This window comes from Pseudoalteromonas porphyrae, assembly GCF_001298125.1.
Lineage (GTDB): Bacteria > Pseudomonadota > Gammaproteobacteria > Enterobacterales > Alteromonadaceae > Pseudoalteromonas > Pseudoalteromonas neustonica.
Genome location: NZ_LHPH01000003.1, coordinates 173,014 through 230,684, shown reverse-complemented (window position 1 = coordinate 230,684; position 57,671 = coordinate 173,014). Strand labels below are relative to the sequence as shown.

The window sequence follows — 57,671 nt, the reverse complement described above, 5'->3', positions numbered from 1 at the left end:
TAATGGGGAATAACCACACTACATAGGCTCTGCCTTGCCTAAAAACCAAACATACAGCTGCAAAATCAATCACGAAAGGTCAACACGTCCTAGAGCAATCCTTAAAATTAATTGAATTCTTCAACAATCGCTTTATTGAAGGTGTGGGTATTCGTTGGGGCATTCACAGAAAAGATACCGGAAAGTTAATTGGTACTTGCGGCTTTAATTCATGGAATCAAAAGATGAAAAATGCGGGGATAGGCTACGAGTTATCTTCCAAGCATTGGGGTTATGGCTATGCTACGCAAGCCTTGCACAAGATTATTGATTCGGCCTTTTCTGATCAGCTACCATTTGGTGAACTTTATAGGGTTCAAGCCGAGACTATACCCAAACCACCTCAAGATGCGAGTTTCAGTTGGAATTAAAAGCGATTTAGACAAGGCATTGATTGCAAGTAATAGTGGTTCTATTGTTAAAATCAATAACGCAGAATAGAACACTTTTAAACCAACCCTTTGGGCGTTTCACAGGGACTTACTCTCTGCGTTGTTACTTCTTAAAAGGGATGGCCATTCTTACAAAATAACGCCTTGATATTAAGCCCCTGTGAAACGCTGAATTCTGTATCTTGAGGTGGTTTGGGTATTTGTTTGGTAATGGTGCGTCAGAATCTGTATTAAAAAAGCTTGGCTTTAAAGAGGAAGGTATCCGTAGGGCAAGTGGCTACTGGAAAAATGAATATCATGACTTAAAATGCTATGAATTATTGAAGCCTGAGTTTAGGGTCTGTTGACCTTTGCGGATTAAAATTCGTTCAACCGCGGGGCGATTTAATCGCAGCGCGAGACAGTATCAAACAGGCTGCTGCAAATTCAACCTTGAAAGGTCAGCATACCCTAATAAAGGTAGCCAAAATAGAGTGAATTTATCATTTAAACATTCATTGGAATAAATCCCGACTTACAGATAGTCCATGCATTTTGATAGTTTTGCAAATTATTTTCTGGGCGTCCTTTTTCTAAATATATTAGGTTGCCAACCCCAATGCAGAGCACCTAGCCTTAAAAACACGGTGATGAATAATGAGCCCACAATACACCATATATAAGATACATTGAGTAAAAAGAATCCGGCGTAGGTCAAACCACCACAAAAACAGGCGGTTGAGTAAAGCTCATCGCGCATAACCAAGGGGACTTCTCGGCAAATAACATCACGCATTAAGCCGCCAAATATGCCAGTGGTCATACCCATAGTAATGGCGACTAACATGGTTGTGCCTTCAAGAAGAGATTTTTCAATACCGACAATGTTGAATATAGCCATGCCGATTGCGTCGACGAGGAGCATATAATAATTCGATACGTCAGGTAAGTGGCGAATAAATATAACAGCAATAAAAATTGCACCATATGTAGCGTATAAATAATCTGGTTGTGTTATCCAAAAAACGGGTTGGTTTAATAGCACATCACGAAGTGTACCACCGCCAAGTGCGGTAACGGAACCAACCACAACCACCCCAAAGCCACCAATGTTTTTTTCATGACCCATTAATGTCCCAGAGATTGCGAAAAAGGCGACCCCAATTAAACTTAAAAAATGAAAGTAGTCTGATGTCACTATGTGTCTCTTTTTCATTTATTAATAGTGCGAGATACTAACGCAGTAAAAATTTATTCTTCCTGAATATGCGTAACGTCATGCGTTTTTGCAAAAAAATCCACAACCAAGTTCGTCATTGCATTTACCCCTAATTGCAGGGCTTTTTCGTCGGCATAAAATTGTGGTGAATGGTTACTCGCTGCGCTTTTTGCATTTTTACCTTGTGGCGTTACGCCTAAAAAGAAAAACAATCCAGGGGTCTCTAAGGCGTAATAACTAAAATCTTCGGCTCCTGTAATTAAATCCGTTGTAATAATATTGTCTGCACCAGCTACTTTTTCAAGTGTTGGGGTCATTAGTTGGGTAAGTTGAACATCATTAACTGTAACCGGATAGCCGTGGTTAATATGCACATCAGCTTTAGCGCCTGCTGATTCAGCAACAAGCTCAGCGGTTTTCACTAAACGTTTTTTAATATCGGCTCGCATCGTTTGGTCAAAAGTACGTATAGTACCAATGAGTTCAACACTATCAGGAATGATGTTTGAACGGACGCCACCGTTAATTGCACCAAACGAGATCACCGACGGCGCTTTTGTAACATCCACTTGGCGAGATGAAATAGTTTGGGTGGCCATAATGATTTGTGATGACGTTACAATCGGATCTACCCCATTCCAAGGACGAGAACCATGAGTTTGGCGACCTTGTACGTTAATTGTGAATGAATCTTCACTGGCCATAAGGGGGCCTTCACGAAAGCCAATTTTACCTGTGTTAAGTGAACTGGTTACATGCAAGCCAAAGACAGCAGCTGGTTTTAGCTTAAATAAACCTTCTTTCAACATCAGCTCTGCGCCACCTTCTTCACCTTCAGGAGCGCCTTCTTCAGCTGGCTGAAATATAAAAAGTACATCACCGGCTAACGCATCTTGAATTTTAACGAGTGATTCGGCTACGGCCATTAAAATGGCGACATGGTTATCATGACCACAGGCGTGCATTACACCCACTTTATTACCACGGTAAGTTGAGGTTTGAGTAGATGCAAAGGGTAAGTCTACCAATTCAGTGACTGGTAGGGCATCCATATCAGCGCGCAATGCGACTAAAGGACCTTTTTTGCCACCTTTTAATTTGGCGACGACACCGGTGTGAGCAACGCCTGTTTGTACTTCAAGACCGAGTGATTTTAAGTGCTTAGTTATGTATTTTGCGGTTTCAAATTCCCGATTACTAAGCTCTGGGTATTGATGTAAATGACGGCGCCAAGTGATGACTTTTTCGCTAACACTGTGGTTGGCTTTTTTTAGTTTTTTGTTTAGAACATCATTAAGATCGGCAGCCAAACATGGCGAGGATAAAGCACATAGCAATAAACTGCTGTAAATAATTTTGTGTAACATGACAATCCCTTTTATTATTTGTTGATTAACACCAATGTAGAGCAAAGTACAATGAATGAACAGGATCGTGCGATAATCAATCAAGGGGGCTGGTTTAGTAGTCGATCAAATGAATTGCAACTCGCTTTATTATCGTCAGCAAAAATAATTGAATTAAATGCAGCTGATGCGCTTTTTCACAAAGGTGAGGCTAATAGTGGCTTATATGCGGTACTTGCCGGAGTTATGCGAGTTAGTGGCGTTAATGGTGAAGGTAAGGAGGCGGTGCTTAGTTTTATCGATCCTGCTATTTGGTTTGGTGAAGTTGCTCTATTTGATGGCGGACTACGTACGCATGATGTATATGCACAAACACAGGTTAGATTGCTACATATACCACATCGCGCACTGATCCAATTGTTAGCACTAAACCCGATTTACTGGCATGATTTTGGTATATTGCTATCACAAAAAATACGGCTATTGTTTAGTTCACTCGAAGATCATGCGCTATTAACTGCACAGCAAAAAGTATGTAAACGTCTTGCTATGATGGCCGTAGCAGTGCCTTTAAGCAGCAATAAAGCAACGATTATGTTATCGCAGCAACAACTAGCAGATATGACCTATCTAACACGTCAAACAATTAATCAAATACTACAAATATTAAGCGAAAAAAAGCTTATTTCTTTGCACTATCAGCGTATTGAAATTCTTAATAAGAAAGAGTTGGCTTTACTCGCGCATTAAACCCTTTAAGTCTGTTGGCGTTAAACTTGCTTCGTAAATGCATACACTCAATGGATTTGAAATAATGACCTCACTTACTTTTAATAATCAGTACCGCACAGAGCCATATAATGCACCCGTTCAAGTAAAAACTATTGCCCATCCTAAAGCGGCAACGACTTTGCCTGAGGTGGCAAATACTAGCCAACCTGATGCGGCTAGCCGGCTTAAAAATCCATCCTATGAAAAAAAATTTTTAGATGAAGCAAAAGAGACCCTTATTTATCAACGTTTAGGGGTCGATAAAGAAAAAATTGATGAGCTCAAAGCGGCCATTGAAAAATTGGCTGAGCAAATTCAAGAGCAAGGCGGTGATAGCAAAGATTTAGCTAAAAAAATGGAAGCGCTTCAAACGATGCTTGAACAAGAGTACCAAAAGGGCCGTGAGCTACAATCTAAGACACCGGATCACGATAAAGGGAAAATTATAAGCGCATTTGTGTAAAAGGAATTTTAAAATGTCGGGTAGCAGACATTGTTGCGTCATGTAAGGTGCTAAAGTTATGAGTAAGGCATTTTTATAGAGCAGCAGAATGAAAACACTTCAACAGCAATTAGGTAACTACGGCTTGTATCATCGTTCAAGACGAAATGTAATTACACATTTTTTTGGGATCCCATTAATTATTTTTGCGGTACTGTGCTTATTAGCGCGTATTCAGCTACCTTTTGCTGAGTATGTTATTAGTGGTGCCGATATTTTTGTATTGGCTAGTGTGATTTATTACTTAACGCTGAGTATGTCATTGGGTTTGATAATGGCGGCTATTCTAATACTAATGACTATTGCAGCAGTGCCCGTTGCGAGCCTGAGTTTAAATAGTTGGCTGATTATGAGTATCGGTACTTTTGTATTTGGCTGGGTACTACAGTTTATTGGCCATTATTATGAAGGCAAAAAACCGGCTTTTGTTGATGATTTAATTGGATTGATAATCGGACCGTTATTTGTGTTAGTTGAAGCACTTTTTCTACTTGGATTATACCAAGAGCTAGAGCAGCAGATCAGCGATATAGCGGGTCCTACAAAACCTTAATAATCAAAACCATAATAATTAAAATCATAGGTAGAATATGAACTTTCATAATAAGACTGTGTGGATCACCGGTGCCTCATCAGGAATTGGTAAAGAATTAGCAATACAATTTTCACACTTAGGCGCTAATATAATTTTATCAGCAAGAAGTACCGATAAGCTCAAGCAACTTTGTGATCAATTACCGCCAGGGCAGCATAAAGTGATCCCACTTGATTTATCACAGCCTGAGCAGGTACTTGAATATGTAACAACTAACATGGCTGATATTGGTAAAGTTGACATTTTAATTAATAATAGTGGTGTATCGCAGCGTAGTTTATTTTTAGAAAATGACTTTGCCGTGTATCGCCAACTTATGGAAGTTAATTACTTTGGTTTAATTGCGCTTACAAAAGCGGTGTTACCAAGTATGGTTGTTCAAGGTAGCGGCTCTGTAGTGTCGATAAGTAGTGTGGCGGGTAAAGTAGGCTCTAAATTTAGAACGGGTTACTCAGGCTCTAAATACGCAGTTGTTGGGTTTATGGATTGCCTGCGAGCAGAAGTTGCCGATAAAAATATTCATTGCTTGACGATTTGCCCGGGCTCGATAAAAACCGCGATTGCTCATAACTCACTTAATGAGTATGGAGTTGCACAAAATAAAGCAGAAGAGTCAATTGAAAATGGCATGGATGTAACCGCTGCGGTAAAGCAGATGATTAGTGCCATAGCCAAACGTAAAGATGAAGTCGTTGTTGGAGAGGGGATCAGTGGCTGGGCTCCAACCATTAAGCGTTTCTTTCCAGGCTTTTTTAACCGTATGACAGCGAAAAAGAACTACCGATAAAAGACGAGTAAACACATTGTTTACTCGTATAACCTATATTCTTATAGGTATAAATTAATTAATTCAGTTGTCCAAAGAGTCTCTTTGCTATTTTTCTTATTAAGACCAGCTTGAGCTTCAGCTAAAAAAGAGCGACTTTGATCTGTATTTAAATCGCCAATTGCTTTTAATGCCATAGCACGGTCAGACCAAGTTTTACTGTTTTCATAGAGGTCTTTTAGTAATTGAAAATGTGCAACTGATTGCATGTTACCTAGTGATGAGATAGCAGCTAAACGTATATATTCACCATCATGTTTAGTTAGTTCAACAAGATAATCAATAGCGGTTGGGTTATTTGAAAAGCCTAATTGATAAACATCAAGGTAAGTAATATCTTTATCTAAGTTAGCTTTAATTTTACTAATAAGAGTTTGTACATCAGCATTCGATAGTTGTTGCTTGTATAGTGCTCGGTTAATTTTAGCCGATAGCTCCTTGACTAAAACATCCATAGGCTGATTTAAAGTAGGCTCAATAATCTCGTCAAAGCTCCACACTGGCACTTTACCGCGTTTTACATACACAGCAACACGCTGGGTATTTTCAGGTGTAATAATATCTGCACTGAGCATAGTAAAAGTAATAAAAGGCGTATACGCATTGGTTCTATGATTGCGCATATTTAATTTATTGATACGGATTTCAGTGTCGCTTGTATCTAATACACTTGCAGGTAACCCACGGGCCTGTAGCTCAAGAAGCACATTTTTTTGTAAAAACTCAACGGGAGCAAGAGGTTGGTTGTCGAGGATTAAATCAGCTTTTAGCACACCGTGATTAAATGGTGTTGTGCTTGTGTCTCTTTTATCTGAGAAATTAAGGTTATGTGTAGTTACATTATCAACTTGATACTGATTGGTTGATGTTACGGGTGCTGTAATTTTATAACTGCTTGGAGCACAGCCTTGAATAGCGGCGAAAGTAGTGGCTAGAAGTGTTGTTTTAATTAGATTTTTCATACATATTCCATTTTATAGTTATGATGTTCCCGCTTGGGGAGCAGTATTATTAATTTAAACGGAATAAAATGCAATCTGTGATTTAGCGAATAGAAATGAGGCTGGAACAGTATTCACTAAAATTTTTAGTAAGAATTCGAATTAATAGCGCGATACGATATTAATTTGACACTAAATAGCAAAGGAAATTGATCGTTTCTACTTGCGCCGATAATTATATAGAATTAAAGTGTCATCAAGTTGTAAAAGAGAATTAAATGTTATGGAACAAAAACAAGTAAAAGACTTAACGCCAGAAGAACAAGCACAGCAAGAGAATATTCAGTGGCAGCGAACGTGTTTTCAAAATGCACAAAAGCATTTAGCTGAAAAAGGCGTAATGCCAAAAAGTTTGTTTGAGAAAGAAAGCCGCTTTATTGCGCCATTGTGTGCATTGTGGAAATTTAAGGCTCAAGATGGTAAAAATTATTGGGTGATCACGGGTCGCTTACCTACAGATCATGCGTTGGCATCGGCTGCAGAAAATGCACGCGACGCTTTAAGATATTTTTCGTTTCAATGGCAGTTAAAAGCGGACCAGCTTTTAGAAACAGCAGGAAATGATAAAACGTCCGTCGACTTTGCTAATTTGTTAGTAAACCGTGCGCATGGACTCTATGAAATGTACGAAAAAGAAGAGCTGTGGGTTAACGAGCCAAAATAGTAAAATATAAACCCAATATTCCCTAGAAGCATACGAGTTATTTTAAGCTAGTGGCAATAAAATAACTCGTATTAATTAATGTACTAAAGTAAATGGCTTAGTATCAAATAGATTTATAGGGCACTGCATTCGCTGCCTAGGTATTCCTGCTTCCATAAAAACATGGCCTTGTTGTTCAAAGCCATTACGTTTAAAACGTTCTACTTCATTTAAAATACAATTAATGCTTACTCGTTCGCAGCCTTGCTGCTGTGCGAGATTGACAATATAGGTAAGTAAAGATTTATATACTGAACGATTACGATGCTCTGGTAACACGGCTATACGGCCAATTAAGCCGTCTTTGCATAATCGCCCTGTTGCGACGGGTGTTTGCGCATCATCTGTAACAAGTATGTGATAAGCAGACCGGTCGAGACTATCAAACTCGATGTGTTTGGGTATATGTAATTCACATACAAATACCCGTTCTCTTATATGTTGTAATAAGTCCTTGCCTTTATCCCATTCTACCTTGTTGATATGATAGCTCATAGAAACCTACTCCTAACAAAACCAAATACCCTCATTTAATAGTGTAGTAAAGGTTTGTATAAAAACTAAACTATTTTTTGAACTATTCAGTTGCACTGCTGTCACCATGGTGTGATCAGTGAGTAGTTTAACTGCTGTTAAATCATTTAATGGAAGCGAGTAATTGTCACCGTTGACGCTGAGAAGTATTTCATTATCAAAAACTTGATATAACGCGCGGGTGCCGCCTAAGCGTTCAAAAAACAGTTCATTATCTTCTAATAGTGCAGTTACTTGTTCGCTATTAAATAAATCTTCTGGTGGCATTAAATCCATCTCGTGCTTAGGTTGACTCAGTGTTGTACCTAGCCAAGAAGTAAATAAATCGTCATCATCAAGCATTGCTTGCATTAATAACTTAATGTTATCGGCTTCTGTTGCTTGGATCTCACCTTTAGAATCGCGCAGTTTTATTGCGGGGTCTTGATAACGACTATTTCCAGCTTCTTTATCAATAATATGATCGGCAAAGTTTGATAATAAATCACGCTGATTTGGTGCGCGAAAACCGATTGAATAGTTTAGGGCATTTTCTACTGCGTAACCCTCATGTGGGCACCCTGGTGGAATGTATAAAATGTCGCCGGGCTCGAGAATACAATCAATAATCGCAGGAAATTGTTCAACTTGTAATAAACTTTTATTTTGTGCAAATTGTTTTAGGTTACTATCTGGCATACCCACTCGCCAGTGACGCTTGCCTTCACCTTGAATAATAAATACGTCGTACTGATCTAAATGTGGGCCTACACCACCATTAGGCGTTGAAAAACTGATCATCAAATCATCTATTCGCCAATTTGGAATAAATCGAAACGGTTCGAGTAGTTGTGAAGCTGTTGGGTGCCAGTGGTCAACTGCTTGTACTAATAGGGTCGAGTTTTGCTCTGTAAGTAATTCAAAATCTTCAAATGGACCGTGGTGTGCTTGCCAATCATTATTATGATTTGTGATTATCCGCGATTCAATACTCTCTTCCATAGCAAGGCCAGCAAGTTCGTTGGCATCAAGTGGATCAACAAAGTCTGCAAAACCTTGTTTGATCAAGAGCGGTTTTTTTTGCCAATATTGAGTTAGAAATTGTTGCTCAGTTAAGCCATTTATAGTTAGTTGATACATGCTGCGCCCGTTAAAAATGAAAAAAGCGAAAGGCTAGGGCCTTTCGCTTAGTAGTCTATACCCAAACCACCTCAAGATGCGAATTCTGCATCGAGAGGTTGGGTACATTAAAATTAGTTGTTGCAGAAAGCTTAAACTAGGTTGTCGATAAACTCGACAGCACGGCCAATGTAGTTAGCTGGCGTTAGCTTTTTCATTTCTACTTTAGCTTCATCTGGTAAGTCTAAACCATCGATAAAATCAGCCATGATTTCTTGATTTACACGTTTACCACGGGTTAAATCTTTTAGCTTTTCATATGGTTTTTCAATGCCGTACTTACGCATTACTGTTTGAATTGGTTCTGCTAGCAATTCCCAGTTTTGGTCTAATTCGTCAAGTAAACGTTGTTCGTTTACTTCTAACTTGCTGACACCTTTAAGCGTTGATTGGTATGCAATTAGTGCATAACCCATACCTACGCCTAAATTACGTAGTACTGTAGAGTCAGTAAGATCACGCTGCCAGCGAGAAACAGGTAGCTTTTGTGCAAGGTGTGAGAAAATAGCATTAGCTAAACCTAAGTTACCTTCTGAGTTTTCAAAATCAATTGGGTTAACTTTATGCGGCATGGTTGATGAACCAATTTCACCGGCAATGGTTTTTTGCTTGAAGTGGTTAAGGGCAATGTAGCCCCATGCATCACGATCGAAGTCTAATAAAATTGTGTTAAAGCGTGCAATAGCATCAAACAGCTCAGCAATGTAGTCATGCGGTTCAATTTGCGTAGTAAACGGGTTGAATGTTAAACCAAGGCTCGTTACAAATTGCTCTGCGTGATTGTGCCAATCGTAATCAGGGTAAGCACTTAGGTGAGCGTTGTAGTTACCTACTGCGCCATTGATTTTACCTAGCATTTCAACTTGTGCAATTTGATCACGTTGACGCTTTAAGCGCATATAAACGTTTGCAAACTCTTTACCCATAGTTGAAGGTGTAGCTGGTTGTCCGTGAGTACGAGTCATCATTGGTACAGCTTTATACTCAATCGCTTTTTCTTTAATTGCGTTAAGTAACTTATCGCAATAAGGAAGTAATACTTCGTTACGCGCTTCAGTTAGCATTAAACCATGAGATAGGTTATTGATGTCTTCTGATGTACATGCAAAATGAATAAATTCATTAATGGCATGTAGCTCTGCGTTGTCAGCTACTTTTTCTTTTAATAAGTATTCAACTGCTTTAACATCGTGGTTTGTGGTACTTTCGATGTCTTTTACACGCTGTGCGTCGGCTTCACTGAAGTTATCAACAATCGCGTTAAGTAAAGCATTTGCTTCGTCGCTAAATGCCGGTACTTCTTTGATTTCGCTTGCTGCAGCAAGGGCTTGTAACCAACGAACTTCTACTGTTACACGGTACTTGATCAAGCCAAATTCGCTGAAAATACTGCGTAGTTCAGTGGTTTTGCTGCCGTAGCGACCATCCACCGGAGAGATAGCTGTTAACGCTGAAAGCTCCATAATAACTCCTAAATTTTAGTTTTGAACGATAATTAAATATGGTTTTTAGCAATGGCGATAATGCTTTTTTTCGAAAAGAAAAAATGACGGCGTTTTCCGCCCATTTGTCGCCATAATACAGCACTGCGAATACCTGCTAATAATAAGGCACGTATTTTGTGTTGTATTAATTGCTGTTTTAGTAAGTCAGGTTTGCCATAAACCTGTATTCGGTGCCCTAGGGGGCTAAGCACCTTTGAATAAATATCTGCAAGGGCAGCAACAACAGTGTCATCAGTCACTGAAAAATGATCAAGACGACGCTTGATATCATCTATGCTTTTCCCAAGCTCTGCTAAGCTACTTGGTTTTGCGCTTAAAGCACGCTCTAATTGCATTAAACCGCCAACGTATTTGACGATTTCAACATCTTTTTTTTCACCCGCACTGAGCTGGTCAAGTAAACTTTTATAGCCATCTCTTAAATTTTCAGTGCCTTGGTATACATCACTGGGTGAATCAGGCGACGTTTGTACAATACTTGTAAATAGCTTTTCTAATTCATAATCGTTGCTACTACCGAACTGCGCTATTTTTTGAACTTGTTTAGCAACTTGGCACATGGCTGCTAATGCCATGACTTGGTGTTCATTCATTATTTTATCACCGAGTCTATAATACCGCCGCCTAAACAAATCTCGTTGGCATAAAATACGGCTGATTGACCTGGCGTTACCGCTTTTTGTGGCTCATCAAATAATACGCGAGCTAGGCCATCATCACCAACTAATAGCGTACAGCTTAAGTCTTCTTGGCGGTAGCGAGTTTTTACTGTACAACGAGTCGTGCCTTTTGGCCCAATACGATCAACCCAATGTAGCTGGTTGGCATTTAAACCATTGCTGTATAGACGAGGGTGGTCTTTACCTTGGCCAACAATGAGTACATTACGCTCTAGATCTTTATCAACCACATACCATGGTTCGCCTGAGCCTTCTTTCATTCCGCCAATGAGCAAACCTTTGCGTTGTCCTAATGTGTGATACATCAAGCCTTCGTGTTCACCTACATTGTTACCGTCAGTGTCTTCGATAACACCTGGTTGTGCAGGTAAAAATTTTTGTAAGAAATCTTTAAACTTACGTTCGCCAATAAAGCAAATACCGGTGCTGTCTTTTTTATCGTGGGTAATTAAATCTTGTTCTTCAGCAATACGGCGCACTTCTGGTTTGGCAATATCACCCACAGGGAAAAGCGTTTGCGCAATATGCTCATGACTTAATGTGTATAAGAAATAGCTTTGATCTTTGTTATCATCGAGGCCACGACACATTACATATTTATCATCGCGTAATTCACGACGGACATAATGACCTGTTGCAATAAAGTCAGCACCGAGAGCGGTTGCTGCAAATTCTAAAAAGGCTTTGAATTTGATTTCTTTATTACACATGATATCAGGATTCGGTGTACGGCCTGCTTTATACTCAGCAAGGAAATACTCAAACACGTTATCCCAATACTCTGCAGCAAAATTAACGGTGTGCAATTCAATGCCCAATTTATCACAGACGGCTTGTGCGTCTTTTAAATCGTCTGCGGCGGCGCAATATTCATCATTATCGTCTTCTTCCCAGTTCTTCATAAACAGGCCTTCAACTTTATAGCCTTGTTGTTTTAATAAATAAGCTGATACAGAAGAATCAACACCGCCGGACATGCCAACGATGACTTTAATGTGACTATTTTCGCTCATGGGTAATTTCGCTTATACAGGTTGCTGTCATTTAAACTACTAGCGCATATGTGCATTACAGAGATAAAGAATAGAGGCTCTGATTAACCACACAGACTATGAAAGGCCGCGATTATAGCATGTAAATAGACAGCCAAGCCACCCAAAAAATGAGTTTTGTCTAGCGATTACTGAGGAATAGGGGGTGCTCTGACAATCGCGCAGTACCCATATTTAACTTGTTACAGAAAGAGTTATATAAAGGAAGGTGGTTTGTAATGTACTTTACAAGTTAATAGTAAATAATTAGGCTGGATTACTTTACTGGGTCTAAAGTTGTTATTAGAATAAAGTAATTCGGATGTATTATTTTAATTAGATACTATTTTAATAAAATACTAGACCTTAGTGATAATATCAGGGTAACGTATTTTATACTGTAAAATGCAATAATTGAGTGGTTAACTCAAAATCGTTATTTATTTCTTCACGCTGAATGTGTTTTTTTAAAATCATTCACGTGTCATTTTAGTTTTATTTGTTCGTAACGAACGATAAAGTATTGGGCAATACATATGGATTATGTCTTATATACTCATTCATTAATCTCATTGATAGACCGTTTTGCAGTCTTTGCAAACGATGAAATTGATCACATGGTCAAAAATACGAATAGCGATCTCAGAACTGAGGCGTTTACACTATTTGAAGCATTATATAATCAATCAACTCAAGACGGCTCTTTACTTGAAGAGCTACCTGTATTTTTTATTTCATTAGACAATAAATTCACTGCCCAACAAACACGAAATAAAGCTTTGAGTGCGGCACTTGCAAACTGGTGGTTAGAATGGTCTTTTGTTTACTCAATGCAAGCAAAGGTTATTACAAATAGCCCTGTAACGGTACAAAATATCACACATTTAACGCAAGGGAATACCCAACCTATGCGTCAGCATGAGTTAAGTCATTATGCTAATTTATTTACCCAAGTGCCAATACCCTTGTGTAATGTCAGCACTGTCACGGGTGATATTATTAGGTTAAATCAAAGGTTTGTGGACGTATTTGGATATACAATTAAAGATATACCAAATATGGATACTTGGTGGTTAAAGGCCTACCCAGATCCAGCTTACCGATCGTGGGTTTTACAAACATGGAACACTGCAGTTGAGTATGCAGTTGAGCATAAAACAGATATAGAGCCACAACATTATCAGGTTACGTGTAAAGATGGTCGCTTGATTACGATGGAAATTTCGGGTATTTATATTGATAATGAGTTTTTAGCTATTTTTAAAGATGCAACACAACGCATGGAAGCTGAAGATATTTTAAGAGACATGGCATTTTTAGATTCGTTGACACAAATAGCGAATAGACGTCGCTTCGATGAAAAATTAATTCAAGAATTCAATTTAAGTATTAAAACAAACAGTCCTTTGTCATTAATTTTAATTGATATTGATAATTTTAAACAATTTAATGATAGTTATGGGCATCTAATTGGTGATGAATGTTTACTTAAAGTAGCCCAATGTATATCTACTGCGGTTAGTCGTCCTGAAGACTTTGTTGCGCGTTTTGGTGGAGAGGAATTTGTAGTTCTTCTGCCACAAACAAGTGCTGCTGGGGCATGTAACGTAGCTCAAAAAATCCAACATGCTATCTCTGAACTAACAATAATATATGATCATTGTTTTACAAATAAAGTGACATTAAGTTTAGGTATTAATACACGGTATAATCAATGTGACCATATTCAACTTTTAGATGGTGCGGATAAAGCATTGTACAAAGCAAAAGAACATGGTCGAGATTGTATTGTAGTAAATCAATAGTGTTAAAAATGAGCTGAAGTAAGCTCGCTTGACTTGCTAGTTTTACAGTAATTTGTAATCACCCGTTCCAATGTTATCGAGGCAGTAATCACCAATACGGTAACGAATCAAACGCAGAGTTGGGTGGCCAATGTGTGCAGTCATACGACGAACCTGACGATTTCTACCTTCGGTTAAGGTGATACTAAGCCAGCTGGTTGGGATGTTTTTACGCTCTCTTACGGCTGGGGTTCTTGGCCATAAATCTGGGGTATCTATTTTCTCAATTTTAGCAGGGAGTGTCATCCCATCTTTTAGTTCGACACCTTGGCACAGTGCGCGTATCGCGTCATTACTTGGTTGGCCTTCGACTTGCACCCAATAAGTCTTACTGGTTTTTTTATTTGGGGCCGTAAGTGTGTTTTGTAGCTTTCCACAATTTGTTAGTAGTAATAAGCCTTCGCTGTCTCTATCGAGTCTCCCTGCAGCGTAAACATCTTTAATAGGAATAAAGCTTGCTAAGGTTTGTCTATTATCGTCATCTGTAAATTGGCAAAGTACATCAAAAGGTTTATTAAATAAAACAACTTTACGCTCGCTTGGATCAATTGCTGGTTTGATTTCACGCTTTGTGGCACTACTACCTTTTTTAGAGATAAGAGTACTGCGGCTATAGCTACGTCCACTGCTGCGTCGGCTTGTTTGTGGTTTATTGTTTTGGCTCATAATTATATGCACCTTGCAGGTTTAGGCAATCCAGCTATTTTTGTTGCTTGTTTGGCAGGTCCCTTTGGGAATAATGTGTATAAGTAAATACTATTTCCTTTGTCTTCTCCGAGCGCTTTAGCCATTGCTTTTACCAGCATTCTGATCGCTGGACTCGTATTGTATTCAAGATAAAAATCACGGACAAAATTTATTACTTCCCAATGTTGCGGTGTCAACTCAATATTTTCTTGTTCTGCAAGCGTTGGGGCAAGCTCTGTGCTCCACTGTTCGTGGTTGAGCAAATAGCCCTGTTTATCTGTTTCAATAAGTTGTTTATTAAATTCGAGCATGGATCACCACGTAATTGATTGTGAAGTTGATAAGGTAAGAGCAACAAAATCTGCATAATTAAGGGCATTATCAGATTCATTTATTGTTAAACCACGGGCAAGAGCATCTTCGGCTAAAAATAATAAATCAGATGAAAACTGGCGGTATAAATATGTTGAATAGCATGCGTCACCAACGAGCAATACGCTGTCATGCTCTTGTATTAAATTAGCTAAACGCTCTGTGGCATAGTAACTGATTGGTTTTGAAAATATATGCAATGTACTCATAAATTGACGACCTGGTGTTGAGTGGCTATTAATTTACTTTGCGCTGCAAAGTCTAATACGTTGACGTTAATGAGTAAGTCACTTTTAGCAAGGTTAAAATCGACCAATGATTTTTCACATACGTAAATGTTTTCAACATCGTAAATTTCGAGTGTTTTTATGCTTTTAAAATAATTTTTGAGCCCGAGGGGATCAGTGTGTTGACCTTTTTTCAATGCAAGTACAGCGGGGCCTGTAAACAGCCAACTAATATTTTGCTCTATAGCTGCAAAAATTAAGGTCATATCAAGGGCATCACGAATATGCATATCATCAAAAGGACTATGCTGGCTTAGTACAAGTACATTGATCATTTAAATTGCACCCATTTGTCAGCATCACTTGCGAGCATTGCAAACTCGGCTAACCCAGCGATTGAAAATATACCTTTTTTTGTAATATCAAGACCCCGTTTTTCGGCCGCAGTGACACATAACATTAAGTTTATTTTCTTTTCATACAGTGTTTGCCAAAGGGCACTAATAGCTAACTCATCTGATGCAAGGTTTAAATGTTGACTGGCATGGAATACACCTTGCTGGTACAAAAAAATAGCGTCTATTGTATGACCTTGTGCTAAGCATGCATGAGCAAATTTAACCAAACGTTGTGTTGTATCATGATCTGATGGTGCGCAGTGAATAGAAAGTACAAATCGTGCCAAAACTAATCCAATAAAAAAGCCCCTAAAGAGGGGCTATTTTAACAGAACTATTTAATTAGTCATTATTTACGCCAAGTAGCGCAAGTAGCGATGTAAATAAGTTATATACGCTTAAGTAAAGAGAGACTGTTGCGCGGATATAATTTGTTTCACCACCATTGATGATACGGCTGGTATCAAACAAAATAAAACCTGACATGATTAGCACAACTGCAGCATTTACTACCATAAACATCAAAGAACTTCCGATGAAGATGTTAACAATGCTCGCAACGATAACCACGATTAGGCCTACTGTTAAAAAACCGCCCATAAACGAAAAATCTTTTTTAGTGTTAAGTGCATACGCAGATAAACCAAAAAATATCAGGGCAGTTGAACCTAACGCTTGCATAATTAGCATAGGGCCATTTGGCATGGCTGCGTAATGGTTCAATAAAGGACCGAGGCCTGCGCCCATCAAGCCTGTAAAAGCAAACACCCATGCAACACCAGATGCACTGTCAGCTTTTTTGTTTACAACAAATAATAAACCAAATGAAATAAGTGTAAAAACGATTCCCATAAAGTAGGGAAGTTGTAATGCCATTGAAATACCAGCCGTCACAGCACTAAATGCTAATGTCATTGCCAGTAGAAAGTAAGTGTTTTTAAGCACTTTGTTTGTTTCAATGGTCGACATAACCGGTTTAGCGGTATTGTACGAGTGATTAAATGCCATTGTAGAGCTCCTTTGTGTGAAACCAGTATAGATACGATAATTAACTAAAGTTAGATTACCAAGTCTTCTATATTTGGGCAAACCTTTGTAGTTCAATAGACCAATTAAATAATATAAAAGTTCCTGTTTGCACGGTTTTTGTTCTGTCTTGATTTATTTATGCACAAATCAATTGTTTTTTAGGCACTTAAACGTTTTTTTGAAAAAAAAGCTTCACAAAGGCGATGGGCTTCTCTATTATTCAGGCCGTGCGGAGAGATGGCAGAGTGGTCGAATGCACCGGTCTTGAAAACCGGCAGGGGTTTATAGCCCCTCTAGGGTTCAAATCCCTATCTCTCCACCACCTAATTAAAATAATTACGAGTACACTTTTACTTGTAATTTATAAAGAGTTTGGAGAGATGGCAGAGTGGCCGAATGCACCGGTCTTGAAAACCGGCAGGGGTTTATAGCCCCTCTAGGGTTCAAATCCCTATCTCTCCACCATATAACAAAAAAGCCCGCTAAATAAGCGGGCTTTTTTGTGTCTAAAATTTGTTGGTTGGGCCGAAAAGTTAAGATAATTGGCTTCAATAAATTGAAGTTAGGCTGTTAGTTTCTTGTGGAATTATGATATTTTCTTATTATTGGTTATTGCTAAAGGTATATAAAATATGATGTTGTGGCTTCAAGATGACTTAGCTTCAAGAAAGTTACTTGTTTATAGAGCAATGCTATTTTCCTTGGTAACCTTATTTGTTCTATTTGTGTTTCAGCCTTTTGGCACAACTAATGATACGACGCCTTACAAGTTACTTCGTTTATCTGGCTATGGTTTAGTGACATTTTGCGCTCTCTTACTGGCAGGCGCTATTGAGATATCGTTAACTCGGCTCACTCTCAACAGCACACTGCTATTGATTATGATCCCCGCTGTATACGTTCTAATTACGGCTGTGTTTAATCATGGATACTTTGTTGTCGCAGTCTTGGGACGTTGGCATTGGCAAAATCAATTACTTTTTATTGGCTATACGTTAGCGATTGGCTTGCTGCCAATTAGTTTTATGCTGTTGGTGAATCGCCATGCAAAACAGACCGTATTAACTACAGATACTACTGAGAAGGCTTCTAGCAATCAGAGCGTTTGTAATGTGTTAGAAGGAAGTGACGTTACACCCCCTCGCTTAATTACACTTATTGGTGACAATAAAAGTGATCGGCTGACTGTTGCACCCGCGGATATAATATTTATTAAGTCGGCTGATAATTATTGTGAACTTGCTATTAAAGAAAACGAGGGTGTTTGCCATACATTGCTGCGCGTCACGTTAACTGGTTTATTAAAGCAACTCCCTGAAAATATATTTATATATCGTTGTCATCGTTCTTATGCCGTGAATTTAGAGTTAGTGATGGCCAGTAAAGGTAATGCGGGTGGCTTACAACTAACTATGCTGTCATCTGATATCGCAGTACCAGTTTCGAGAACTTATGTTGATGCAATTAAACAAGCCTTGTTGTTGGCCCCTAAAGCATGTAAACGGCCCCAAAACATTGCAATTAGTACCAGAGAATGAACTACAGCCCTAATTTATCGACTTTATAATGAGTGATTGACATGCTTGAGTTGAATTTAAAATTTCACTTAAGAAGGTCATATGAAGAATCAAATAAAAGCACTGTTACTAGTAATTACGTTTATATTCTGTCATTACGGGATGAAATATTTTTGGGGTAAAAGTTGGATACCTATTTTATCAGAGCTAGATCAACACACAGATCTTTTATTATTTCCAGCTAAATACTTGTTTATCTATGGACCATTCTTACTGATAGCAACAGTGTTATTTAAGTCGATTCGCTGGTATGAATTATTAGGTCTAAATATAAAAGACTCTCAACGCTATTTATTAGCAGCACTGGCTTGCTGTACACCTATGGTAATAGGCTATGCTTTTTTAAGTAGTGAGCTAAATATTTCTATATCAGGGGTTGTTACAGGTTCAATATATGCTGGCTTTTTTGAAGAAGTAATTTTTAGGGCTGCATTGTTCGGTATATTATTTCGTTTTTGTCGTTGGGGGTTTATCCCAGCAGCACTCATTAGTTCCATAATCTTTGGTTTGGGCCATATTTATCAAGGGCATGATGTTATTTCAGCTCTTATGGCTGTTACTATTACAACAATTGCAGGCACATGGTTTGCGTGGCTATATTGCGAATGCGGTTATCGTATTTGGTTCCCGCTATGGATGCATATTTTGATGAATGCGGCTTACGGCATATTTAGTATGTCTGGTGGGGCAGCCGGTGATTTAAAAGGTAATTTATTTAAAGCGACCGCCATTATTTTGAGTATCGTATACATCAACGTACTTATTAAAGGTGGTAAAAAGCGAGAAGTAACACTTTCTTCATTATTTAAAAACCAACCAAATAGTTCGTCTTTGTCTATTAAAACGCCCACTTATGGACTTAATGATGCTTGAATTATTTTTAGTTACTATGGTCTTTAGTTCCCCTCTAATCTTGCTAGTAATTATTAAGCATTATTTTGCTTATAAAACAACAGTTCAAAAAGAGTTGGTTTTATTACAGCAAGCAAATAGAGCAGAAGCTGTCTTAACAATGCAAAATAAATTAGCGGTTCTAATTGAAAGAATCATTGTACTTGAAAAAATAGTAACAAATAGTAATGTTGATTTATCAAGAGAGATCGAGCAGCTATAACTTTTCAGGCCGGTTATCTTTCGAGATTTAAAATGCTCTGCCTGAAGGGAAACTGCTTAGGGCGATTAGTTCATTCCCCTCCCTACACAGATGTAGACAAGGGGGGGGGATGAGTTGTGCGCGGAAACTTTCCTCTATTATTATTTATCATCACAAATTACGACCATTGTCTCTATTTCGAAGTGGTACAACATGATGCATCCTTAGTATTTATCAAGGTCTGACTTTAAGGACGTTTTATGAAACATCAACTTGCAAAAAGTGTTGGCTTATCACTACTATCGCCTGTGATTATTGGTAGCATTTTAGGCGTTTATTATGGCTTAACATTAAACGCGGATCCTATCACTACATTTATTCAGTTATTAATGAGCGCGATAGCCAATGCTCATATCGTTGGTTTAACGATGGCTGCATTTGTTGTTCCGGGATATTTACTGATGTTTAAGTATGCCAAAGTTAACTACTCGGGTGTTTTGACATTAGGTTTGTTGGGGGGGGCAATTTTTAGCTTCTTACTCAGTGCCACCGGTGGCATGGTGTTCTTAGTTAATACAGCAATGTCAGCATTGGCGGCAGGTTTATTTTTATACGGGCTACGACAAGGCGCTGCAAAACAACAATCCACGCAATAGCAGAAATATTAACCAAGCGTGCTGAAAATTAGGGCAAATTACTTTTTTTTGCCCTGAAAAGGTTTCAATTATTGGCCACAAAGAGTACCTTTAACTACTGTATGTTTGATAAGAAGTAGTTTGGTATGCAAAAGCAAGAATTTTACCAGTCATTAGTTAAACAAACTGAATCACTAATTGCTGGAGAGTCTAATGTTATTGCCAATATGGCAAATATTAGCGCGTTGTTATTTACTTCATTAAATGATGTGAATTGGGCGGGCTTTTATCTAATGGATTCTCCGTCGGAGTTGGTACTTGGCCCGTTTCAAGGTAACCCTGCATGTATCCGTATTCCCGTTGGGAAAGGTGTGTGTGGAACTGCCGCTGCAACTGCACAAACACAACTTGTTGAAGATGTACATGCATTTTCAGGCCATATAGCCTGCGATGCAGCGTCTAATTCTGAAATAGTAATACCGATCCATAAAAATGGTGAATTATTTGCTGTATTAGATATCGACAGTCCAAGTATTGCCCGGTTTGATGCTGATGATAAACAAGGCTTAGAAGCATTAGTTGCGTGTTTTGAGGCAACGATTGCATGAAAGACTTAGTAAATGTACAGGATTATCTGTTTGCCATTGCCGATGTTGGTGATTGGGAAGGGGATGAAGAGCATGTAGCTGAAACGCTAAATGATTTAATTCACATTGCATGGGAACGACTTCCTGATGAGACCGATAGTGAATTAATCGATGAAATAATTAATGGTATTTGGGAACACCTTCGAGGTGATATGGCTGTAATTGAAGCCGACTTTGAAGAGCTGGTCGACTGGGTAACACACTACGTCGATTCGTCCCTTGATGAAAAGATGTGAAAAATAGGTTCTAAAATGGAAACCACAAACAAGCTAAAAGATATTAATGAAGTGTTGGAATTTTTATATCAAGAATTCCCACAATGTTTTAAACAAAAGGACGGTATCAAACCGCTTAAAGTCGGTATCTTTAAAGATATTGCTGAGCGTATTGAAGGGTCAGAGAAGGTTAGTAAAACTCAGGTGCGTCAAGCACTTAGAAAGTACACTTCAAACTGGCGCTATTTAGAAGCCGTTACTAAGTCTGAGTTCCGCATTGACCTTGATGGTAATCAAGGTGAAAAAGTTGAACAAGAACATATCGATCATGCGCAAAAATCGCTTGAAGAAAGTCGAGCGAAAATGGCTAAACGTAAGAAGTCACAACGCCCTCGAAATGATTCAGACACAAAATCTTACAAAAAGAAACCGGGTCAATTCGCCAAAACAGGTGATAAAAACGCTAAGGTTAATAGTACCCCAGCGAAAGCTGCGCCGGCTAAACGTTCTGGTAAAATTGAACCTTTGCCAGCGAGTGAGGTCAAGGTTAATAACAAAGTTAAAGTTAAACTTGGCCAAGCCCTTGTTAATGCAATTATCACTGAAGTGAACAAAGAAGACGTTCATGTTGAGTTGGTAACAGGTATGCAAGTTAAAACCAAAGCAGACAGCCTGTACATTATTTAAGCTGTATATAAATTAAGGAGTTGTGTATGAGTCAGAAGTTTACGCTCATTCCGTTAGTCGCGGCCCTATATTCGGGTTCATTATTTGCCTCAGCTGATATAGCGGATGTTTTATCAGTCAAAGACTTACCGATACTTAAGCAGGAAAGTCAGCATAGTACGGCTAGCAAACGGGTGACAAACTTATTTACTCGTGCACATTACAAGCCAATTCGGTTTGATGACGCACTTTCTAGCAAAGTGTTTGATCGTTATATTGAATCCCTTGATTTTAATAAAAGCGTCTTTTTGGCTGCGGATATTGCATCTTTTGAGCAATACCGCAACCAATTTGATAGCGCATTGCCAACAGGTAAACTCGATTTCACGTTTGATATTTTTAACTTAAGTATGAAGCGTCGTTTTGAGCGTTATGATTACTCGTTAAGTTTGCTTGAAAAAGAAATGACCTTCGATAAAGAAGATGAATATTTCTTTGACCGTGAAGAAAGCGAGTGGGCCAAAACTCAAGCTGAGCTTGATGAGCTTTGGCGTGAACGTGTGAAGTATGACGCTCTACGTTTAAAAATGACGGGTAAAGATTGGACCGGAATTAAAGAGGTATTGACAAAGCGTTACCACAATGCACAAAAACGATTAGTTCAAACTAACAGTGAAGATGCATTTCAGATTGTTATGAACTCGTTTGCACGCAGCATAGAAGCGCATACATCTTATTTATCTCCACGCAGAGCCGAACAGTTTAAGATGGATATGGACCTTGAACTTGAGGGCATAGGTGCGGTGCTGAGTTATGACGAAGACTATACCGTTATTCGCAGTTTAGTCCCAGGTGGGCCTGCAGATAAATCTGAACAAATTAAAGCTGATGACCGTGTAATTGGTGTTGCCCAAGATGGCGAAGAATTTGTTGATATAATTGGCTGGCGTTTAGATGACGTAGTTGATTTGATAAAGGGTCCAAAAGGGACAAAAGTAAGACTACAGTACTTAAAAGGCGCGGACGCACATGGCACGCCTAAAGTGGTTGAAATCATCCGAGACAAAATTCGTTTGGAAGACCGAGCGGCTAAATCAGAGGTATTCGAAGCAAAATACTCAGACTTAACAAGTAAAATAGGCGTTATTGAAATCCCGGGATTTTATAATAACCTCTCTAAAGACGTAAAAGTTGAGCTTGCTAAATTAAAAGAAGCAAAAGTTGATGGCATAATTATTGACTTACGCCAAAATGGCGGTGGTTCTTTGTATGAGGCCACACAATTATCTGGTTTGTTTTTTGATCAAGGCCCTGTAGTCCAGATCCATACATTAAATAATAGAATAGAAGAACAAAAAGATCGTGACGGTGTTACGTTTTATAATGGCCCGTTAACGGTATTGGTTGATCGCTATAGTGCTTCTGCCTCAGAGATTTTTGCTGCCGCAATGCAAGATTATGGTCGTGCAGTGGTCATCGGTGAACAAACGTTTGGCAAAGGGACTGTACAACAGCATAAAGGCTTAGGCAGAGCCTATGATTTATATGAAAATCCACTTGGTAGTGTGCAGTATACAATTGCTAAGTTTTATCGCATAAATGGTGGAAGTACACAGCATAAAGGTGTCATTCCTGATATATCATTTCCATCAGCTATAGATCCTGCTGAGTGGGGGGAGAGCCAAGAAGATAATGCACTCCCGTGGGATAGCATCATTAGAGCGAGATATAATTCGGTTGATAATTTGCAACCGGCGATAACTTACTTAAGTAAGGCTCATGCTGATCGTATAAAAACGGAACCTGAATTTAACTACGTTTACCAAGATATTACACGCTACAAAGAAGAGAAAGATCGTAAAACAATTTCGCTTGTTGAAGCAAAGCGTATTAAAGAAAAAGATGAAGGTGAAGCGCGGGCATTAGCACGTACTAATGAACGTCTTGTTCGCCTAGGTGTAAAACCTGTTGAGAACTTAGATGATATACCAGACGTTTTAGACGATTTAGACCCTTTCTTGGAAGAAGCAGCATTAATTACACAAGATTATATTAAATTTGGCCGCTTAGCTAAAAAGTAAATGGTTTTATTAACTAATAAAAAAGGCGCTTTAGCGCCTTTTTTGCTACCTAAAGCGTCTGATATTGCTATAATTGATGATTAAACGCTGATAAACCTAAGCGTCCTAGTTTCGCTAGATAATCTGTCCGCGCTAAAAATAATAATTAAACACGTACTTAAATACGTGTAGGAGTCTCTATTTTGAAGTCACAAGAAGAAAAACCTATTGCTCAGGCTAGCTTTTTTGATGCCTTAATCCCAATTTCAGTATTGATATGTTTATTAGGTGCTGCAGTGTATTTATTTGGCGATAGCTCGTCATCAGGCCCTAATCAAATTGCTCTGCTATTTGCTACTTTTACAGCTGCACTTATAGGCCTTAAAAATGGCTACACGTGGAAAAAACTAGAGCAGGCGATGATTGAAGGGATCACACTCTCCCTCGGCGCTATTTTAATTTTATTAATGGTAGGTGCGTTAATCGGTACGTGGTTGTTGTCAGGCACTGTTCCAACGTTAATCTATTATGGTTTGCAAGTAATCAACCCGAGTTGGTTTTATGCTGCGAGTTGCTTGATTTGTGGCATTGTTGCGATGAGCATTGGTAGCTCGTGGACAACAGCTGCGACCATAGGTGTTGCATTATTAGGTGTTGCTACTGGTTTAGGGCTTGAACAAACAGTTACAGCAGGCGCTGTTATTTCTGGTGCTTATTTTGGTGATAAATTAAGTCCGCTTTCAGAAACGACCAATTTAGCCCCAGCGGTTGTTGGTGCTGATTTATTTGAACATATTCACCATATGTTATGGACCACAGTCCCTAGCTTTATAATTGCGTTAGTTATTTTTATTTTTATGGGCTTTAATGCAACAGCCTCAAGTGAAGCAGGGCGTATTGATGAAATAACGCGAATACTTGAACAAAATTTTAATATTGGCTTAGAAATGCTTGTGCCTTTGATTGTTTTACTCGTTTTAGCAATTAGGAAAATGCCTGCATTTCCTGCTATCTCTATTGGTGCTGTAATTGGTGCTGTATGGGCGATGATTTTCCAATCTGACTTAATCGCAAACCAAATTGATGGCTCACAAGGTCAGTTAGTAGGTTACTTCAAATTAGTTTGGACTACTTTTTTTGATGGTTTTAGTATTTTAACCGGCGATGAAAAGATGGATTCATTACTAAGTGGCGGGGGGATGTCAGGCATGCTAACAACTACTTGGTTAATTATGACTGCGCTCATGTTTGGTGCCATCATGGAAAAAACAGGACTACTTGATATATTTGTTAAAAGTATTCTAAAAATAGCAAAAAGCACAGGCTCACTTATTACAGCAACGATTGCGACGTGTATCGGTACAAATGTTATTGCTGCAGATCAGTATATTGCTATTGTTGTACCAGGACGTATGTTTAAAGAAGAGTACGAAAAACGTGGATTAAAGCCTGTTAATTTATCTCGTACATTAGAAGATGGTGGAACAATTACAAGCCCGCTTATTCCTTGGAATACCTGTGGGGCATATATGCAAAGTGTGTTATTGATCAATCCGTTTGATTATGCGCTTTATGCATTCTTTAATCTTATTAATCCATTTTTAGCTGTTGTGTATGCCTATTTAGGCATCAAAATATTACGTATTAAACCAAAACAACAGGCATAAATTCTATGCTCCTCTGATAAAGAGGAGCCTTTTTGGAGGTTCATTATGACCGCGTCAAAAAAACCACAAGCACACTATCTTAAAGATTACCAAGCCCCTGTTTTTAGCGTTGAACATATAGATTTAACGTTTGATCTAGCGCCTTTAAAAACTCAAGTTAGCTCACTGCTGACCCTTAAAAGATTAACAGCAGAAAACGACGATTTAGTTTTAGATGGTATAGACCTAACACTACTATCAGTAACTGTTGATGGGCACGCTTATACTGATTTTCGCGAAGCGGATGAGCAGCTAATCATTAGCAACTTACCGTCGCAATGCCGTTTAGGTATAGTGAACGAGATATCGCCGCAGACAAACACATCTTTAGAAGGTTTATATCTTTCAGGTGGTGCCTATTGTACGCAATGTGAAGCACAAGGTTTTAGAAAAATAACCTACTACCTTGATCGCCCTGATGTACTTGCTAGTTTTGATGTGACGATTATTGCAGACACTCAGTTCACTCATTTATTATCTAATGGTAATAAATTAGATGAAGGTAAACTAGATAATGGTCGCCACTTTGCTAAATGGCAAGACCCATTTAAAAAACCAAGCTATTTATTTGCACTCGTTGCAGGTGATTTTGATGTTTTAGAAGATACCTTTGTAACGCATAGCGGTCGCAGTATTGATTTAGCATTATTTGTTGATAAGGGTAATTTACCAAAAACGCCACATGCAATGACATCACTTAAAAAATCAATGCAGTGGGATGAAGAGCGTTTTAATCTTGAATATGATTTAGATATTTATATGATTGTTGCCGTTGATTTTTTCAATATGGGGGCAATGGAGAATAAAGGCTTAAACATCTTTAATTCTAAATGCGTTTTAGCAAACCAAGAAACCGCCACGGATAAAGATTATCACACGATAGAGTCAATTGTTGGCCACGAATATTTTCATAACTGGACAGGGAATCGCGTGACCTGTCGTGATTGGTTTCAATTGTCTTTAAAAGAAGGCTTAACAGTATTTCGTGATCAAGAATTTAGCAGTGACTTAGGTTCTCGTGCACTTAATCGTATTGATGCTGTGAAAGTAATGCGTACACACCAGTTTAGTGAAGATGCAGGCCCTATGGCTCACCCAATTCGTCCAGAACAAGTGATTGAAATGAATAATTTCTACACGGTAACGGTATACGATAAAGGAGCTGAAGTGATCCGTATGATGCATACATTACTGGGAGAAGAAAAATTCCAACAAGGGATGACTCTTTATTTTGAGCGCCACGATGGACAAGCGGTGACCTGTGATGACTTTGTTGCAGCGATGAGCGATGCTTCAAATATTGATTTAAAACAGTTTAAGCGCTGGTATAGCCAAGCAGGCACACCGCGTTTGGTTGTTAAGCAAGATTATAATGAAGAACTAGGTGTTTTTACATTAAATATTGAACAACTCGCACCTCTAAATCAACCCAATAATACAGAACTGCATATTCCATTTGCAATAGAATTACTTGATCCGCAGGGGGAGTCAATTACTTTAGGTTTCCAAGGGAAACCAGTCAGCCATGTATTAAATGTCACAAGCAAACAGCAATGCTTTAGTTTTGATGGTTTAACTGCAAAGCCAGTTGCAGTCTTACTGGAAGATTTTTCAGCACCTTGTATTGTTGAAAAGTACAATACAGAAACAGAACTACTGCATATTATGCAGTTCGCACGCAGTGATTTTTCGCGTTGGGATGCGCAGCAGCAACTGTTTATATCGGCCGTTAAAGAAGCTATTTCAAACCCAGCAGATAACACGCTCAGTGTACCTATTATAACGGCATTACAGAACCTATTAGGCAAGCGTGATGGTGATCTTGCATTGACTGCTGAATTACTTAAGCTCCCTAGCTTTGATACCCTAGCGGCAGAGTTTGATGTGATCCCTGTAGATACAATTATCAGTATCACAGAGCAATTTGAACGACAAATAGCAGAGCATCTATGTAATGAGTTTCTTGATTGTTATGCAAGCTTAATAGACGACGGTACCGTGAGTGCTTCAGCTGTTGCGACACGCGCATTAAAAAGTATATGCTTGCATTACTTGGCTAAAATTACTGATCCAGCCATCGCAAATCTGCTTAATAACGCAGCGGCTTCATCGAACATGACAAATGTATTAGCAGCTCTAAGCGCTGTTGTAAAAGCAGATAATCCATTATCAGTAGAGTTACTAGAGCAATTTGACAGCCATTGGCGCCATGATGTGCTAGTGATGGATAAGTGGTTTGCTTTGCAAGCAATGCAATGTGGCGATGATGCGATTGATAAAATAAAAAACCTTTATGAACACCCATGTTTTGATTTTTCAAATCCGAATCGTGTGCGGGCATTAGTTGGTAGCTTTAGTCACTTCAATACCGCACAATTTCATAGAAAAGATGGTTTAGGTTATCAATTACTAGGCGATTTATTGATTAAACTCAATGCTATTAATCCGCAAAATGCCTCTCGTATGTTGACGCCATTTATGTCTTGGCGTCGTTATGATGAACAGCGTTCAAGTGCAATGAAAGCACAGTTACAACGTTTGGCTTTACTTGATGATTTAAGTGATGATTTATTTGAAAAAGTAGATAAAGCACTGCAATAAATTATGATCGAATATTACTTTTTATTAAACCTTACCTATATACAATGTATGGATTATTACGAAGGTAAGTATACCTCGGTGCAAGTACAAGAAGATGGCGGTAAAAAAGTACGTTTTGCTGCCCATCATTTACGCCCGTTTATTTCTTCTTTAGGAGTGAGAGGGCGGTTTAGACTTTTATTAACAGTTGAACATAAATTTATACGTTTAGAGCGCATTGGCTAAGATGGATAAAAAAAAATTATTTGGTTTATATTATATTTTTGTTAAATCAATTTGTCCTATTGTTAATTTACKTGTATAAATTATCTGGTAGGACGTCTTACCATTGCGTAAACGCCAACTAAACTGAAAAATTATGACCGATTGAACGCGTTCTATTTGTAATTTCTTTATTTCGCTTCTATCGTTACGACTACACTAAAAACAATAACTTGATCACAAAATGACCCGCGAAAGGGGGAACACACAATGATAAGAAGATCGCTATTTGTTAAAAATAAAATCGTTATGGGCCTAGCTGCTGCAACTTTAGGTTTATCAACGGGCGTAGCACACGCTGCCAACTTTGAAGTTGGCGGTTTTGATGTAACGTTTGATTCAAACTTTTCTTATGGCCAAAGTATTCGCGTAGAAGACCGCGATTTTTCTTTGATCGGTAAAAGTAATAATCCAGCTTTCGATTGGACGGGTTATAACCCTTCAGTTGGGAACACTGTTTATTCTGGGCAAGATGTCTGGGCTCAGCCAGGCGCATATTCGAACAATGGTGATGCGGGGGACTTAAATTTCGATAGCGGTGATTCGTTTTCTAAATTGCTCAAGGGTACGCATGACCTTTCTATAAATAAAGATAACTTTGGCTTGTTTACACGCTTTATGTATTTTTATGATTTTGAACTTATGGATGGTGAGCGAGCTTATAAGAACCCAACTTCGGGTAAAGCAGCTGATCCATGCGATGACGCAGATACTAAAAAGCAAGTGTGTGCTGATATACGCTTACTTGATGCTTTTGTTTGGGCAGATTTCGACTTGAATGACGGCAATAACCCATTGTCTATTCGTTTAGGTCAACAAGTAGTTAACTGGGGTGAAAGTACATTAATCTCCCATGGTATCAATGTTAACCCTGTCGATATCGATCGCTTGAAAGCACCCGGTGCGGAGCTAAAAGAAGCGTTTATTCCGGTAGGAATGTTATGGGCTTCACTGGGGATCACTGATAATATTAATCTTGAAGCTTTTTACCAATATGACTGGCATGAAACACGTTTACCTGCTGCAGGTAGTTATTTTTCAACAAATGATTTTGCATCAGAAAATGGCTATCAGCAGAATGTCCAGTTAGGATTCACTGCGAATCCTGATATTGACTTGGCATTTTTGACTCAAAGTTTAAATAATCTAGACGATATTGTAAGCTCTCAAGGTGTTGACCCAACGAGTGCACAAGGTCAGGCTATGATGAGCCAAATGTATATGGCTTACCCTACAAAAGTTGCACTTAAAGGAAAAGGCAGTGCGGGTAAAATTGAACCAGATAACGGTGGGCAATATGGTCTTCGTTTAGGGATGTTTTTACCTGAACTGAATGATACCGAGGTTGCGCTTTATCATATAAATTACCACAGCCGCCGCCCTTTAATTTCTGGTAAAGTATCTAACTTCTCAGCGCCAGCAATCGGCCAAGATATTGCGATGATATTGTCATCAGAGATCACGGAAGATAACATCACTCAACTTAATGCATTTACTCAAGGTATTTTAGAATACCCTGAAGATATTAAACTATATGGTTTAAGCTTTAATACGTCGCTTGGTGAAACCGCATTTGCTGGTGAATTTGCATTTCGTCAAGACGAACCATTGCAAATTGATGATGTAGAGCTGCTTTATGCCGGTATGCCTGAACAGTTAGCTGCAGCAGGTTTAAGACCTGATTTAGAACGTATATCTCAGGTGCCAGGCAATGCAAAAACAACACTTGCTGATGGAACTATTGTTAGTAGTGCGGTTGCACCAGGTCAAGTCGCTGCAGGCTATATTTTACGTAATACAGCGCAACTTCAATTTACAGCAACACATTTATTTGGTCCTTCTTTAGGCGCTGATAGTTGGGCTGTTGTAGGTGAAATAGGTGGCGTGCGTATAAACGATTTACCTGATTATAATGAATTACGTTTAAATGTTTCGGGTACTGGTCGAAGTGGTGTTATTTCTGGTCCTAATGCTGATGATTATTCGACTTTACACTTGGGATTATCAAATGGCCCCGAAACTAACTCATTTCCGACCGCATCTGCTTGGGGTTATCGTTTAATTGCAAAGGGTGATTACTATAACTTCTTCAAAGGCGTTAACTTTTCACCGCGCATTGTGTTTTCTCACGATGTAAATGGTATTACACCAGATCCTATGTTCTTGTTTATTGAAGACCGTAAGTCATTAGGTGTTACTGCCAACTTTAACTACCAAAATGCGTGGTCGTTTGATTTCAGCTACAACTCCTTCTGGGGTGGTGGTCAAACAAATACTTTCTCTGATCGCGATTTTGTTTCTTTCAATATTAAATATTCAATTTAAGGGTATCATGATGATAAAAAAACCTACCCTCATTGCGTTTGCACTATGTAGTTTATTTTCAACTACTGCTGCAGTCGCTAAAATGACAAATGAAGAAGTCGCGCGTTTAGGTGCAGATCTAACACCATTGGGCGCTGAAAAAGCTGGCAATGCTGATGGTTCAATCCCAGCTTGGACGGGTGGTATTACCAAAGCACCTGCAGGTTATACGCCTGGTATGCACCATCCAGACCCTTTTGCTGATGATAAAGTACTTTTCACGATTGATAAATCGAACATCGCGAAATACAAAGAAAACCTAAGTCCTGGCCAAGTTGCACTTTTTGAAGCGTATCCAGATACGTTTAAAATGAACATTTACAAAACTCATCGCAGTGCGTCGAACCCGCAATTTGTTTATGATGCAACGAAACAGTACGCGCCTGTTGCTGAGTTAATTGAAGATGGGAATGGGATTAAAAATACTGCGATTGGTATTCCTTTTCCAATTCCAAAAACAGGCTTAGAAGCCATTTGGAATCATCTTTTACGTTATCGCGGTATGTCGGTAGAACGCTTTGGTGGTCAAGCAGCACCAACAGCCTCAGGCTCTTACAACATGGTTGGCTTTGACGAACAGCTATTAGTTAAGTATTCAGATCCAAAAGCGACGCCGGCAGAGCTGCAAGAGTCAAATATTTTGTTTAAGTTTAAGCAAAAGGTTACTCAGCCAGCCCGTTTAGCGGGGACTGCGTTACTAGTACATGAAACGATGGACCAAATATTAACGCCACGTCAAGCATGGACTTATAATACAGGCCAACGTCGTGTTCGTCGTGCGCCAAATGTAGCCTATGATGCACCAGGAACCGCAGCTGATAGCTTACGCACAACTGATGATTTTGATATGTTTAACGGTTCACCAAATCGTTACACATGGACATTGAAAGGTAAGCAAGAGCTATATATTCCCTATAATAGCTATAAGCTTCACAGTGATAAGTTAGAATATGATGATATTTTGATGGCTGGTCATATTAATCCTGAACATGTTCGTTATGAAAAACACAGAGTATGGGTTGTTGAAGCAAATTTGAAAGCTGATACACGCCACACTTATAAAAAGCGTGTGTTTTATATTGATGAAGATAGCTGGCAAGTACATGTAACTGATATTTACGATAATCGTGATCAAATGTATCGTGTAGCAATGGCGCATGGTATCAATTACTATGATGCACTTACAAATTGGAGTACGCTTGACGTATACCATGATTTAAATTCACGTCGTTATTTAGCGATTGGTTTAGACAACCAAGAGAAAATGTATGATTTCTCACAATCGTTTAATGACAACGAATTTACATCAAACGCTTTACGCCGCGAAGGCCGTTAATAAAACAGGCACCTAATATCGGTTAGGTGCCTTTTCTATCAAATCGCGTTTGTCTTCGTGACAAGTACTAGAACACCCAATTGCTAGTTTTATTAGACAAACACAGTCTCCTCAAGGCGATTTAAATTTATGAAGTATTTGCTTTTTGCAGGTTTTAGTTCCCTCGCTTGTTTTACTGCCCATTCATTAGCGGCTGATCCGCTTTACGCTATTAGTGCAATTAAAGCTGATAAAACGCTCCTTACAGATATTGAGTTCAATGGTGATCAATTAGTCGCTGTTGGTAAACACGGAACAGTCATAACGAGTCCAGACGCCAAAAATTGGGAGCAGGCTAACGTACCAACACAAGTCTTACTCACTGCGGTCAATTTTGTCGATACTCAAAATGGTTGGGCTTGTGGGCATGATGCGACCATTATAAATACAGATAATGGGGGTAATGATTGGCAGCTTCAATATAGTAATGCGACATTAGATAAACCATGCCTCGATATATTGTTTAAAGATGCGCAGCATGGTTTTGCTGTAGGCGCCTATGGCATGTTTTATGAAACACATGATGGCGGAAAGCAATGGCAGAAACGCTTTTTAGATACATTATTATTTGAAGATGATCGTGATTACTTGAATGATCTAAAAGAATCGGATCCACAGGCTTATGAAGCTGAAACCGCTTCAATTTTACCGCATTTTAATCGTATTGTTGCCACTAATGAAAAGCTTGTTTTAGTAGGGGAGATGGGTTTACTTGCTCATAGCCTTGATAATGGTCAAACTTGGCAACGCGATGATGAAATTTATCCAGGGTCTTTCTTTGCTTATGGCATTAATGAACAAAACGAAGAGTTAGTTGCAGGATTGCGTGGCAATATATTTAGCCGTCATGGGGATGTAATGTGGCAACCTATCGAAAATATTAAAACGGCTACAGTTAATAGTATTATCCATGATGATAAGGGTAACTGGTTGCTATTGGCTAATAGTGGTGTCATTTTTCATTATAAAGACAGCCAGTTACAAGTAGAACAATTGCCGGATGGTAAAGCCATTTTAGATGCAGTGATTTTTGAGCAACAATTAGTTATGGCCTCAGAAAATGGTATTAAAGTGAAGAGGATAACTCCGTAATGCACAGTATTTTAGATTTTTTAGAGAAGGCCGTTTTTCGTCACCGTTTGGTTATGCTTATCAGCTTTATTTTGATAACGTGCTTTTTAGCTTTCAAAGCGACTAACATCCAATTAGATGCCTCATTTAATAAAAATATACCGCTTAATCACGACTATATGAAAGTGTATACCAAACATGAAAAACAGTTTGGTGGAGCAAATAGTATTTTAATTTCTGTATGTGATGATAGCGGTAATATATTTAACCCTGAATTTTTTACGCAGTTAAAAGCAGTGCATGATCAGCTTTATTTTATACCGGGAATTAATCGACCTCTAGTAAACTCAATTTTTTCACCAAGTGCTCGTTTTGTTGAAGTTGTTGAAGATGGTTTTGCAGGGGGGCCAATTATCCCTGCAAATTTCAAAGCAGATGAGCGTGGGCTGGCAGTTGTAAAAGAAAATATTGAGAAGGCTAAAGTTGTAGGTCGTATGATCGCATCCGATTACTCATGTGCAATGGTGAGTGCTCAACTATTGGAAACTGATCCGCAAACTCAAGAAAAATTGGATACCCTGGCATTCGCTCAAAAATTAGAAACTGAAATTCGTCAACCGCTAAGCACTGAAACTGTCAGCATTCATATAATTGGCTTTGCTAAAATGGCTGGCGATATTGCTGAAGGTGCGAAAGGTGTTGTTTTATTCTTTGCAATCGCAATCGCCTTTACTTTCATCATGGTTTGGTTATTTTGTGGTAGCTTAAAGCTCACAATACTTCCGATTGCATGTTCAATTATTGCGGTGATTTGGCAATTAGGGATTTTATCTAGCCTTGGTTTTGGTCTTGATCCAATGTCTATTTTAGTACCATTTTTGGTTTTCGCTATTGGTGTTAGTCATGGCGTGCAAATGATTAATGCGATTGGTAAAAAGGTACTCGAAGGTGCGAGCACACGTTTATGTTGTCAATCAAGTTTTCGCTCCTTGTTAGTTCCTGGTGGGATTGCACTGCTTTCAGATACTGTTGGCTTTTTAACGCTTCTCACTATTGATATTGGTATTATCCGCGAGTTAGCTATAACAGCAAGTTTAGGTGTTGCAGTCATTATTTTCACTAATTTAATCTTACTGCCTGTTTGGGCATCCTATATGCATTTTGAAAACTCAGTTAAAATTCAAAAAGGTAATACAAATAAACCAAACATACTTGACTCAATTCGTGAGGTTTTAGTAAAAGCGACAGATCCAAAGTGGGCTAAGCTTATTATTGTATTTACCTTGGTATTATTTGCATTGGGTTACTGGCAAGCAGATAAAATGCGTATTGGCGATTTACATGCAGGTGCACCTTCGCTTCATCAAGATGCACGTTACAACCAAGACACCTTCTTAATATCGGATAAATACACTATTTCGTCTGACATATTAAAAGTGTTAGTTGAGGCCTATCCAGCAGCGTGTACAGAGCATGATGTGATGGAGCGTATTAGTCGCTTTCAGTATAAAGTTGAAAATCTGGCAGGTGTCCAGTCAGCTGTAAGCTTGAGTTCAGTCGCTCAATCAGTTAATGCAGGTTACAACGAAGGTAATCTTAAATGGCAAACATTGCCTCGCAATACGGCTAGCTTAGTCCAGTCTACGGCTCGTGTTGAAACCAGTACTGGGTTATTAAACGGGGATTGCTCTGTCATGCCTGTAATCATCTTTTTAGATGACCATAAAGCAGAGACTATTGATAATGTAATTGCAAGTGTGAAGCAGTTTGCCATTGAGGAGCAAACAGATACCTTACAATTCAAATTGGCATCTGGGCCAGTTGGTGTAATGGCGGCAACGAATGAGTCGGTTTCAGCTGCTCAATTGCCTATGATGCTTTATGTTTATGGCGCAGTTATCATTTTATGCTTGATAAGTTTTAAAAGTGTTAAAGCTACTATTGCTGTTGTACTTCCGTTATATATTGTATCAACCCTTGCACAAGCCCTAATGGTGCAATTAGAAATAGGGTTGACCGTTTCAACATTGCCTGTGATCGCGTTAGGAGTGGGTATAGGTGTTGATTACGGAATTTATATTTTGTCCTCGATGATGGGCCAATTAAAGCAGGGGGTTGCGTTACCTATTGCGTATCGAAATGCACTAGTTGAACGTGGCAGCGCTGTTTTATTTACAGGTATTACACTTGCAATTGGTGTGAGCACATGGATTTTCTCTGATTTGAAGTTTCAGGTGGATATGGGAATTTTGTTAACCTTTATGTTTTTGGTCAATATGCTAGGTGCAGTACTGCTTTTACCTGCAATAGGTAGTTTACTCTGGACTGACCAGAAAAAATAATGTGAATAATTGTGCTTCTAAATGGTCAGTAATGGCCATTTATATCTATAATTTGTGAATAGATGACCAAATAGCTGAAATGCTTAAAATGTTTTCATCGAAAGGGCTGTTTATTAATTTTAAAAGGGTTAGAATTTGCCTGACTCCACACAATTAAATTGCTGTACAAATTTCCCATCTAATTTAGATGGTATAGATTTAAGGAACATGTAATGACACGAAATGAAGGGCAAGCCTCGGTTATCTTAGATAATGTCTGTAAGCTGATCCAGAAAAAAGTTCACGCTGATAATGTGTTACTCGTTGAGAAATTCGCCAAATCCTTGTACAGCAATATGTCTAAAGAAGATTTGGCACATCGCAATGATAGTGACTTATATGGCGCTGCACTTAGCCTATGGAACTCGCTGGAAAAAAATACCTCTGATGATGCGGTTATTCGCGTCTTCAATCCTGAAGTAGCAAAAGATGGCTGGCAGTCATCGCATACAATCGTCGAAATTATCGCTAAAGATATGCCATTTTTAGTTGATTCCGTACGTATGGCGATGACCCGCGAAAACATCGCATCTCACTTGTTACTACATAGCCCACTTAAAATTCAACGCGATAAAAACACTAAAATATCAGCTTTGTCTAATTTAAAAGCAGAGCAAGAATCTAGTTCAACAAAAACAGTGTTTTTTATTGAAATTGATCGCCAAACAGATTCGACAGTGATTGACTCGTTTAAAAAAGAGCTTGAGTCTGTATTAACGGATGTATCGACAGCGGTAGAAGATTGGCAGCCGATCCGTGAAAAACTAATTGCAGTCAGTAAAGATTTACCAAAACGTCACCATAATAAAAATGCAAATGAAGTAGCAGAGACAGTCGAGTTTTTAGACTGGTTGGTAAAAGATAACTTCACGTTAATGGGTTATCGTCAGTATGATTTATCTCCTGTTCAAGGTGATTATCAATTAAAAGGAATAATGGAAAGTAGTCTTGGTTTGATGAAAAATTCAACCGAAGAGCATTCACGTTTACTTTCAGAGTTACCAGAAGTTGCTCGCCAAGAAGCGCGTAGCACTAACTTACTTATTTTAACTAAAACGAACTCCGTGTCGCGTGTTCATCGTCCGGCTTATATTGATTATGTTGGTATTAAGCGTTTTGATGAGCAAGGAAATGTGATAGGTGAAGATCGTTTTATTGGTTTGTTCTCATCAAGCTTTTATAACAACAGTGCTACTGATGTTCCAGTCCTTAAAAGTAAAATAACGCGTATTATGGATATGTGTGATTTTGCAAAAGGTACGCATGCTTATAAAGCAGTTTTGAATATTCTTGAAACGTATCCACGCGATGAACTTGTTCAAGCCCGAGAAGGCGAGTTACTTGAAGTTGCAATGGGTGTTTTACAAGTGCAAGAACGTGATATGTGTCGCTTATTTGTTCGTAAAGATGCTTATGGTCGCTTTTTCTCTTGTATGGTTTATGTTCCTCGAGAGCGTTATAACACAGCGTTACGTCGCGAAACTCAAGGTATTTTAGGTAATGCATTTAATTCTGACGATAAAGTCGAATTTACTACTTTCTTCTCTGAGTCAACACTGGCGCGTACTCATTATACCGTACGTGTGACTGACAACAATATAGAATATAACGTGAAAGACATTGAAAATAATTTAATAGAAGCAGCTCGTACTTGGGAAGATAAATTACAATCAGCGCTATTAGAATCGGCTGGTGAAGCGCGTGGTAACGATTTAAATCGTAAATATGCTAATGCATTCGCGCGTTCATATAAAGATGAAGTATTACCAAGTGCTGCAGTTGTTGATATTGAGAAACTTGAATTATTGAACGATGATAATAAGCTGGAAATGCAGTTTTATCGTCCACAAGAAGAAGCAAATAGCAATATTGTACGTTTGAGCTTATTCCATAAAGATGAGCCAATCCATTTGTCAGATGTAATGCCAATGCTTGAAAATTTTGGCTTGCGCGTAATTGGTGAAACACCTTATTCAGTTAAAACCAGCGATGGTCGTATCAACTGGATCATGGACTTTTCAATGCTACTTGATAGCAAAGGGATTGCTGATTTCGATAAAATATCGGCACGTTTTCGCGCTGCATTAACAAGTGTTTGGAATAATCGTTTAGAAAATGATGGCTTTAACAGGCTTGTATTAATGGGTGGATTAACAGGGCGTGAAGCATCAATATTACGTGCGTATGCAAAATATATGCGTCAAGTCGGTGTTACTTTCTCACAAAGCTATATCGAAAGTACGCTTGCGAACTACCCACATATTGCTACGCAAATAGTTAATCTATTCGCTAAAAAGTTTTCTGTAAAAAGCCCTGCGAGTGTTAAAACACTTGATAAATTAATTGCTCAAGTATATTTAGAACTTGAAAACGTCGCTAATTTAGATGATGACCGTATTATTCGTTTATATGTTGATATGATCATTGCAACACTGCGTACTAACTACTTCCAAAAAGATGAGACTGGTCAATTTAAATCGTATGTATCGTTTAAAGTTAAACCAAGTTTGATCCCAGATATGCCATTACCATTACCGGCATTTGAAATATTCGTTTACTCACCTCGTGTTGAAGGTGTTCACTTACGTGGCGGTAAAGTTGCTCGTGGAGGATTACGTTGGTCTGACCGTCGCGAAGATTTCAGAACAGAAGTCCTTGGTTTAGTAAAAGCGCAACAAGTAAAGAATACAGTAATCGTCCCTGTAGGCTCTAAAGGTGGCTTTGTGTGTAAGCAATTGCCAGCTGAGCGTGATGCATTCTTTAAAGAAGGCCAAGAGTGTTACAAAATCTTTATTCGTGGTTTATTAGACATTACCGATAACATTGTTCAGGGTGAGATTGTCCCACCGCAAAATGTTGTTCGCCATGATGAAGATGATGCTTACTTAGTAGTTGCAGCCGATAAAGGTACTGCGACGTTCTCTGATATTGCTAATGGAATTGCAAACGAATATAACTTCTGGCTGGGCGATGCATTTGCTTCAGGTGGTTCAGTAGGTTATGACCATAAGAAGATGGGCATTACAGCAAAAGGTGCGTGGGAATCAGTTAAACGTCATTTCCGTGAAATGGATATTGACTGCCAGACAACTGATTTCACTGTAGTGGCAATAGGGGATATGGCGGGAGATGTATTCGGTAACGGTATGCTGTTATCTAAACATATTCGTTTACAAGTAGCATTTAACCACTTGCATATCTTTATTGATCCAACGCCGGATTCAGCAACATCATACCCTGAACGTGAGCGTTTATTTAATTTACCACGCTCTTCATGGGAAGATTACAATAAAGAATTAATCTCAGCTGGTGGTGGTGTTTTCTCTCGCGCAGCGAAATCAATCACACTAAGCCCAGAGATGAAAAAAATGTTGGGTACTAAAAAAGCCAGCATGACACCAAATGAATTGATCAAAGCAGTCTTGATGATGGAATTTGATCTACTGTGGAATGGTGGCATCGGTACTTACATTAAGAGCAGTAAAGAAAGTGATGCAGATGTAGGCGATCGTGCTAACGATGCATTGCGCATTAATGGTGCAATGCTTGGTGCGAAAGTACTTGGCGAAGGTGGTAACTTAGGTGCTACGCAGTTAGGCCGTATTGAATTCGGGGCTAAAGGCGGTCGCGTTAATACTGACTTTATCGATAATGTGGGTGGGGTTGCATGTTCAGATAATGAAGTGAACATTAAAATCCTTCTTAATGGGTTGGTAACGTCAGGTGATTTAACACGTAAACAACGTGATGAACTGCTGTACTCAATGACTGATGAAGTTTCTGAATTGGTGTTGAAAGATTGTTATCGTCAAACGCATACGCTGTCAATTACTCAATCTAAGGGTTCATCAACGCTTAAAGAAAAAATACGCTTTATTCATGCGCTTGAAAAAGATGGTAAGCTAAATCGTGCCATTGAATTTATTCCAAGTGATGAAGAATTGGCTGAACGTGCTGCCGCGGGTAAAGATTTGACTCGTCCAGAGTTATCTGTGTTGGTATCGTACGCAAAAATGGTTCTTAAAGAGTCATTAGTTACTGATGACATTACAGAGAATCCGTATTATCGTCAGTTATTGGTGAAGTCATTCCCATTACCATTACGTGAAAAATTTAACGGTGCGATGGATAATCACCCACTGCGTAAAGAAATTATTGCGACCAAACTAGCTAATAATATCGTAAATGATATGGGTCTTAATTTCATGGTCCGTATGCATGAAGAGACTGGAGCAACTGAATCTGAAATTGCGTTGTGCTATTCAATCGCAACGGAAGTTTTCCAGATGCGTGATACATGGTCATCGATAGTGGAACTTGATAACAAAGTACCGGCTGCTGTTCAAACGGAAATGCTATATCAATTACGCCGAACAGTTCGTCGCACAACACGTTGGTTCTTACGTCATCGCAATAAAGCCCAAACGATTGAGCAAGCAATTGAATTCTTCACACCAACATTTGCAGATTTAAGTACTAACTTAAATACCTACATGGTTGATAAAGAAGCTGAACGTTTAGCCAAATCAGCAGAAAAGCTGGTTGATAATGGTGTGCCAGTTGCACTTGCTGATCGTATTGTCGCGCTTTCAAGCTTATTCTCAATTATGGATTTAGCTGAAGTGGCAAATAACTCAGGGCGAAGCATTGATATGGTGTCTAACACGTACTTTAAGCTTGGTGCGCGTATGGGCTTACATTGGTTCCTTGATCAAATTACAAATCAACCAGTTGCAAATCATTGGCAAGCACTTGCTCGTGCATCATATCGAGAAGAGCTTGATTGGCAACAACGTACACTTGCTGAAGTTGTGTTAAATGGCTTTGAAGGTGACAATAAGGATGTTGATGGTCAAATAGATCAGTGGATGGACACGCAAGAGCAATTACTGCAACGTTGGAAGCAAATGCTTGCAGAATTTAAAACATCACAAAGTCACGACTTTGCTAAGTTTTCTGTTGCACTTCGCGAACTTATGTTACTTAGTCATAATTGCGATACATCAGGAAAATAAACAATTAGCTTAACTTATATTTTTCTTACGTGAAAATAATGAGTTAATAGTTAAATTTGTTATACAATACCTCAGCCTAGTCTGGGGTATTTTTTTATATAGAGGATTCTTTTATGTTTTACGATCTAGCTCGCCGTTTTATGTTCACCCGTGATGCGGAATGGGCCCATGAATTCGCACTTCATAATTTACGTCGCTTTAGCAATACCCCATTTAGTGCTGCATGGTCGCAATCGGTGACAGATCATCCTGTTGAGTTTCTAGGTTTACAATTTAAAAACCCTGTTGGGCTTGCTGCTGGGCTAGATAAAGATGCGCAGTGTATTGATGCATTTGCGCAAATGGGCTTTGGTTTTTTGGAAGTTGGTACGGTTACCCCACGCCCACAAGTCGGGAATGACAAACCACGTATTTTCCGTTTGCCACAATCTAATGCAATTATTAACCGCATGGGCTTTAACAATAAAGGTGTTGATAATCTCGTTGCTAATGTTAAAGCTGCAAAATACGACGGTATTTTAGGTATCAACATTGGTAAAAATAAAGACACACCAAATGAGCAGGGTAAAGATGACTACATACATTGCATGCGTAAGGTATTTGAGTATGCCTCATACATTACCGTTAATATATCGTCGCCAAATACGCCGGGACTTCGTGATTTACAGTATGGTGCAGCACTTGATGATTTATTGCAAAGCCTAAAGAATGAACAGCTCGATTTAATCGCAAAGCACGGTAAACAAGTTCCTATGTTGGTTAAAATTGCCCCTGACCTTGATGAGGTTCAAATTAGGCAAGTAAGTGAGTCTTTACTGAATAATAAAATAGATGGTGTAATAGCGACGAACACTACATTAGAGCGAGCTTCTGTCCATGGACAGCAATATGCTGATGAAGCGGGTGGATTATCAGGCCAACCAGTGCGGGCACGTTCAACTCATGTCGTGAAGGAACTAAAGCGACTAACAGGTGGAGCGTTACCAATTATAGGTGTTGGTGGTATTGATGATGCGCCAAGCGCGAAAGAAAAGTTAGAGGCGGGTGCCGATTTATTACAGGTTTACACTGGATTTATTTATAAAGGTCCGCAATTAGTTAAAACGATCCTTAACGACTTATAAGGATCCGTTATCTAAGCTTTTGATCGTTCATTAAATGTTCTAAGCAAACATAGTGTAAATGATCAAAAGCCGCTATACTTCATTATTCGTGTAATTAATTCCTGGGAGCTAAAGGAGAGCATGTTACAAGCATCAAAGCAATGGCAGTGGGTTGCTTGTCAAGTACGGAACCGTTTATTGGTTGATTTAGACCAAGATATGCAGCTGTGCACGCCTTTTAAACTCCGTCAATTGACTGATTCTGTACTTACTCAACCTAATTTTAGTTTAGAAGATGCCGCATTTTATCAGCAAGTATATCAATATCTTGATGGTTTTAATATTTGGCAACCAGCAAAGCTATGTCAAATTGCACTCAATGCAACCGCAGCAAAATTTTATTTAAAGCCAATGCTTGCAAAAAGTTGGTTTTTTGAAACTTACACCGGAGCAGAACCGAGTGTTGAAGCTGTTATAAAGCTACAGTCGGCAGCTCAAAGTGGTGAGTTTTTGATCGTTGATCATTGTAAAGAAGCATCTTTATGCATTAGTTTGTCAGAGTGTTTTAAATTAGATGAAAATCTAAGCCTTAACCAATTTGAAGCTATTCGAGTGCTCAATAACCGTGTTTTTCCAATTTATAACCACGCCCAAAATAGTAAAACTGCCTAAGCATATTTTTTGCAGTTCCTCCCATTATCACGTGTTTGTCAGTCAACCTATGGTATAATCCTGCGCAATTAGCTATTAAGGGTTATTACTTTGCAATTTATCGCGCTTACTTCGATCGGAATCGAAAATTTATTGGTTGATGAACTTACTGAAATTGGTGCAACTGTCACCAAGCAAACAGTGGGTTCTGTGCGTTTTGACGCCGACACTACATTAGCACAAAAAGTTTGTTTAATGAGCCGCTTTGCAACGCGTGTTCTGATGTTGATCGAAGAGAAAGAAGGCGTAGATGACAAAGAGAGTCTTTACAATTTTGCTCGTTCGCAACCTTGGCAAGAGTGGTTCGGCCCTACACAAACATTTGCTGTTGATTTCAATGGAACAAATGATTCATTGAAAAATACCCAGTTCTCAGGGCTTGTGATTAAAGACGCTATTGTGGATTATTTTAATGACCTTTTCGAACAGCGCCCAAATGTAGATAAACAAAATGCCAATGTGCGTGTTGTTGCACGGCTATCGCGCCAAGGCGTGGCGATGTATATTGATTATTCAGGTCCTCGTTTATCTGAGCGTGGTTATCGTGAAGGCCAAGGCAAGGCACCGATAAAAGAACATTTAGCAGCCGCACTGATTAAACGCAGTGGTTGGCTTGAAAATGTTCAACAGCCGTTATTTGATCCATGTTGTGGTGCTGGTACTATTCTAATTGAAGCTGCAGGTATGGCACGCAATGAGGCTCCGGGTTTATTCCGAGAAGGTTTTGCTTTTGAGCGCTTACCAAGCTTTCGTGTTGCTAAATACAGAGAATTAAAAGAACAACTTACCTCGCAAATTACCGATCCTAAACTATGGCTTATTGGTCATGATAATGATTCTAACGTACTTAGCAAAGCGGTGGATAATGCCCGTAGAGCTGATTTAGGCGATGTGATCAAGTTTAAACAAAGCGATGCGACCAAGTTGACCTCAGTGGCAAAATTGCCGGGTGTGGTCATTTCAAATTTACCGTATGGTGAACGTATCGGCTCTATGGCTGAGTTAGTTAGTTTACATAGTGGTTTAGGGACTGGATTTAAAAAACACTTTAATCATTGGAAACTTGCGTTATTAGGTATGGATGAGAGTTTATTTAAACTACTCAAGTTAGTAAAACTCAAACGCTATAAATTTAAAAATGGCCCGCTTGATGTGGTACTTAACTTATATCAACTTGACGATAAGCAAGTAAGCTTAACAACGGAAGATAAACCAGCATTGAACTTTGAAGGTTCAATGTCGTTTGCTAACCGCGTTAAAAAGAATAAGCAAGGTTTAAAAAATTGGCTTAAACAAAATGATATACACGCATATCGCGTGTACGACGCTGATATCCCTGAATACAATGTTGCCGTTGATATTTATGGTGATTCAGCAGTCATATTTGAATACGCTGCACCGAAAGAAATTGACGATGTGACGGCACATAAGCGTCTTCAAGACGTTATTTCATTGACCGCACAGCAGCTTAATATTGCACCAGGAAACATTGCCGTAAAAGTCCGTAAAAAGCAAAAAGGCGAAGAACAATACACGCCAATGGCAAAGCAAAATCGTACTCAAGTTATCGAAGAATTTGGTGCTAAGTTTAAAGTTAATTTATTTGATTACTTAGATACGGGGCTGTTTTTAGATCATCGTTTAGCACGACGTTATATTCAAGAAAATTCAAAAGATAAGCGCTTCTTGAATTTATTTGCTTATACAGGTACAGCTTCTGTACATGCGGCATTAGGTGGAGCTAAAGCAATTACGACTGTGGATTTATCGAAAACCTATTTAAAATGGGGCCAAGATAACTTTGATTTAAATAATATCAGTAATACGCGATACCGCTTTGAGCAAGCTGATTGCTTGAAATGGTTAGAGCATGCAACCAGTCAATATGATTTGATATTTTTAGATCCCCCTACATTTTCCAATTCAAAACGTATGAAAGATGCCTTTGATGTACAAAATGATCATATTAAATTACTGACATGGGTTAAAAAAATCCTCAGTCCATCAGGGACGTTGATTTTCTCGAACAATATGCGTGGCTTTACAATGGATGAAGTCGGTTTAATTGGCTTAGGATTAAAAGCGGTTAATATTTCTGAGAAAACGATTTCACCTGACTTTAAACGCAATAAAAGAATACATAATAGCTGGTTGATTACCCATGGCTAAATGGATTTTATATCATACAGATGGCTGCCATTTATGTGAGCAAGCACATGCTTTGCTTACGCCGTTGCTAGATGATGATTCATTACAGCTAATTGATATTATGAGCGATGAAACGCTAATTTCAAAATATCAGACCAGCATACCGGTTTTAGAAAGCGAACGAGGCCAACAATTTTTTTGGCCTTTTACTGCGCAAGATGTGCGTCAGTTTTTTACGCAAACAGAATAAGAGTAAACAGATAGTATGGATTTAATTAGAATTTCTAAAGCTCAACTCGCATATGGCACGCATCCACTTTTAGATAATGCAGACGCTGTCATTGAAACTGGCGAACGAGTGTGTGTTGTTGGCCGTAATGGTGCTGGTAAATCAACGCTTTTAAAAGTGCTTGATGGCCAAGTGATTTTAGATGATGGTGAAATAAATCAGTTAGGTAGTATCAAAATATCTCGTTTAGAGCAAGATCCACCAAAAGGAGCCAGTGGCTCGGTGTTTGATTATGTTGCTCAAGGGATGCCTGAAATTGCCAATTTATTAATTGATTTTCACCATGTTAGTACTGAGTTACAAACTGACTGTACAGACAAGTTGCTAAATAAACTTGAGCGTTTATCAAATCAATTGGAAGCCGCAGATGGTTGGCGCTTTGATAGCCGTATTCAATTAGTGCTTACACAGTTAGAGCTTTCTCCTGATGCAAAACTTGAATCACTTTCAGGTGGTTGGTTACGCAAAGTCGCCCTTGCACGTGCACTTGTAAGTGAGCCTGATTTATTATTACTCGATGAGCCTACCAACCATTTAGATATGGAAAGTGTCATGTGGCTCGAGCAATTTTTAAAAGAGTTTAAAGGCGGAATTGTCTTTATTTCTCATGACCGTGCTTTTATTCGCGCAGTTGCAACACGTATTTTAGATTTAGACCGTGGTAAATTAATTTCTTACCCAGGTGATTACGCGACCTATTTAGAACAAAAGGCGCACGATTTAAAAGTTGAAGAAACACAAAACGCATTATTTGATAAACGTTTAGCTGAAGAAGAAACGTGGATCCGTCAAGGCGTTAAAGCACGTCGAACACGTAATGAAGGACGCGTTCGAGAGTTAAAGCAATTACGTAATGAACGTAAGCAACGTGTTGATCAAGTTGGTAAAACTGATTTCAATATTGAAACGGCTGACAGATCAGGCAAATTGGTATTTGAAGCTAAGCACCTAAATCATGCGTTCAATAAAGACAAAGTAATTGCTAATGATTTCTCAACACTAGTAATGCGTGGTGACCGTATTGGACTTGTAGGGCCAAATGGTATTGGTAAGACTACCTTATTAAAACTGCTATTTGGTGATATAGAAGCGGACGGAGGTATTGTTAAACAAGGTGTTAATTTAGAGTTTGCCTATTTTGATCAATACCGTCAAAAGCTTGATGAAGAGGCGACAGTGCAAGATAACGTCGCCGAAGGTAAGCAAGAAGTGATGATGAATGGTCGTTCACGTCATGTACTTGGCTATTTACAAGATTTCTTATTCCCACCGGCACGTGCTCGTACTCCAGTTAAAGCGCTATCAGGTGGTGAGAAAAATCGCTTATTATTAGCCAAGTTATTTTTAAAACCTTCAAATATTTTAGTGCTCGATGAGCCAACCAATGACTTGGATATTGAAACACTTGAATTATTAGAAGATATTATTAATCAATATCAAGGTACTGTTTTAATTGTAAGTCATGACAGAGAGTTTATTGATAATACCTGTTCGAGTGTGTGGGCATTTGAGGGGAATGGCGTTATTACCGATATCGTTGGTGGTTATAGCGACTATGAAGCTTATGTTAATTATTTAGCTGATGAGCAGAAAAAAAATACGCAACCTGTTATTAAAAAGATAGAAGTAGCGCCTGTTACACCTGTGGTAAAAAATGATAACAAAAGTAATAAATTATCTTACAAATTAAAACTTGAATTGGAACAGTTACCTAGTAAGCTGGAAGAAATAGAAAAAGCGCTTGAAGCTCAGCAAATTGTTGTCAATGATGGTGATTTTTTTAAGCAAGACGCCAGTGAAACGACGAAACAATTGAACCATTTAGCACAACTTGAGTCTGACCTCGAAGCCGCTTTGGAGCGCTGGGAAGAACTTGAAGATTTAAAGAATCAGTAGTAAGGACTAAAATGAAATATAAATTACTCGCTGCCAGTATTTTAGCGACGATTAGCACATCGGCACTCAGTGCAACGTATAAACTAACGGAATTAGAGTCGTATGATGGAGCTAAAAAAAATTATATCAGCGATGTCAGCAATAGCGGTCATATCATAGGGCTTGCAGAAAATTTGTATAATTTCCCAATTGATGTTAGCTATATAAATTTTGAACTTGATTTAATCAAGACGGCATATAGCAATCTTAAGACTAATTATGAAAAAATTAACAAAGAAATAACGTTTACGCTTGATGAAATAAAAAATGAAAATGCAGCTGCGCTTAACCCTGACGCCCATGCTTTTATGCTTTCATTTCTTGCATCACAAGCTAATAACCCTGATTATCAAAAAATAGGTCGCTTTGTTGGTATTAACTATCTAAATAGCAGTGCGCAAGAGCAAGTGTTATTTGACATTTCATCTGTTGATTACGATGGCCTAACTCGTTCTGTAAATAATCTTTATAACGCTGTTTCAGAAGATGGAGTATCTGTCGGTTGGGGTACGGCGCCTTATGACAAAACAACATTCACTGCCGACGGTGAAACAGAGGAAGAAACACAGTTCGTTCGTGACTTTATATCACGAGGTATCATTTTATCGCCTTCAGGCGCAGAAGTTCCGTTAATACCAGAGTTTTCAGAACATGGCGGTATTAGTACCGCTAACGATATTGTTAAAACTAATTCAGGCTATGTAGTTGTCGGGCAAGTTTCTACAGGGATACCTGCAGATCGTCAAAAAAATATTGACGATAGTTGTGATGGTAAAGATGAGCTTGTATCCGTATGCATAGAGCGTTTAAATATAACCCATCAGAGAAGTGGCGGGTTGTTTGATAAACGTGCTGTTATGTGGACTTTAGATGACAATCTTAATATCACAAAAACGCAAGAGCTAGGTTTAGGGTTTACACCAGAAGATGACGAAAGTGAGAGCTTTGCATATAGCAGTAATGCCATAGCAGTAAATGGAAAAGATATTGCTGTAGGTTATTCTAGTGTTCGTTATTATGATCGAGCGAGTACTATTATATCATTACCTGCGTATTATAAAGATGGTAAGGTAACTGAGATAGTCAACCAAGAAGATGGTTGGGTGGAGGGTCAAGCATCTGCTATTAGTGAAAATAATATTATTGTAGGCTACGCATCAAAACAAATTGATGGTGCACAACGTTACAAACTTTTCTATCATGATATAGCGAGCAACAGCACAGTGTTCCCTACGGACTACTTTAGTAGCTCAAGCTCATTCGCTAATAGTATAAATGATAACGGCTATATTGTAGGCGAAGGTGAAACGGATGTATATAATACATCAAATCGCCGTCGTGAAGGCTTTTTATATAAAATTGGTGATGATAAAATTACTAATTTGAATGACTTATTACCTTGCTATGAACTTGATGGTGAAACAAGGTATAAATACACTGTTTCTGAAGCACGAGTTATCAATAATGATAATGAAATTTTCGGTGTTGCAACAAAAACAGTTGAAAAAACTGATTCACTAGGTGGCGTTGTCAGAGATACTAACGGGGACATTGAATACGAAAGTGTACCTGTTCCCATTAAATTGACTCCAATTAATGGTGAAGTTGAAAGTTGTTCTGATCCTGCAACCGAGACTTACGAGCGCCAATCTGCAAGTTTCCCTTGGTATACATTATTATTGTTACCATTAGTGGGTTTACGCCGCGTATTTCGTTAAGAGAAATCTTATGTGATAAGTAATTATCACAGAGTGATTTAAACAAAAAAGCCCTCCTTTTTATAAGGAGGGCTTTTTTGTTCTATACTTCATTATTATTCAATTAACAGGATTTAAATGAACCAAAAATTGAATGTTAATAATAGTGTGTTAACTATTTACAGATGAGTTTATTTATGGCGATTCAACCAAGCTTTACGTACAGAGCGACGCCATAGTAAATCAACACCAAAATAGCCGAGTATTGCCGCCATACTGGCACAAATAATAGAACCAACTAAAAAGGCAGGACCTATGGTCGTCAAACTTTCAATAAACCACTGCCAAGTTGGTTCGAATGCAAAATGTTGCTCAGGATGCCCTAAAGCAATTGCTCCGACTAAATAAGAACAGTAGAAAATAGGCGGCATGGTTAGAGGATTTGTGATCCAGACTACGGCAACAGAAATCGGTAGGTTTACACGTAAAGGAATGGCTAACGCTGCAGCCAAAACCATTTGAAAAGGAACAGGGATGAATGCGAAAAATAAGCCAACTGCAAATGCACCTCGTGCAGAGCGTCGATTTAAATGCCACAAATTAGCATCATGCAATAAACGACCAAAAATTTTTAAAAATTTGTGATGTTTAACTGTATTGTGATCGGGTAAAAACCGTTGGATCGTTTTTTTAGCCATTTAAAGCAACCATTTACATCTGTGTGGTTAAGCATTGGGTTTGTTGTAGGTTGTTTAATAACCGTTTTTTATTATCAGACCCTTGTGTTTATTCTCTTCGCTTCATCTTTAACAATTGCGAGCTTGTATTTTAAGCCGTTTTTACCTGTATTGTTAGGTTTTATTTGCTCAATTTTATGTGTTTGGGTACATTTTTATAGCTTTTATTCAATTAACGCGGAACAGTTGCACGAAAATCAATCGCTACTAAGTACATTTAAAGTTGTAGAGGTAATTTCAAGACGTGATGCGTATTATTTAAAAGTTGAAATTGAATCAATTCACGAGAAAAACGTATCAAAAATTAAGCCCCCCCTGGCGTTAGTGAGTTTAAAGGTAGATGAATTGCTATCTATTGGAGATAGCATCACCACTAAGCTTAAATTGGTTCAATACCGTAGCCAGAAAAATTTTGATGTTTTTGATAAAGAGCAGCATGCTTTTAGCCAGCGTTTATTTTATAAAGCAAAGCAGATAGGCAGTGATATTCAAATTACGCGGCGGCCTAAGGCAACATTACGACAAAGCTACCGTGATTTTATTAAGCAAACTTACCAAGTGACTCAACTTAATTGGCTTTACTATGCACTATTGACTGGGGAAAGAAGTTTAATGTCGTTCGAGCAAAAAAATGAATTACAGCAGTTTGGATTGAGTCATTTACTTGCTATTTCAGGTTTACATATAGGTTTAATTTTCAGTATTGGCTTTTTTGTTAGCAAAATCTTCGTATCGTGTTTTATAAAGTTATTTAGTCAAAAACTTAATTTATCAGTGATCTATAGCTTTGGTGGGTTTAGTTTAGCATTTTGTTATGTTTATTTAAGTGATTTTTTAGTCTCAGCTACGCGTGCATTAATAATGCTAGGTTGTTATTTACTTGTTTATTATTGCTCTAAGCAAACATTAAAATGGCGGAGTATTTTGTTTGCGTTAGTGTGTGTGCTTGTAATTGATCCATTTAGCTTATTGAGTCCTGGGATATATTTTTCATTCGTAGCAGTGGCTATTATCTTCTTAATATTTACTGTAAGAACACGTTTTCCAGCTAACTTTTTTACAACAATTAAAATGCTAGTTATTATACAGTTAGCATTAACAATCGGCTTGTTACCGCTATCCTTGCATTACTTTGGTGGAGTAAGCTTTATTGGCTTAGCAGTAAATTTAATAGCTATACCACTGCTTAGTATCGTTATTATGCCTTGCTTGGTTTTTATTAGCTTGCTAAGTTTTTTTGTAGAAGTACGTGAGCTTATAGCGCTATTTGATTTTTTATTGTTTGAAATGTATCAACTACTTTTAGCTATCCCTGTAGATTACCGCTGGTATGACACGACAAAACCAAAACTCGCAATAGTATTAGGCTGCTACGTAAGCGCCACAATTATTTACCTATTCCCGCGGTATTTTATTATTGGGCTATTCCCTTTTTGTCTGGTGTTAGTTGATGAATTATTACAAGCTAGGGCTCGTTGGCAAGTAGATATATTCGATGTAGGGCATGGCACCATGGCACTAATAACGATACAGAATAAAGGTTTTATGTATGATCTAGGCCCTATATATTTTAATCAATTCAGTCGAATAGAAAGCACGTTAATTCCTTATCTAAAAAATAATGATATTGAGGTTGAGCATACAGTTATTAGTCATATGGATAAGGATCATGCCGGAGGACTAAATCACTGGTTAAAACACGGTTACGCGGATACGTTTAATTTATTACAACCAGAAGGAGTGGAGCAAATATGTCTTGCTGGTAGTTATGATTTTCATAGTTTAAAAATTAATGTCATTGAGAATAAAGGAAATTTTAGCTCAGATAATGATAACTCTTGCGTCATTCAAATTAGTGATGGCAATTTTAGTGTGTTATTACCTGGCGATATTTCAATAGCGCGTGAGAATGAACTGTTATCTGAAAATTTAGATCTAAAAAGTACTGTGTTATTAAGTCCGCATCACGGGAGCAATACCTCTTCAAGTGAAGAATTTATCGACGCGGTGTCGCCCGACGTTGTTATTCATTCCAGTGCATATAAGGGGCAGTGGCAACTTCCTCATTTTGAGGTTGTTGAGCGCTATAGTAACAAACAAATAAAGCAACATGTTACAGGTACGCAAGGTCAAGTACAGATCCTTTTTTATCAAAATAGTTACCGTGTTCGCGTCGCAAGGGATGAAAGTTATTGGTTTCTAAAAGATTGAGTTTAGTTTTATGTTGCTGGAGGCTACAATACCCATAGACTATGAATTAGAGAGTGTTATGGATCAAACTACATCACAAATTTATAAGCGTTTATTGACGTATGTGGGTGATTATAAAAGCGTTGCAATCTTAGCCGTGGTAGGCATGATCGGCTATTCAGCGATGGATGCTTTATTTATTCAATTGATGAAACCTTTTATTGATCAGGGGCTTAATGAGCGAAATAGCGATGTTTTAAAATACGCACCTTTTGTAGTTATTGCACTCGTTATCGGACGAGGGGTTTTTAATTATATGTCATCTTATTGCTTGAGCTATGTAGGCTCTCAGGTCGTACGTTCATTACGTCAGCAATTGTTTGAACATATTCTCCATTTACCTGTGTCATTTCATGATCAAAATTCAACGGGCGATTTGATCTCAAAAATTACCTTTGATACCGAACAAGTCCAACAAGCAATAACAAAAGCATTGTTAGTCGTTGTGCGTGAAGGTGCCTTTGTGGTGTTTTTATTGGCCGTGATGTTTAATACCAGTTGGAAATTGTCTTTAATCTTTTTAGTTATTATTCCTTTGGTTGCGATTATTGTATCTGTAGTTTCAAAACGCTTTCGCCATATCTCTAAGAATATTCAATCCGCAATGGGACAAGTTACCCGTAGCTCAGAACAAATGCTAAGCGGTCATAAAGTTATTCATGGTTTTGGTGGCCAACAACAAGAAATAGCGCAGTTTGCCAAAGTTAATAATCATAATCGCCAACAACGCATTAAAATGGATGCGACTAAAGCTGTAAGTGTATCAGTTATCCAAATTTTAGCGGCCAGTGCAATGGCTGTTATTTTATGGATAGTGTCAATGCCATCAATGATTGACGCCATTACGTCTGGTGATTTTATGGTGTTGATATCTTCAATGATGATGCTTTTACGGCCATTAAAACAACTAGCTAATGTTAATAGTGACTTACAACGTGGCATTTCTGCGGCGCAAAGTATCTTTTTAGTACTGGATCAAGATATTGAGAAGGACACAGGGACAGTTACTGTAGATAAAGTACATGGGTTAATTGAAGTCAAAAATGTAACATTTAAGTATCCGACCAAAGATGAAGCTGTATTACATGATTTGTCTTTAACAATAAAAGCAGGTGAGAGGATCGCGTTAGTTGGGCGTTCTGGTTCTGGTAAGTCGACTATCTCTAACCTTTTACCACGGTATTACGATTTACAACAGCCGAGTGAAATACTCTTAGATGGTGTAGCGCTTTGTGATTACAAATTGGCTGACTTGCGAAAACAGTTTGCATTGGTATCACAGCAAGTTGTGTTATTCAACGATACCATAGCGAATAATATTAGCTATGGTATTTCACGCGAATTGGCTGAGGACGAACTACTTGCTGTTGCAAAACAAGCGCATGTTTGGGAATTTGTAAAAGACTTGCCTGATGGTTTAAATACGATGGTAGGTGAGAATGGTGTGATGCTTTCAGGTGGACAACGCCAACGCATTGCCATAGCGCGTGCGATATTAAAAGATGCCCCGATTCTTATCTTAGATGAGGCGACATCAGCACTGGATACTGAATCAGAGAAATTGATTCAGCAAGCATTAGATGTGTTAATGAAAAATAAAACATCCATCGTGATTGCCCATCGCTTATCAACGATTGAACACAGTGACAGAATATATGTAATTGATAACGGGAAAGTGATTGAAAGTGGAGATCATCCGTCTTTGCTTGCAAAAGATGGTACCTATGCTGCTTTATGTAAAATGCAGTTTGGTGAACACGGGTGAGTAAAATTGAACAAAGTTGGTATAAAAAATTTAGCTTAATAACATTATTGTTATTGCCTTTAAGTGGTTTATTTTGGCTTATTTCATCTTTGCGGACACTTTGTTATAAATTAGGTGTGCTTAAATCATATCAAGGGGCAGTGCCCGTTATTGTTGTTGGCAATATTAGCGTTGGCGGCAATGGTAAAACCCCTTTTGTAATTTGGCTTGTTCAGCATTTACAACAAAAAGGCTTAAAAGTTGGTGTTTTAAGTCGTGGTTATGGAGGGAAATCAGATTCTTATCCGCTGAATGTTGATAAAACGGTTACGTGTGAGCAAGCGGGTGATGAACCCGTTCTTATCCAGCGTCGATTAGGGTGTCCAGTGGTCGTTGGACCTGATCGTACACAGAATATTAAAATGCTCTGCGCGCAAAATAAATTAGACGTTATCATCTCTGATGATGGCATGCAGCATTATAAAATGGCGCGCAGTATTGAATGTTGTATTGTAGACAGCGAGCGACGTTTTGGTAATGGTTTATTAATGCCCGCGGGGCCGTTGAGAGAAACACAAAAACGTTTAAACGCGGTTGATTTAGTGATTGAAAATGGAGGAGAGCATGAATTTAATTATCAACTTCAAGCGTCGCCATTATTACTTGTAGCAAACGGGAAACAAGCACAGCAACCATTACTAAAAGGGCATGCAGTCAGCGCGATAGGTAACCCTAAACGATTTGAACGCACCTTAACAGCCCAAGGTATAGAGTTACTATCAACAGCACATTATCGTGATCACTATGCATATTCGGTGACTGATTTTGAAAAATATAACGAAGAAGCCGTTTTTATGACGGAAAAAGATGCGGTAAAATGCCACACTTTTGCAAAACCAACATGGTACTTTTTACCTGTTGATGCCAAACCATCAACTGCGGTAATTAACAAACTAAATTTATTACTTAAAGAAAAAGGGATCCTCGATGGCCTTTGATACAAAATTACTTGAAATAATTGCTTGCCCTGTAGGCAAAGGAAAGTTGCGCTTAGATAAAGAAAATAATGAATTGATAAGTACAGCGGCAAAACTTGCTTACCCAATCGTTGATGACATCCCAGTATTACTTGAAAACGAAGCGCGTGAATTAAGCCAAGACGAGGTAGACAAGTGGAATTCGTAGTCGTAATACCGGCGCGTTTTGCATCTACTCGACTACCAGGCAAACCACTTGCTGATATTTGTGGAAAGCCGATGATTCAACATGTGTACGAAAAAGCGATCGCTTCGGGTGCCAGCAAAGTAATTATTGCCACCGATCATCAAAAAGTATTTGATGCAGTAAAAGCCTTTACATCTGATGTGCTTATCACACGAGAAGATCATCACTCAGGTACAGAACGCCTTGCAGAAGTGATGGATTTATTGGCATTGCCAGATGATACAATCGTTGTAAATGTGCAAGGTGATGAGCCGCTTTTAGCCCCCGAAAATGTGACACAAGTAGCTGCACTACTGGCTGATTCAATAGCACCTATGGCCACGCTCAGTGTTGCGATTGATGATATAGAGGATGTATTTAATCCCAATGCGGTTAAAGTAGTCAGTGATGTTAATAAAAATGCCTTGTATTTTTCACGTTCAAGTATACCATTTGATCGTGCAAATATGATGGATAGAGCAAACCATGACTTAATTAATACTGCAAATTACCAGCGTCATGTGGGGATTTATGCTTATCGCGCTGGGTTTATCAAAGAGTACATCAAACTGACACCTTCGCCGCTTGAGCAATTTGAGTCGTTAGAGCAGTTACGGGTGCTTTACCATGGGCATCAAATAAAAATTGAGCAAGCACAAATAGCACCGCATGCAGGTGTTGACACACCTGAAGACTTAACGCGTGTAGTAAATTATTTACGAAGCAACACACATTGTGGATAAACAACATACCCCATTGCATGTTCATGCGCAGCATAATGACTTTTATGTCATAGAAAAACCAGCAGGGCTTAATTTTCATAGTGAAGAGGGGCCCGGATTTGTTGTGATTGCACAGCAGCAGTTAAATGAAAAACTGTATGCAGTACATCGTTTAGATAAAGTTACATCTGGCTTAATTATTTTGGCGCGCAGTAGCGAGGCCGCAGCTGAGTTTACTCGGCAATTCACTGCTCATGAAGTAGACAAATATTATTTGGCATTGTCAGATGCAAAGCCTAAGAAAAAACAAGGCTGGGTAAAGGGTGATATGGCCAAATCTCGCCGTAGCAGCTATAAACTTTTAAATACAACAGAAAACCCGGCTATTACTCGTTTTTATTCGATGAGTGTTGCGGCTAATTTACGCGGCTTTATTTTAAAACCTTACTCAGGTAAAACTCATCAATTAAGGGTTGCTCTAAAAAGCATATCAGCGCCTATCTTAGGTGATGCGCTTTACGGTGGCACGATTGCTGAACGTACATATTTGCATGCTTATGCACTGTGCTTTCTTTGGGATAACGAGCTATATCGTTTTATTTGTGAACCTAATAGCAATACTCAATTTGCACAAATTACTAAACACGAAAACTTTCATTCATGGCAGCAGCCATGGCAATTGGATTGGTAAATGACAGACTCTGTAATAGATATTCGCTTTGGCGGTATAAAGCGCTTATACGGGCAACAACAATTTGAATGGCTACAAAATGCACACTTTTGTGTGATTGGTATTGGTGGCGTAGGTAGCTGGGCTGCTGAAGCATTAGTTAGAACGGGTGTTGGTAAACTAACGTTAATAGACCTTGATGATATTTGCGCGACGAACGTTAATCGGCAAATACATGCATTAACGGGAACTATTGGTGAAGCAAAAGTTGATGCAATGAAAGAACGGTGTCAACTGATTAACCCGGAATGCGAAATTACTGTTATCGATGATTTTATTACTTTGGATAATATTCGTGAACATATTCAAAATTTTGACTATGTCATTGATTGCATTGATGCAGTGAAAGAAAAGGCCGCATTAATTGCCCACTGTAAACGTAATAAGTTGCCGATTATTACTACTGGTGGCGCCGGTGGGCAAACTGACCCTGGTCAAATTACGTTTGGTGATGTTGCTAAGTCAACACAAGATCCGCTGCTAGCTAAAGTACGCTATATTTTACGTAAACAGTACAACTTTAGTAGCAATCCAAAACGCAAGTTTAATATCGATTGTGTTTACTCAACAGAGCAACTTGTGTATCCAGGCAGTGATGGCAGTGTTTGCCATGCAAAACAAAATGCTGATGGCTCCATGAATATGGATTGCAATAATGGCTTTGGCTCTGCGACGATGATCACAGGAAGCTTTGGCTTTTTTGTTGCAGCCAAAGCAATTCGTAAGTATTTAGATAAAAAGCAACGATTAGTTCAAGTTTAAAGCTACTTTTGTGCAGCCATTGTTTGAATTCGCTCGACAATGGCTTTAACACCATTCCCTCTAGATGGGCTTAAATGGCTAATCAAACCAAGCTTCTCAAACTCTTCAAAAGCATTAATTGATAGAATCTGCGTAGGTGTTAAACCATTATATAGTGACAAAATGAGTGCTAATAAGCCTTTGACGATCCGAGTATCAGAATCACCGACAAGTACGATGCAGCTCTCTTCAAGGTCAAAGTCTAAATACAACCATACTTTGCTCTCACAACCAGGTACAAGTGCATCGTGTGTTTTTAAAATGTCAGGCATAGACGGTAATAGTTTCCCTAGTAACATAATCTCACGGTACTTTTGTTGCCAGCCGGGTGCATTTTTCAGGGTTTGTGCTATTTCTTTAAACGTTTTATTCATTGCTTATCTACTTTTAATCTAATAAAGCGATGCATTCGTGCAGAGCATTAATGAAAATATCTATATCTTGGTGAGTATTATAAAAACAAAAACTTGCCCGTACACTGCCGTTGATACCCAGATGTACCATTAAAGGTTGGGTACAATGGTGGCCGCTACGAACGGCAACACCAAATCCATCAAGTAATGTCGCAATATCGAATGGGTGTTCGTCTTTGTAATTAAAACAAATGGTACCAATATTATGTTCTAAATTACTGTAAATTGTGATGCCATCGATTTCGTTTAATTTATTAACCGCATAGTTAAATAGCCCTTGTTCATAGTCGTAGGCTGCATTCTTATCAAGTTCAGAAAGATAATCTAATGCGGCAGAAAACCCGATTACACCTGCAATATTTGGTGTGCCTGCTTCAAACTTGGCAGGTGCATCGCGAAACGTGCTGTTGAAAAGGCTCACCGTTTCAATCATTTCTCCACCCGTTTGATAAGGCAGTAAGGCGTTTAAACGCTCATACTTACCATACAGGCCACCCACGCCAGTTGGACCAAGCATTTTGTGTGCAGAGAACACATAAAAGTCACAATCGAGTATATTTAAATCAGGCTGTAGGTGCATCGCGCCTTGAGCACCATCGACGACAGTGATGGTATTAAAACCTTTTACAGTACTAAGCAGTGGGCTTAGGTTTGTTATATTTCCCAATGCATTTGATGCATGA

At 38.6% G+C, this 57,671-nt stretch carries 53 protein-coding genes and 2 tRNA genes (1 of these 55 running past the window's edge); 38 read left to right on the top strand and 17 right to left on the bottom strand.

The features are described from left to right. Nucleotides 1-143: 143 nt before the first annotated feature. Entirely contained in the window at nt 144-410 is a 267-nt protein-coding gene (locus ADS77_RS21500) for a GNAT family N-acetyltransferase (protein ID WP_235575703.1), read from the top strand. A 571-nt stretch (nt 411-981) separates the two neighbouring features. Here ADS77_RS21500 and ADS77_RS04215 read toward each other — a convergent pair. Further along, nucleotides 982-1,608, bottom strand: a complete 627-nt coding sequence (locus ADS77_RS04215) for a trimeric intracellular cation channel family protein (protein ID WP_054204766.1) — start codon at nt 1,606-1,608, stop codon at nt 982-984. A gap of 53 nt (nt 1,609-1,661) precedes the next feature. Next, nucleotides 1,662-2,996: an amidohydrolase gene (locus ADS77_RS04210; RefSeq protein ID WP_054453090.1), complete on the bottom strand. Its 1,335-nt coding sequence runs from the start codon at nt 2,994-2,996 to the stop codon at nt 1,662-1,664. 51 nt (nt 2,997-3,047) lie between these two features. Here ADS77_RS04210 and ADS77_RS04205 point away from each other — a divergent pair, with 51 nt between their 5' ends. The 4 genes from ADS77_RS04205 (at nt 3,048) to ADS77_RS04190 (ending at nt 5,630) form a co-directional block, all read left to right on the top strand. Continuing rightward, nucleotides 3,048-3,725, top strand: coding sequence for a Crp/Fnr family transcriptional regulator (locus ADS77_RS04205; protein WP_054453088.1), 678 nt, complete (start codon nt 3,048-3,050; stop codon nt 3,723-3,725). 64 nt (nt 3,726-3,789) lie between these two features. After that, the gene (locus tag ADS77_RS04200) at nt 3,790-4,209 is read left to right on the top strand and encodes a hypothetical protein (protein WP_054453086.1); all 420 of its coding nucleotides are present in this window, start codon (nt 3,790-3,792) and stop codon (nt 4,207-4,209) included. An 88-nt stretch (nt 4,210-4,297) separates the two neighbouring features. Beyond that, nucleotides 4,298-4,801: a DUF962 domain-containing protein gene (locus ADS77_RS04195; RefSeq protein ID WP_054453085.1), complete on the top strand. Its 504-nt coding sequence runs from the start codon at nt 4,298-4,300 to the stop codon at nt 4,799-4,801. 37 nt (nt 4,802-4,838) lie between these two features. Beyond that, the gene (locus tag ADS77_RS04190; protein ID WP_054453083.1) at nt 4,839-5,630 is read left to right on the top strand and encodes an SDR family oxidoreductase; all 792 of its coding nucleotides are present in this window, start codon (nt 4,839-4,841) and stop codon (nt 5,628-5,630) included. A 41-nt stretch (nt 5,631-5,671) separates the two neighbouring features. On the opposite strand, the gene ADS77_RS04185 is transcribed toward ADS77_RS04190, so the two are convergent. Beyond that, nucleotides 5,672-6,631 (bottom strand): HEAT repeat domain-containing protein, encoded by a 960-nt coding sequence (locus tag ADS77_RS04185; protein ID WP_054453082.1) that lies wholly within the window; start codon nt 6,629-6,631, stop codon nt 5,672-5,674. A gap of 262 nt (nt 6,632-6,893) precedes the next feature. Here ADS77_RS04185 and ADS77_RS04180 point away from each other — a divergent pair, with 262 nt between their 5' ends. Next, complete coding sequence (locus tag ADS77_RS04180) at nt 6,894-7,334, top strand: DUF4826 family protein (RefSeq protein WP_054204759.1); 441 nt, start codon at nt 6,894-6,896, stop codon at nt 7,332-7,334. A gap of 75 nt (nt 7,335-7,409) precedes the next feature. On the opposite strand, the gene ADS77_RS04175 is transcribed toward ADS77_RS04180, so the two are convergent. The 5 genes from ADS77_RS04175 to mnmA form a co-directional block, all read right to left on the bottom strand. Then, complete coding sequence (locus ADS77_RS04175; RefSeq protein WP_054204758.1) at nt 7,410-7,868, bottom strand: GNAT family N-acetyltransferase; 459 nt, start codon at nt 7,866-7,868, stop codon at nt 7,410-7,412. 12 nt (nt 7,869-7,880) lie between these two features. Then, entirely contained in the window at nt 7,881-9,026 is a 1,146-nt protein-coding gene (locus tag ADS77_RS04170) for a cupin domain-containing protein (protein ID WP_054453080.1), read from the bottom strand. Between the two features lie 131 nt (nt 9,027-9,157). Continuing rightward, entirely contained in the window at nt 9,158-10,528 is a 1,371-nt protein-coding gene (gene purB / locus ADS77_RS04165; RefSeq protein ID WP_054204756.1) for an adenylosuccinate lyase, read from the bottom strand. Nucleotides 10,529-10,560: 32 nt separating this feature from the next. Beyond that, nucleotides 10,561-11,163, bottom strand: a complete 603-nt coding sequence (hflD, locus tag ADS77_RS04160) for a high frequency lysogenization protein HflD (protein WP_054204755.1) — start codon at nt 11,161-11,163, stop codon at nt 10,561-10,563. After that, nucleotides 11,163-12,263: a tRNA 2-thiouridine(34) synthase MnmA gene (gene mnmA, locus ADS77_RS04155; protein ID WP_054204754.1), complete on the bottom strand. Its 1,101-nt coding sequence runs from the start codon at nt 12,261-12,263 to the stop codon at nt 11,163-11,165. Before mnmA ends, hflD begins: the two co-directional genes overlap by 1 nt. 554 nt (nt 12,264-12,817) lie before the next feature. Between mnmA and ADS77_RS04150 the strand changes: the two genes are divergently transcribed. Continuing rightward, the gene (locus ADS77_RS04150) at nt 12,818-14,086 is read left to right on the top strand and encodes a sensor domain-containing diguanylate cyclase (protein WP_054204753.1); all 1,269 of its coding nucleotides are present in this window, start codon (nt 12,818-12,820) and stop codon (nt 14,084-14,086) included. A gap of 42 nt (nt 14,087-14,128) precedes the next feature. On the opposite strand, the gene ADS77_RS04145 is transcribed toward ADS77_RS04150, so the two are convergent. The 6 genes from ADS77_RS04145 to ADS77_RS04120 are packed head-to-tail and all read right to left on the bottom strand — an operon-like array spanning nt 14,129 to nt 16,817. Beyond that, the gene (locus tag ADS77_RS04145) at nt 14,129-14,791 is read right to left on the bottom strand and encodes a pseudouridine synthase (protein ID WP_054204752.1); all 663 of its coding nucleotides are present in this window, start codon (nt 14,789-14,791) and stop codon (nt 14,129-14,131) included. Nucleotides 14,792-14,793: 2 nt separating this feature from the next. After that, entirely contained in the window at nt 14,794-15,123 is a 330-nt protein-coding gene (locus ADS77_RS04140) for a TusE/DsrC/DsvC family sulfur relay protein (protein WP_054204751.1), read from the bottom strand. A gap of 3 nt (nt 15,124-15,126) precedes the next feature. Then, complete coding sequence (locus ADS77_RS04135) at nt 15,127-15,393, bottom strand: DsrH/TusB family sulfur relay protein (protein ID WP_054204750.1); 267 nt, start codon at nt 15,391-15,393, stop codon at nt 15,127-15,129. Then, nucleotides 15,390-15,746, bottom strand: a complete 357-nt coding sequence (gene tusC, locus ADS77_RS04130; protein ID WP_054204749.1) for a sulfurtransferase complex subunit TusC — start codon at nt 15,744-15,746, stop codon at nt 15,390-15,392. The genes ADS77_RS04135 and tusC overlap by 4 nt, the downstream gene beginning before the upstream one ends. Then, complete coding sequence (tusD, locus tag ADS77_RS04125) at nt 15,743-16,096, bottom strand: sulfurtransferase complex subunit TusD (protein WP_054204748.1); 354 nt, start codon at nt 16,094-16,096, stop codon at nt 15,743-15,745. The genes tusC and tusD overlap by 4 nt, the downstream gene beginning before the upstream one ends. Nucleotides 16,097-16,151: 55 nt before the next feature. Continuing rightward, on the bottom strand, nt 16,152-16,817 hold the full coding sequence (locus ADS77_RS04120) for a Bax inhibitor-1/YccA family protein (protein ID WP_054204747.1): 666 nt from the start codon (nt 16,815-16,817) through the stop codon (nt 16,152-16,154). A gap of 252 nt (nt 16,818-17,069) precedes the next feature. On the opposite strand from ADS77_RS04120, the gene ADS77_RS04115 reads away from it, so the two are divergent. From ADS77_RS04115 to ADS77_RS04000, 24 genes are all read left to right on the top strand, one after another. Continuing rightward, nucleotides 17,070-17,160 (top strand) — tRNA-Ser (locus tag ADS77_RS04115). Between the two features lie 52 nt (nt 17,161-17,212). Beyond that, a tRNA-Ser gene (locus tag ADS77_RS04110) sits at nt 17,213-17,303 on the top strand. A gap of 167 nt (nt 17,304-17,470) precedes the next feature. Beyond that, nucleotides 17,471-18,376 (top strand): LytTR family DNA-binding domain-containing protein, encoded by a 906-nt coding sequence (locus ADS77_RS04105; RefSeq protein WP_054453078.1) that lies wholly within the window; start codon nt 17,471-17,473, stop codon nt 18,374-18,376. Between the two features lie 81 nt (nt 18,377-18,457). Further along, a complete protein-coding gene (locus ADS77_RS04100) occupies nt 18,458-19,288 on the top strand; it encodes a CPBP family intramembrane glutamic endopeptidase (protein WP_054453077.1) in 831 nt (276 codons plus the stop codon). After that, nucleotides 19,278-19,529: a hypothetical protein gene (locus ADS77_RS04095; RefSeq protein WP_231659007.1), complete on the top strand. Its 252-nt coding sequence runs from the start codon at nt 19,278-19,280 to the stop codon at nt 19,527-19,529. The genes ADS77_RS04100 and ADS77_RS04095 overlap by 11 nt, the downstream gene beginning before the upstream one ends. A 239-nt stretch (nt 19,530-19,768) precedes the next feature. Next, nucleotides 19,769-20,164 carry a hypothetical protein gene (locus ADS77_RS04090; protein ID WP_054204743.1) on the top strand — a complete coding sequence of 132 codons (396 nt, stop codon included), beginning with the start codon at nt 19,769-19,771 and terminating at the stop codon, nt 20,162-20,164. A gap of 125 nt (nt 20,165-20,289) precedes the next feature. Next, the gene (locus ADS77_RS04085) at nt 20,290-20,751 is read left to right on the top strand and encodes a GAF domain-containing protein (protein ID WP_054204742.1); all 462 of its coding nucleotides are present in this window, start codon (nt 20,290-20,292) and stop codon (nt 20,749-20,751) included. Further along, a complete protein-coding gene (locus ADS77_RS04080) occupies nt 20,748-21,026 on the top strand; it encodes a hypothetical protein (RefSeq protein WP_054204741.1) in 279 nt (92 codons plus the stop codon). The genes ADS77_RS04085 and ADS77_RS04080 overlap by 4 nt, the downstream gene beginning before the upstream one ends. Before the next feature lie 15 nt (nt 21,027-21,041). Next, nucleotides 21,042-21,692 (top strand): RNA chaperone ProQ, encoded by a 651-nt coding sequence (gene proQ, locus ADS77_RS04075; RefSeq protein WP_054204740.1) that lies wholly within the window; start codon nt 21,042-21,044, stop codon nt 21,690-21,692. Nucleotides 21,693-21,718: 26 nt separating this feature from the next. Continuing rightward, the gene (prc, locus tag ADS77_RS04070) at nt 21,719-23,752 is read left to right on the top strand and encodes a carboxy terminal-processing peptidase (protein WP_054204739.1); all 2,034 of its coding nucleotides are present in this window, start codon (nt 21,719-21,721) and stop codon (nt 23,750-23,752) included. A gap of 182 nt (nt 23,753-23,934) precedes the next feature. After that, a complete protein-coding gene (gene nhaC / locus ADS77_RS04065; RefSeq protein WP_170173938.1) occupies nt 23,935-25,398 on the top strand; it encodes a Na+/H+ antiporter NhaC in 1,464 nt (487 codons plus the stop codon). Nucleotides 25,399-25,443: 45 nt separating this feature from the next. Beyond that, a complete protein-coding gene (gene pepN, locus ADS77_RS04060) occupies nt 25,444-28,038 on the top strand; it encodes an aminopeptidase N (RefSeq protein WP_054453075.1) in 2,595 nt (864 codons plus the stop codon). Nucleotides 28,039-28,041: 3 nt separating this feature from the next. After that, entirely contained in the window at nt 28,042-28,263 is a 222-nt protein-coding gene (locus ADS77_RS04055) for a DUF2835 family protein (protein WP_054204736.1), read from the top strand. A gap of 246 nt (nt 28,264-28,509) precedes the next feature. After that, the gene (locus ADS77_RS04050) at nt 28,510-30,624 is read left to right on the top strand and encodes a DUF1302 domain-containing protein (protein ID WP_054204735.1); all 2,115 of its coding nucleotides are present in this window, start codon (nt 28,510-28,512) and stop codon (nt 30,622-30,624) included. A 10-nt stretch (nt 30,625-30,634) separates the two neighbouring features. Then, complete coding sequence (locus tag ADS77_RS04045) at nt 30,635-31,999, top strand: DUF1329 domain-containing protein (protein ID WP_054204734.1); 1,365 nt, start codon at nt 30,635-30,637, stop codon at nt 31,997-31,999. A 129-nt stretch (nt 32,000-32,128) separates the two neighbouring features. After that, nucleotides 32,129-33,130 (top strand): WD40/YVTN/BNR-like repeat-containing protein, encoded by a 1,002-nt coding sequence (locus ADS77_RS04040; protein WP_054204733.1) that lies wholly within the window; start codon nt 32,129-32,131, stop codon nt 33,128-33,130. After that, on the top strand, nt 33,130-35,451 hold the full coding sequence (locus ADS77_RS04035) for an efflux RND transporter permease subunit (RefSeq protein WP_054204732.1): 2,322 nt from the start codon (nt 33,130-33,132) through the stop codon (nt 35,449-35,451). The genes ADS77_RS04040 and ADS77_RS04035 overlap by 1 nt, the downstream gene beginning before the upstream one ends. Nucleotides 35,452-35,663: 212 nt before the next feature. Beyond that, on the top strand, nt 35,664-40,505 hold the full coding sequence (locus tag ADS77_RS04030; RefSeq protein ID WP_054204731.1) for an NAD-glutamate dehydrogenase: 4,842 nt from the start codon (nt 35,664-35,666) through the stop codon (nt 40,503-40,505). A gap of 113 nt (nt 40,506-40,618) precedes the next feature. After that, nucleotides 40,619-41,629 (top strand): quinone-dependent dihydroorotate dehydrogenase, encoded by a 1,011-nt coding sequence (gene pyrD, locus ADS77_RS04025; protein ID WP_054204730.1) that lies wholly within the window; start codon nt 40,619-40,621, stop codon nt 41,627-41,629. A gap of 120 nt (nt 41,630-41,749) precedes the next feature. Beyond that, nucleotides 41,750-42,280, top strand: a complete 531-nt coding sequence (locus ADS77_RS04020; protein WP_054204729.1) for a cell division protein ZapC domain-containing protein — start codon at nt 41,750-41,752, stop codon at nt 42,278-42,280. Nucleotides 42,281-42,370: 90 nt separating this feature from the next. Then, nucleotides 42,371-44,488, top strand: coding sequence for a bifunctional 23S rRNA (guanine(2069)-N(7))-methyltransferase RlmK/23S rRNA (guanine(2445)-N(2))-methyltransferase RlmL (gene rlmKL / locus ADS77_RS04015; protein WP_054204728.1), 2,118 nt, complete (start codon nt 42,371-42,373; stop codon nt 44,486-44,488). Further along, the gene (locus ADS77_RS04010; protein WP_054204727.1) at nt 44,481-44,717 is read left to right on the top strand and encodes a glutaredoxin family protein; all 237 of its coding nucleotides are present in this window, start codon (nt 44,481-44,483) and stop codon (nt 44,715-44,717) included. Before rlmKL ends, ADS77_RS04010 begins: the two co-directional genes overlap by 8 nt. Nucleotides 44,718-44,732: 15 nt before the next feature. Further along, a complete protein-coding gene (locus ADS77_RS04005) occupies nt 44,733-46,652 on the top strand; it encodes an ABC transporter ATP-binding protein (RefSeq protein ID WP_054453073.1) in 1,920 nt (639 codons plus the stop codon). An 11-nt stretch (nt 46,653-46,663) separates the two neighbouring features. Then, nucleotides 46,664-48,409: a DUF3466 family protein gene (locus ADS77_RS04000; protein ID WP_054453072.1), complete on the top strand. Its 1,746-nt coding sequence runs from the start codon at nt 46,664-46,666 to the stop codon at nt 48,407-48,409. Nucleotides 48,410-48,579: 170 nt separating this feature from the next. On the opposite strand, the gene ADS77_RS03995 is transcribed toward ADS77_RS04000, so the two are convergent. Next, entirely contained in the window at nt 48,580-49,086 is a 507-nt protein-coding gene (locus tag ADS77_RS03995; protein ID WP_054204724.1) for a DUF2062 domain-containing protein, read from the bottom strand. A 21-nt stretch (nt 49,087-49,107) separates the two neighbouring features. Here ADS77_RS03995 and ADS77_RS03990 point away from each other — a divergent pair, with 21 nt between their 5' ends. The 7 genes from ADS77_RS03990 to tcdA are packed head-to-tail and all read left to right on the top strand — an operon-like array spanning nt 49,108 to nt 56,536. Beyond that, nucleotides 49,108-51,336 carry a DNA internalization-related competence protein ComEC/Rec2 gene (locus tag ADS77_RS03990; RefSeq protein ID WP_054453070.1) on the top strand — a complete coding sequence of 743 codons (2,229 nt, stop codon included), beginning with the start codon at nt 49,108-49,110 and terminating at the stop codon, nt 51,334-51,336. A 58-nt stretch (nt 51,337-51,394) separates the two neighbouring features. Beyond that, on the top strand, nt 51,395-53,140 hold the full coding sequence (gene msbA / locus ADS77_RS03985) for a lipid A export permease/ATP-binding protein MsbA (protein ID WP_054204722.1): 1,746 nt from the start codon (nt 51,395-51,397) through the stop codon (nt 53,138-53,140). Next, complete coding sequence (gene lpxK / locus ADS77_RS03980) at nt 53,137-54,117, top strand: tetraacyldisaccharide 4'-kinase (protein WP_054204721.1); 981 nt, start codon at nt 53,137-53,139, stop codon at nt 54,115-54,117. Before msbA ends, lpxK begins: the two co-directional genes overlap by 4 nt. After that, a complete protein-coding gene (locus ADS77_RS03975) occupies nt 54,107-54,304 on the top strand; it encodes a Trm112 family protein (RefSeq protein ID WP_054204720.1) in 198 nt (65 codons plus the stop codon). Before lpxK ends, ADS77_RS03975 begins: the two co-directional genes overlap by 11 nt. Then, nucleotides 54,292-55,065: a 3-deoxy-manno-octulosonate cytidylyltransferase gene (gene kdsB / locus ADS77_RS03970; protein WP_054204719.1), complete on the top strand. Its 774-nt coding sequence runs from the start codon at nt 54,292-54,294 to the stop codon at nt 55,063-55,065. Before ADS77_RS03975 ends, kdsB begins: the two co-directional genes overlap by 13 nt. After that, nucleotides 55,058-55,735: a TIGR01621 family pseudouridine synthase gene (locus tag ADS77_RS03965; protein WP_054204718.1), complete on the top strand. Its 678-nt coding sequence runs from the start codon at nt 55,058-55,060 to the stop codon at nt 55,733-55,735. Before kdsB ends, ADS77_RS03965 begins: the two co-directional genes overlap by 8 nt. Beyond that, complete coding sequence (gene tcdA / locus ADS77_RS03960; protein WP_054204717.1) at nt 55,736-56,536, top strand: tRNA cyclic N6-threonylcarbamoyladenosine(37) synthase TcdA; 801 nt, start codon at nt 55,736-55,738, stop codon at nt 56,534-56,536. It begins immediately after the preceding gene. A 2-nt stretch (nt 56,537-56,538) separates the two neighbouring features. Here the strand turns inward: tcdA and ADS77_RS03955 are convergent, their stop codons facing one another. Next, a complete protein-coding gene (locus tag ADS77_RS03955) occupies nt 56,539-56,949 on the bottom strand; it encodes a SufE family protein (RefSeq protein ID WP_054204716.1) in 411 nt (136 codons plus the stop codon). A 13-nt stretch (nt 56,950-56,962) separates the two neighbouring features. After that, nucleotides 56,963-57,671: the 3' portion of a SufS family cysteine desulfurase gene (locus tag ADS77_RS03950; protein WP_054453068.1), read on the bottom strand. It continues 506 nt past the right edge of the window; the window shows 709 of its 1,215 coding nt (coding positions 507-1,215); its start codon lies off the right edge, out of view; the stop codon is at nt 56,963-56,965.

Excerpts from the sequence above, each read along its gene's own strand:
- ADS77_RS04210 (WP_054453090.1), bottom strand. The coding sequence starts at position 2,996 with ATGTTACACAAAATTATTTACAGCAGTTTATTGCTATGTGCTTTATCC.
- ADS77_RS04205 (WP_054453088.1), top strand. The coding sequence starts at position 3,048 with ATGAATGAACAGGATCGTGCGATAATCAATCAAGGGGGCTGGTTTAGT.
- ADS77_RS04200 (WP_054453086.1), top strand. The coding sequence starts at position 3,790 with ATGACCTCACTTACTTTTAATAATCAGTACCGCACAGAGCCATATAAT.
- ADS77_RS04195 (WP_054453085.1), top strand. The coding sequence starts at position 4,298 with ATGAAAACACTTCAACAGCAATTAGGTAACTACGGCTTGTATCATCGT.
- ADS77_RS04190 (WP_054453083.1), top strand. The coding sequence starts at position 4,839 with ATGAACTTTCATAATAAGACTGTGTGGATCACCGGTGCCTCATCAGGA.
- ADS77_RS04185 (WP_054453082.1), bottom strand. The coding sequence starts at position 6,631 with ATGAAAAATCTAATTAAAACAACACTTCTAGCCACTACTTTCGCCGCT.
- ADS77_RS04180 (WP_054204759.1), top strand. The coding sequence starts at position 6,894 with ATGGAACAAAAACAAGTAAAAGACTTAACGCCAGAAGAACAAGCACAG.
- ADS77_RS04175 (WP_054204758.1), bottom strand. The coding sequence starts at position 7,868 with ATGAGCTATCATATCAACAAGGTAGAATGGGATAAAGGCAAGGACTTA.
- ADS77_RS04170 (WP_054453080.1), bottom strand. The coding sequence starts at position 9,026 with ATGTATCAACTAACTATAAATGGCTTAACTGAGCAACAATTTCTAACT.
- purB (WP_054204756.1), bottom strand. The coding sequence starts at position 10,528 with ATGGAGCTTTCAGCGTTAACAGCTATCTCTCCGGTGGATGGTCGCTAC.
- hflD (WP_054204755.1), bottom strand. The coding sequence starts at position 11,163 with ATGAATGAACACCAAGTCATGGCATTAGCAGCCATGTGCCAAGTTGCT.
- mnmA (WP_054204754.1), bottom strand. The coding sequence starts at position 12,263 with ATGAGCGAAAATAGTCACATTAAAGTCATCGTTGGCATGTCCGGCGGT.
- ADS77_RS04150 (WP_054204753.1), top strand. The coding sequence starts at position 12,818 with ATGGATTATGTCTTATATACTCATTCATTAATCTCATTGATAGACCGT.
- ADS77_RS04145 (WP_054204752.1), bottom strand. The coding sequence starts at position 14,791 with ATGAGCCAAAACAATAAACCACAAACAAGCCGACGCAGCAGTGGACGT.
- ADS77_RS04140 (WP_054204751.1), bottom strand. The coding sequence starts at position 15,123 with ATGCTCGAATTTAATAAACAACTTATTGAAACAGATAAACAGGGCTAT.
- ADS77_RS04135 (WP_054204750.1), bottom strand. The coding sequence starts at position 15,393 with ATGAGTACATTGCATATATTTTCAAAACCAATCAGTTACTATGCCACA.
- tusC (WP_054204749.1), bottom strand. The coding sequence starts at position 15,746 with ATGATCAATGTACTTGTACTAAGCCAGCATAGTCCTTTTGATGATATG.
- ADS77_RS04120 (WP_054204747.1), bottom strand. The coding sequence starts at position 16,817 with ATGGCATTTAATCACTCGTACAATACCGCTAAACCGGTTATGTCGACC.
- ADS77_RS04105 (WP_054453078.1), top strand. The coding sequence starts at position 17,471 with ATGATGTTGTGGCTTCAAGATGACTTAGCTTCAAGAAAGTTACTTGTT.
- ADS77_RS04100 (WP_054453077.1), top strand. The coding sequence starts at position 18,458 with ATGAAGAATCAAATAAAAGCACTGTTACTAGTAATTACGTTTATATTC.
- ADS77_RS04095 (WP_231659007.1), top strand. The coding sequence starts at position 19,278 with ATGATGCTTGAATTATTTTTAGTTACTATGGTCTTTAGTTCCCCTCTA.
- ADS77_RS04090 (WP_054204743.1), top strand. The coding sequence starts at position 19,769 with ATGAAACATCAACTTGCAAAAAGTGTTGGCTTATCACTACTATCGCCT.
- ADS77_RS04085 (WP_054204742.1), top strand. The coding sequence starts at position 20,290 with ATGCAAAAGCAAGAATTTTACCAGTCATTAGTTAAACAAACTGAATCA.
- ADS77_RS04080 (WP_054204741.1), top strand. The coding sequence starts at position 20,748 with ATGAAAGACTTAGTAAATGTACAGGATTATCTGTTTGCCATTGCCGAT.
- proQ (WP_054204740.1), top strand. The coding sequence starts at position 21,042 with ATGGAAACCACAAACAAGCTAAAAGATATTAATGAAGTGTTGGAATTT.
- prc (WP_054204739.1), top strand. The coding sequence starts at position 21,719 with ATGAGTCAGAAGTTTACGCTCATTCCGTTAGTCGCGGCCCTATATTCG.
- pepN (WP_054453075.1), top strand. The coding sequence starts at position 25,444 with ATGACCGCGTCAAAAAAACCACAAGCACACTATCTTAAAGATTACCAA.
- ADS77_RS04055 (WP_054204736.1), top strand. The coding sequence starts at position 28,042 with ATGATCGAATATTACTTTTTATTAAACCTTACCTATATACAATGTATG.
- ADS77_RS04050 (WP_054204735.1), top strand. The coding sequence starts at position 28,510 with ATGATAAGAAGATCGCTATTTGTTAAAAATAAAATCGTTATGGGCCTA.
- ADS77_RS04045 (WP_054204734.1), top strand. The coding sequence starts at position 30,635 with ATGATAAAAAAACCTACCCTCATTGCGTTTGCACTATGTAGTTTATTT.
- ADS77_RS04040 (WP_054204733.1), top strand. The coding sequence starts at position 32,129 with ATGAAGTATTTGCTTTTTGCAGGTTTTAGTTCCCTCGCTTGTTTTACT.
- ADS77_RS04035 (WP_054204732.1), top strand. The coding sequence starts at position 33,130 with ATGCACAGTATTTTAGATTTTTTAGAGAAGGCCGTTTTTCGTCACCGT.
- ADS77_RS04030 (WP_054204731.1), top strand. The coding sequence starts at position 35,664 with ATGACACGAAATGAAGGGCAAGCCTCGGTTATCTTAGATAATGTCTGT.
- pyrD (WP_054204730.1), top strand. The coding sequence starts at position 40,619 with ATGTTTTACGATCTAGCTCGCCGTTTTATGTTCACCCGTGATGCGGAA.
- ADS77_RS04020 (WP_054204729.1), top strand. The coding sequence starts at position 41,750 with ATGTTACAAGCATCAAAGCAATGGCAGTGGGTTGCTTGTCAAGTACGG.
- ADS77_RS04010 (WP_054204727.1), top strand. The coding sequence starts at position 44,481 with ATGGCTAAATGGATTTTATATCATACAGATGGCTGCCATTTATGTGAG.
- ADS77_RS04005 (WP_054453073.1), top strand. The coding sequence starts at position 44,733 with ATGGATTTAATTAGAATTTCTAAAGCTCAACTCGCATATGGCACGCAT.
- ADS77_RS04000 (WP_054453072.1), top strand. The coding sequence starts at position 46,664 with ATGAAATATAAATTACTCGCTGCCAGTATTTTAGCGACGATTAGCACA.
- ADS77_RS03995 (WP_054204724.1), bottom strand. The coding sequence starts at position 49,086 with ATGGCTAAAAAAACGATCCAACGGTTTTTACCCGATCACAATACAGTT.
- msbA (WP_054204722.1), top strand. The coding sequence starts at position 51,395 with ATGGATCAAACTACATCACAAATTTATAAGCGTTTATTGACGTATGTG.
- ADS77_RS03975 (WP_054204720.1), top strand. The coding sequence starts at position 54,107 with ATGGCCTTTGATACAAAATTACTTGAAATAATTGCTTGCCCTGTAGGC.
- tcdA (WP_054204717.1), top strand. The coding sequence starts at position 55,736 with ATGACAGACTCTGTAATAGATATTCGCTTTGGCGGTATAAAGCGCTTA.
- ADS77_RS03955 (WP_054204716.1), bottom strand. The coding sequence starts at position 56,949 with ATGAATAAAACGTTTAAAGAAATAGCACAAACCCTGAAAAATGCACCC.